Here is a 57,671-nt window from a genome sequence, read left to right on the forward strand (position 1 = left end):
TACTTGTTCCAGGAGACGTCGGTGGAAGGCAAGGCAAGGGGGGCCGGGAAGCCTTCCGCGCGATCGCTGCGAAGATACCGGGCGGGCAAGGAGGCCCGATATCTTGTATGTCGTTTCAAATGACACTATATTTAGCCTCAAGTGGAGCGGAGATGAACTATGCTTGCGTTTGAGAATGTTGCCGACGTCCTTGGCCTGCCAACGAAAGAAGCGGCGGCGCGTTCTCCGCTTGGGCTGATTACGCGTATCGAGGGCGGCCTGCCGGTCGCTGCGTTGGAGCGGGTCGTCCATCTTCTGGCTCCAAATGACAGTCAATTCAAGTATCGGCTTGTACCAAAGGCGACCTACGAACGGCGGAAGGTTACGCATCGGCTTTCACCGGATGAGGGGATGCGCGTCGCGCGCCTGGCCAGGGTCTGGAACCTGGCACTGGATGTTTGGCAGAGTGAGGAGGAGGGGCGTGATTTCCTGTTTCGGCCTCACCCGATGCTTGAGGACAAACGTCCGATTGATGTGGTCATTCAGAGTGAAATCGGTGCCGAACTCGTCTTGGAAATTCTTGCGAGCCTGAAATACGGCAGCGCTGCGTGACGCCTCAGATTCTCGATCGCACGCTGTCGGCATTTCGAATGGGTGACCCACAGGGGACCTATCCGATATTCGACGCCACGGGCTCGACCATAGCCCCCGGAAGATGGAACACGCCCTCAAGTCCGATCATTTACAGCAGCGAACACTATTCGACTGCGGTACTCGAAAAGCTGGTACATGGTAGCGGTCGATTGCCGCCGAATCAGCATTACGTGGAGATCACGATACCGCGCGGGTTGACCTATGAGGTCTTCTCGCCGCCGGATCTCCCAGGCTGGGATGCGATGCCGCCAACGGCAAGCAAAAGGTTCGGAGAGCGATGGTGCCTCGAACAGCGGAGCGCAATTTTGCTCGTTCCGAGTGTTGTAGCCCGGGTTGACCGGAACATCTTGATAAATCCGGCTCATCCGGAGTTCCGCGAAATCCAGATCAGTCTTCATCAGCCCGTTTATTGGGATCGGCGTCTTTTCGGGCCGTGACAGCAGCAACAGCGGTTCTGGTGCTGAGAAGAAGAGGAACACATCATGCCGTCTGAGACACGATCACCGCGCCTAGCGGTCCTGATCGATGCGGACAACACGTCGGCCAAGATCGTCGATGGGTTGTTCGAAGAAGTTGCCAAGCTCGGCGAGGCGAGCGTCCGACGCATTTACGGGAATTTCTCAGGCACACGATCGAAAGCCTGGGCGGATGTGCTGGCCAAACACGCTATCATCCGCAGCAGCAGTTCGCCTACACCACCGGAAAGAACGCTTCCGACATAACGTTGGTGATCGATGCCATGGACCTCTTACACAGCGGGCGCTTCGATGGCTTCTGCCTCGTATCGTCCGACAGCGACTTCACACGACTAGCCGCGCGTATTAGCGAGTAGGGAATCGATGTCTCGGCGAACAAAAGACGCCAGAGAGCTTTCGGCAGGCCTGCCGCAGGTTCGTGTACACCGAAAACCTGCTCCCTCGAGCCATCAAGGTGAGCAGAGCACCGCCTCGGCCGAAAAGCCGCTGCAGCCGGTGAGCGCGGCCGTGCCGCTGATCGAAAAGGTGCTCTCGCAGGAGGAAACCGAGGATGGATGGGTGAATCTCGGCACTGTGGGTAAGCAATTGCTCAACCTGGCGCCGGACTTTGACCCACGTACGTTCGGCTTCCGCAAACTCAGCGATCTTGTCCGGAAGTCAAAACAACGCGAGGTGAAGCAGGCCGAGGGAGGTCCCATCAGTATTCGGCTGAAGCAACGCCGAAAAAGCTAGCCGGCGGTTGCGAAGCATGCGCCAATCGACCTAAGTTCCCCATCAGACAGGCAATCAGGCTTCACTGCCGCCCACCATCCCTTCCACCCAGTCGACAAGGAGCGTTTTGCCATGAAGACCAAGGAAGAACTGATCAGGAAGCGGCCCTATGAGCTCTGGGAGAGAGCAGGGCGCCCGGAGGGCGACGGTCTTGAGTACTGGTTTCAAGCCGCGAAGGAAATCGAGGCGATAGGGATAAATGCGGTTCTTGGCGAACCCGATGAACGGGGAACTGCCGCTAAACCGAAAAAAGCGCCGAAATCCGCGGTGAGGAAGCAGCCAGACAGTGCAGCGCCACTGAAAAGACGCACCGTTTCCAAAACCAGCGGCTAAAGGATCGGAAACTAAAAGTTCTTGGGATCTAAATGATCAGCCTGGCCGCTCGTCCATTCTTTCGTTCTGCGTTGTTGTAATAGCTCGCTGCCTGCGTCACTGATTTGTGCAGCGACTGCTGCATCGCTTCGGGGAGCGGAATGCCGCGGTTGGCAGCCTCGGTCAAGTAACCGGATCTCAGGCCATGCGCCGAAAACAGCACCGGGTCGAGGCCGGCCTGTTTGCAACGGGTTTTCAGGATCAGGTTGATCGATTGCGGCGTCAGCGCCCGCCGATCGACGTTGCCCCATTGGTCGATGCGTCGGAATACCGGTCCATCCTTTATCCCGGCGTCCTCCAGCCATCGTTTCAATGCGGCCACTGGCCGGCCGATCAAGAGAACGTGTTCGTCGTCGTCGCTCGTGGTCGTCTTGGTGCGGCCGAGGCGGATCGACAGGCAGGGCAGGGGAGGGGACGTCTTGTCGGCCGGATCGGCGTGTACGGGTTCATCGTCGTTGAGATCTTCGACGCGCAGTCCCGCCACTTCGGAACGGCGGCGGCCGCCGGAGGCAAAGGCGGTCAGAAGCAGCGCCATATCGCGCCGATTGACCAGCCGATCGCCGGCGCAGGTGGCCAGAAGCTTGGCGAGCACGTCGCCGGTGACAGCGTTTTTGCTCTTGCGCTGTCGCGGCCGGCTGCTGGCTTTCACAGCGAGCCTAAGCGCGCTCTTTAGCGATGGCGCGCCGAAGGCACCGCTAAGTCCGCGCCAGCGGGTGAGGATCGACCAGGAGGTCAACCGCCGGCGCACCGTGCCCGGCGCGTGCGGGCCCTTGGCCCTGAGCAGCCCCTCGCACCGCAATCCGGCCTCGACATCTGCCGGCATACCGTGCGCCGGTTCCTCGGCGCGTTTGACCGGATCCCAGAGGTGATGGGCGACGAACTTCAGCAGCAGCGCTTCCGGCGCCGGCCAGGGGAGGGGAGAACCGGTCGCAAGCCGGCACCAGGCCTCGAGATAGCCGAGATCGGAGGCGAGCGCTTTGAGCGTATTTCCGCCCATGCCCTCACTGGCGAGATGTTTCAGTGTCGCGACGTCGTCGTCGGTGAGCAGCGCGGCGAGCTGGTCGCGCCGGTCGAAGGGCAGGATGGCGTCGAGCGCGTCGAGTTCTTCGGCGCGGCGATGCAGCGCCTGGCTGTTTGAATCCGCCGTTCTATGTTGCTTGATCATGGCGGCCAGCCTCCGACGCTATTGCGGAAACCACGGAAATCCCGTGTATTGCGGAACTTAGGAGTGTCGAAATGACGTTGATCGCAACCGCTGCGGCGTTTCCAAGTATTTCGGGGCCGATCAGGATGCCGCCATGCGCGTGCCGGTGATCATCACCAAGAACGGCCGGCCGTGCACCGTGCTCCTCGCCTATTAGGACTATCTGCGGCTGTCGCGGCGCGATCGTCGCATCGAGGCGACGCTCGACCTCAGCGATGCCGATCTCGCCGCGGTCGAACAGGCCGAAATGGAGCCAAGCCTTGACCATCTCAATGCCGAGCTCCTGACGGAAATCTCGGCCCACGACGCTGCTTGCGGCGGCTGCCGGGTGCAACGGATGCGATCTCATGCCGCCTCGATGTCCGTGCGCGAGAAATCATCGCCTTTATAGAGCAGCGTTTCACTGCGCGTCTTGGCCAGCGCATAGGAGAAACAGTCGCCATAGTTCAGACCGGCCGGATGTCTGCCTTTGCCGTAGCTGCGCCAGGCTCGCCTTGCCACCGCAATCTGTTCCGCGTCAACGGCGACGATTTCAACACCCGCCTTATGGAGCCATAGATCGAGCTCTGCGGTCCCTGCCTCGCCGAGGCGCGCCTCGATCACAATGGTGAGTTCCAGCAGTGTCGCGGCCGACATAAAGCGTCGCGGAGCGTCGACGACCTTTTGCTCGTAGGTTTCCGCTTCCGGCTCATTAAAGGCGACGGCGACAATCGCTGACGTGTCGATGACCATCAGTTGGGGAGCCCGTTTTCGTCATACCCCAAGATCTCGTCGGCGGAGCGGTTGTCGAGAACCGGTAACTTGGCCCAACGCTTGCGGCTGGCAGCAAGCTCCTCGAGAAGGACATCGCGATTTCCGGCGTTTGCGAGGCGCCGAAGCCGTTCCTCGAGTGCCCGGCGGGTTGCCAGGGTGATGGTTTCACCGGTTTTCTCGGCCAACGCCTTTGCGAGACGTTCGGTCTCCAGATCTTTGATGCTGAGCGCCATTGTTGGTTCCTTGGTTCCTATTTTTCAATATTCTACCTCGTTTCCGCTTAGACGCAAGCGCTTGGACGCGCTATCTGGCCGAACCTCCGGGTCCTCTCGCGCGCGAGTGCTGCCTCTGCGTTCGCTGATCTGCGACGCCAAAACTATCACTATCGATATTGGGTCCCTATCGATAGTAATGGACGGTGGGAAGCGGCGTCCGGAAGACGGAAAGGAGACTCGAGTTAGTTTCCGTTTACAGAATTTTGGCCGTTAATTCATATGGTTAATTAATCATGAATTCAGCCGACCATCGTCGCTCGCACCGGTTACGTGTATCAACGAGCGAAGGGCCGTTCGACGGTAGGGGAATGGATGCTTTTTGGGGACACCTGCACGTCACTGTGGTTCGACGACGCGTTGGTGCATCTCCAGGACCTGATGCTGCACGAGCCCGGCGGAAATATCCGCCGCGCTGACGCATGAACTCACAATCGCCTGCGATGTACACCGCACCCCCCTCTCATCGCAACTGCCGAGGACGCTCAGCGGGGTGCAGCCTCCGCGACCAAGCTGTCGCCGACGACATCCCTGAGACTGACGAGGAAGCAAAAGATGACGGCGCGCCAAACGTCGTTTGGCGCTGATTGCGGCATGAACGCGGCCGCGGAACTCGACAGGAAGGAGCATGACTGGCCGGCCGTGGGGGGCAGAATTGAAGGAGCGCCGGCTCGTCAGCTAGCGTCGCACCCGCACTTGATAGGATGCCAGTTAATTACGGTTGCAAAACTCGCCAATCGTTGCAACTGATGAGGTTGTTGATTGTGTTTGAAACAATGACCCGAGCGTTATTAGAATCGGGCTCGTGCGCAGAACTCATTCGCTACATGTACGACTGAAGATTCTCCGGAGCCGAAACCTGAATGTCTAACAGATATAGGAACATCAGCTTCGCCGCGGCTGGCAGTTTTGAGGAAATCATGGAGAAGGGGGACCAGGTCACTGTTCGTGGTCAATTAACCCGCGAAATCCTCAATCAAGTCACCGTCCTGGACCGGCCATTGGAACGCTTCTTGTTCCTTCCCGGCCGCTTGAACGACTGCTTTGCACAAATAGCCGAGTCAATCTGGGTTCTGGCCGGCCGAAATGACGTCGATTGGCTCACCCACTACCTGCCACGTGCGCCCGACTTCTCCGATGATAGAAAAACATGGCGAGCAGGATACGGGCCGAGGTTGCGTCGGTGGCGCGAAAGTGTCGATCAGGTCGATGAAGTTCGAAAATTGCTTGTCGATGACCGGACCACCCGCCGAGCGGTCATGAGCTTGTTCGATCCTGGACTCGACTACGTCAACAGCAAGGATATTCCGTGCAATAACTGGATCGGCTGGCTTATACGCGATGGCCGCCTCAATATGAGCATCGCCATACGCAGCAACGATGCAATGTGGGGCTTTTCCGGCGCGAATGCCTTTGAGTGGAGCGTGCTGCATGAACTGATGGCGAGATGGACTGGCACCGAGGTCGGGTCCGCGACCTTTTTCGCCGCGTCGTTCCATCTTTACGAACGCCACTTCAATACTGCGCCGTCCATCGTCTCAAGGTTTCATGGTATCTCGCCGTACGATTTTGATATTCCGCGGCTGCCGCTCTCAGTCAGCTGGTCTGATCTTGCCGACCGATTGGCGCACTGGTTCGAGTTGGAGCAAAGAATCAGAACTGCGCCCGGGGAGGTAATTGCAGAACTACAACTCTTCGATGATCGCTTTCTACGCGGGGCCTTAGAGGTTCTTCGACTAAAATGGCTCGAACCGCAATTGACGGATACCGAATTGGCTGCGGAGATGGCCAACTTAGATGAAAGCGATATGGTGGCGGCTACCTATCAGCACCTTGGTCGACGTCGGCCCGCGTTGCTTCGCAGGATGAAGCACACCAAGATTTCATCGTTCTTTTCTGCATTCGAGGCAGAAAGGTGAGCAACTCCGCCGCAAGCCTCCTACTGGTCCCTTGGAAGGATCATTTGGAATAGGTGCCCAATCGAGTCATTGAGCGATAAAGAGTCTCTGGAGTTCTCGGTCACGCGGTCTGAATGGACGATGCGATACGAACTTCTAGTTTTCGCGTGATTGTACTTCCGAGGGGGCAGGGAGTGGCTGCGCCGTGATATTCGTCGCTGCCTGTGATCGCAGTGGCATCATAGACAGAATTGACTCTCTAAATGCAAACCCGATCAATCCGACCACGATAGTGGTCAACACTGTAAGAATCACCGTATTTTTTGTCTGTGCATTCCTTAGTTCATGAAGGCGCTGGTCGAGTCTCTTATCCTCGTCTTCTAGCTTCTTGACGCCGTCCTTTAGTCGTTGATCAAGCGCATGCAGCGTATCATTCCCGCCTGTTAGGCTGCTGATGAAGCTTGGAGGTATCGAAGTGGAGCCGGGTTGGCTCTTCCGTTTTTCGGAGGGGTGATCGAGTTCGGCGTACCAAATCAGGAACAGGGGTAGGCCACGTTGCAGATGAACGGGCGAAGGTCCAGCATTGAACACGGCGAATACCAATGGGCCGCTCCAACCTGGATCGACGTGAAATCCGGACACGTTGATTAAGCCCCGCATCTTAAATGTCGCCTTCATGGAAATGAAAGCCATTGCCGTCGGTGGGACTTTCACGGTCTCTTCAGTGAGCAGGAACGCAAACTGACCCGGGGGGATTTGAAAGGCTTGTTCGTGCTGCAGCTGCTGTTTTGTAGTGGTATAGATGTCGGTGAGATTGGGCGTGACATAGACTTCTCGTCCAACCGTCAACTCGATGGAATTGCAGTCAACCTTGGGTGACCCTGTCCCGCCTACTAGTTCGCTGAGGCGGCTTTCGAGTGTCTGGCTGCTCCAAAATGCCATGGCGTCAGTCCGCGATGTAGAATTGCCGGACAACGAGCTCCTTGCGCCGCTCGTCGATGGCTTGGTTGAGATCGATCCCGCGTTCCATCGCGTGGCGCACTGTCCAACTCAAAACGTCGATATTTGCTAGTCGGGCGACCGGCAGAAAATCTTCCAAGTGGTCGATCTTCTCGCAGGCGTCGGCGAACCGACCAGCAGCGTCCGCTAGGGAACGAAGCGGATCGACCTGGTCACTTCGGTCCTGCGAACATCTCTCAATATCGTCTTGAATACGCTGATGTAGAGCGTTGGCAGCGCTCAAACAGACCAAGGTCATGTCAACAAGGGTCTGATCTGTGGACTTCTGCTCGGCGCTGCCCCGTGCAAGCCGACCAACATATTTGGCAAAGTGGAGGCCGTAGTGCTTGAGCCGATCCGACTTCGGAAGGCAAATGATATCTGAATGGTTCCGTTGATCGTGGCGGAACTGCGCCTGCTGCATCGCCAAAAAATCGTATGCCTGGCTCATTCGACTTTCTTCCATCTTCTCCCGCACGATCCCACATCTGGGTTTATGGTCACGTGACCTAAGTGTGTTCTTCAAAGCAGAATTCAACGACCTAAACCTACATGTCCGGCGCAGATCGGAGCAATGCGAAAAGTCGATTCTCCCGGAAAGATTGCACAGATAAGTTGCCAGGATCCCGATTTCCGGACCACTCTGCGTTTTCTCGGAGAGTGGCGAAAGTTATCCCCTTGACTCTGCGTTGCGTAAGATTATCTTACCGCATGTAAGAAGCGGAGGAAGCGATGGACCCGACCGATGTTCAGAAGCACTTGGTGGACGTTTTGACGGCGATCCAGGCCATTAGCCAAGAAGTCTGCCCGACGCTCGATCCGACCGTCCGGCCGGCGGAGGAGTTGCCAAAGTTCAATAGTAAAGTTTGGCCGGTTGCAGCCGGCATGCTCGGCGCCGCGCTCGGCAAGGAGATTCCGCCGGATGTCAACATCTTCGTCGACGATGCCACGAAGCAGGCCCTTACGATCGCTCAAACCGTTGCGCTGGTCTGCACGCTGATTAAGCAGCTCGATGCTCAGGCGGCGGTGGCAGCGGCATGACAGACAACCCGACCGAACTCCGCGCACAACTGGCCGAACGTCTGAAGGAAGCGCGCAAGCTCGCAGGGCTTTCGCAAGGCCAGGTCGCGAAACTCCTGGGGCTGCATCGCCCCTCCGTATCGGAGCTTGAAGCCGGCAATCGGCGTGTATCGGCCGAAGAGCTGTCGCAACTGGCCGAGCTCTATGACGTGAGCGTCGCCTGGTTGATGGGAGAAGTTCCCGATACGGTGGACGCGGCCGACCCGAGATTGCAACTTGCGGCGCGCGAGCTGACCAAATTGAAGCCTGATGATCTTGAGCGTCTGCTGAAGCTGCTTGCGGCGATGCGTGACGATACGTCTGACGCGAAGGAACAGTAAGTCCATGAAGCTCAGGAGCGAAAATACGATGCCGGATCGCAATGCTTTGGCAAACCAGGCCATGACGGCGTCGATTGCCGCTCGCACCAAAGCTGGACTGAACCTGGTCAATCCGATCTGCATCTATGCACTTTGCAAGGCGCATCAGGTTCAGGTGCGTTTCAACAATATCAACATGGAAGGCATGTATCAGCGAGGCACACCTTCGCGGATACATCTCTCGGCGCGTCGTCCCCTTCCGCGGCGGGCCTTCAATTGTGCCCATGAGCTCGGTCACCACGTTTTCGGGCATGGTTCGTCGATCGACGAATTGCGTGAAGACGCGAAGGAAAATCCATGGGAGGATCCGAAAGAGTTTCTGGCGGACAGCTTCGCTGGTTTTGTCCTAATGCCGACCCTTGGCATGCGCCAAGCTTTCGCAAAGCGCGGTTGGAAGCCGGACTCGGCGACACCGCTCCAGATCTTCCAGATTGCCTGCGAATTCGGGGTTGGATACACGACGCTGATCACCCACCTTTCGCAGTCCTTGAACATGCTCTCGCGCCCACGGGGGACTGTCTTGAAGAAGCAGAAGCCTGCAGCGATCCGGGCGGCTCTGCTTGGATCATTGTCTGCCGAGCCGCTCGTCATCGTCGACACTGCCTGGAGCACTTCTGTCGTCGACGTTGAAGTCGGTATGAGCCTTCTTCTGCCCACCGATTGCGAACCAGATAATGAAGCAATCGCCTTCGTCACGAATCTGCCCGAGGGTCGCCTTTTTGAAGCGCGCTATCCTGGTATCGTCAGAGTCATCCAGCCCGATACCGGCTGGGCGGTCTTTGTGCGCATTGCCCGGAAGCAATATGTAGGATTGGCCGAGTTTCGTCACCTCGAGGAGGACACCGATGAGTAAGTCGAACAGCATCGCAATGGAGCCGTTCATCGTCAACGAGACGAGCGTCTCGCGTGCGTATGCGAGGGTTCTGCTTCGTGTCGCCCAGGGACGCGGCAAGGAAGTCAGCCCCTTGGTTTTGTCGGTTTCGGAATTCGAGAAGGAAGACGACAAGCTCCGAAAGTCGCTCGACACCTTGTTGCAGAGCAAAGGCAAGTGCGTTGTGGAGGACGTGGCATACACGATCTTCCCAGAACGTCTTTGGCAGATGGCGCAGGGTGATCGTGCCAAGCTTTTCAGTTTCTACAAGATGGCCTTTCCGGCCTATCAGGCCATGAACCGCACCGCGAATGGCCGGGGTCTGTATTTCGAGAGGATGATGATGTACGGGCGGGGTCCGTGCGACGGCAATCAGCTTGAGTATGTTATTTCGCAGTATGATGGGCGTGACGGAGTTCGCGACTCTATGATGCAGGTGACGACGTTTGACCCGGAGCGCGATCATACGCCCAGCGCCCAGCTTGGTTTCCCGTGCCTCCAGCATGTGACTTTCGTTCCGACGAAGAGTGGCCTTGTGCTCAATGCTTTCTATGCAACTCAGCAGATCTTCGACAAAGCCTATGGCAACTACCTTGGGCTCAAACAACTCGGCGAGTTTATGGCGCATGAACTGGAAATGCCGTTTGTCCGCCTCAACGTTTCCGTCGGGGTAGCAAAGCTCGAGCGAATCTCTAAGACGGACATCGGGTTGATACCTGTCATCGCGGCTGCTGAGGTCGCAATCAGCAAACCACAAGAATTGGGAACTGCGGGGCAAAATCTGCATCTTGCCGCAGCAGTGGATTGAAGACGTGAAAAGTGACGCCAGAAAGCCAAGAAAACGCGGTCTATCGCCCTCTCGCTCCCCGGGAAACGAGGCGGCTGCGCAGCTGCCGCTCGATATCGACGGCACCGGGACGAGCCTACAGTGGGCGAGTACGGTTTGCGAAGAAGACCGCCGGTGGGCGCCGACCATCACTTTCCAGCATCTCAGCCCGCTCAAGGTGACGGCCGCGTATGAGAGTTACTGGCGGTTTGCGGCGGAACGCCAGAATATCTTTTTTAAGCGCGTAAAAGGTACACCCCAGCCTTGGACGCGCAATTCTGTGCTGTCGACCTATAAGTTTACGAATGCCTATCGAGCGTCGGACCGCGTCAGCCAATATTTGATCCGCAACGTGATCTATCGCGATGACCTGCCGAATTCGAACGCTGAAGTGTTCTTCCGAATCATCTTGTTCAAGCTTTTCAACAAAATCGAAACCTGGAGGCTGCTTGAGGCCGAGCTTAGATCAGTGATCTATTCAGACTACAATTTCGAACGCTATTGCGATGTTCTGGGACGCGCCATGCAGCGTGGCGAAACCATTTACTCCGCCGCTTACATCATGCCGCCGGGAAGCTCTGCCTTCGGCTATCCAACTAAGCATCAGAACCATTTGCGGCTGCTGGAAGAGATGATGAAGGACCAACTTCCGGAAAAAATGGAGGACGCAAGCTCGATGCAGTCCGCCTTTGAGCTTTTCCGAGGATACCCGACGATTGGCGATTTTCTCGCTTACCAGTTCGCGACCGACATCAACTACAGCACGATCACGAATTTTTCGGAGATGGACTTCGTCATTCCCGGTCCAGGAGCCCGCGATGGCCTCCGCAAGTGCTTCGTGGACTTCGGCGGGTTGAATGAGCCGGAGCTCATAAGATTCGTCGCTGACAAGCAAGAAGAAGAGTTCGAGCGCCTTGGTATCAACTTCCCTTCCCTATGGGGGCGGCGATTGCAGCTTATTGACTGCCAGAATCTGTTTTGCGAGATCGACAAATTCTCTCGCGTCGCTCATCCCGAAATTGCCGGAAGGACCGGCCGCACGCGTATTAAGCAGAAGTTCAGCCAGACCTTTGAGCCAATCGCGTTCTTTTACCCACCGAAATGGGGTCTCAACGAACGGATCCAGGCAGGTGCTTTTCCCAATGAGGTCTCGGACGACCCTATCGAGCCAATCATCTAACGGATGAAAATCGGCCACGGTGCACCGATTGACGAAATAGGAGCGAAGAATGGACTTTAGAGCCTATCAAGTTGAAGCGCTTCGCACCGACGTTTCGGCCGCAGCTGGAAAAGACGGCCCTGACGCCTTGGTCGTGCCGATGCTTGGGTTGGCCGGCGAGGCTGGCCACCTCCTGAGCGAATATAAGAAGCACCTTCGTGACGGAGGAGCGCATAAGCTTTTCAAAGACCGGGTATGTGAAGAATTGGGCGATCTGCTGTGGTATCTCGCCAACGTCGCGAGCAAGTTTGATCTCGACCTCGACGATGTCGCCACGTTCAATCTCGTCAAGGTTCGAGAGCGCTGGGATGTAGCCGGTAATCGTAGGCTAGCGTTCGATGGCACTTGTATCGAGACTGAGCGGCTTCCTCGGCAGATGGATGTCCTATTCAAAGAGGTTTTGATCGATGGGCGTCCGATGGTCGAAATATCGGTTAACGGTGAGCGCATTGGCTCGCCGCTCGGCGATAATGCTTATGATGCCGATGGGTACCGTTTCCACGACGTATTCCATTTAGCGTATGCAGCCATTCTTGGCTGGTCGCCCAACCTGCGGGCATTTTTGAAGTGCAAACGAAAGAGCCAGCCGCTGCTGGACGAGGTTGAGGATGGAGGACGTGCGCGGATCCTGGAGGAGGCCATTGTAGCTCTGACCTTCGACTATGCGCGCGACCATAGTTTCCTGGCCGGCATCGATCAAGTTGACTACGGCCTTCTGAAAACGATCAAGAGCATGGTCGGCCATCTTGAGGTCGGGCACTGCTCTCTCGCTGACTGGGAGAACGCGATCTTCAAAGGGTTTGAGATTTGGAGGCAGATGTTCGCAAACAGGGGCGGCCTAGTTCACATCGATATTGACGAGGGCATCATCGCTTACAAGGCGCCCGCCGACGGTGGAGACGAGGAGAGGCATAAAGCTACTGGCTTAGGTGGCAATGACGCTGGCGATTGCTTTTCCGCCATCGTGGCTGAGACTCACTAACCAGTTGCTCACGCCGAGGCTGTCGGATAGTTCGCGGACTCGGCCGTGAAGGACTACAAATGGCGCTCCAGACTGATGGTTGAACACTTCGACATCTTGAAACGAAAAACCATTGCCAAACCCTCTTCCGAGGGCCTTAAGGACGGCCTCCTTCACCGCAAACCGCGCTGCAATGCGCTCGGCGTTGGCCACTATTTCGAGCAGGCGTTCACGTTCAGCATTAGAAAAGCATCGGTTGAGAAAGTCGTCAGACAGCTTTAGGAGTGCTGCGATCTCCTCGACGTCGACAAGATCAATCCCATGTCCCAATACTGTCAAAACGGCCTCCTCTGCGCAAATTAATCACGTAGGCAAAATCACTCCGTCACTTTGCTCTCTGCGTAAAGTGACGCGTTCAGAGCGGCGGAGCAAAGGAACAAAGCGTATACGCGAGATCCCGGCAAACGTGGTCGTCTGGATCATTCCGCCGAGTCTAAATCAGTATCCGGTGTGCGGCGCGGGTTATGCCACTTGAGTCACCAATCCAGCCTCGCCGTGGGGAACGAGCTCATGCACGTTATATGGAATTCCCGCGCTGCGGCACTTCCTGCCTAGGAACTCGGCCTCCGAGCTATCGTGCGTGGAGAGGATAACTTGATAGCCACGCTCGCGGACCATCTGACGAACCAAATCCATGAACGCGCTGGCGTGGATGACATCATTATGCTGAAGCGGGTCGTCCAGCAAAAGACCACGCCAGCGCGACCATCCGAACGTTGTGCTTGCGGCCAACAGGGCAGCAACGCTCAGTGCAGAGAGCTGCCCCTCGCTGAAATAAAGATTCGGATTCATCTCCAGAGTCGACGAAGAGCCATCTGCCGAACTGCGAATGATGCCAGGGCGCAACTCGGAGCGAGTAACATGATGTTCGGCACGATATATAATCGAGGCGTCCGACCAAGTCATGAGCGTCCGCGCGAAGCGCTGAATCGTCGCGTTCAATGGCACCAAGACCTCTTCGGCGTAGGACTCCGCGCGCTGCTGGAGCTGCGTGCCGACGGTGTCTATCCGCTTGCGTGCCGCTTGCGCCAACGCCAGCTGTTCTCGCGCTTCGTCGACGCGCTGTGCGAGCAGTGGCCTGACATCGCCCTCAGACGGCGCCCTTTCCTGCCGTACAATAGCGGCAATATCGCTTTCAATTTGCCGCAGGTTCTCGTCGCTAAGCCATTTGCGGTAGCCGGTCACGAGGTACTGTTGCGCTGAACGTAGAGGCTCTAAACTCGCAGCGCGCTCGGAGATCCGTGCGCGATGCTGCGCCACCCGTGCAGGATCCGGCTCTCCGCTCTGACCGGTTTCCTCCCACCGCCGTATCAGCGCGCTACGTTCAGCGGCAAGCGCGTCGAGCCTAGCGTTTGAGGTCGCTTGCGCTTGAGTTTCACGCATTAACAGCTCACGGGCACGGTCGCGCACGATCACGGCGTCACTCTCTGCGGATCGATCTGCCACCAGTCGAGCGGCCAGCTGATTGCCGGTCTTCGAGATGTGCGCCTGCTCGGCGTCCAGATCGAGCAACAGGCCAGCATCGTCATTCCATAATCGCTATGTTGACGCAGCGCGGCCCGTGCTCGTTCGACTTGCTCGCCGGCGGCATCGCGGACCCGTTGGAGCGCAGAGCCCTTCGCTGTCTCCGCGTTGAACGTCGCCTCCGCCTCCTCGATTTGCACAGTTATCTGGTCCGGCGTCTCGGCTGCGGCCAACTCTGAGTCCAACAAGGCTAACTCTTCCTCGAGATTGTCGGCTTCGTTGTCACTATAGCTACCGTCCGCCAAACCGGCCGCTTCGACAAGTTGCTGGCGGAGTTCCTGCTCACGATCGTGGAGCGCTGTAATGCTTGACTGAAGCTGATCGCGCTCCGCAATCGCGCGATCTATTTCAGCTAGCTGTAGCCGTATCCCCTCTACTTCCACCCGCGCCTCAGCCAGTGCCGCTGCGAGCGCGGAAGTTGGCTGAGGATCTAAAGCCTCTTGGATCTTGACGAGTTCGACAAGTCTGCCGGGTGGGAACTCGGTAGCGCAGACAGGACAATTTGTATCGTTGTGGCCAAGTCGATGGGCAATTGCAGAGACTGCCTGCGCGATCGCCTGTGCCCGGTCGTCATGGGAACGGAGATCCGAGGTGATGCGTACGGCCAAGGCTTGTGCGGCGGCCTGGCGGGCGGCAAGGGCTTCGCGTTGCAATCTGAGCTCATCCAGAGGGCGGCTCGCAATCAGCGGCTTCAATCGCTCGATCTCATCGCGCGTGATTATGAGCTTGCCCGTTATCTCGGCCCTCCGCCGCGCGAGAGCGACCCGGTCTGCGAGGGCGCGCCGTTCAGAGCGCCGGGCCGTAGACTGGGAAAGCCGGGTTCGCAACTCCGCGATTTTGGCTTGGACCTCGCTTGCCTCCGCGGCCGACTGCCTTAGCTGCGCGGCAAGGTTGATGCTCATGGCTTCAGCTTCTGTAAGTTGTTGAATAGCCATACGGACGCGCGACAGTGAGGCTGCCCTAGATTGATGCTGCGCCGCCAGCCTCTCGCTGATCGCAAGATGCGCTGTCGCTTGAGCATACGAAGCTTCAGCTTGTGATAAGCTCTCGACCGCGGCAGCGCGGCGTTGCTCGATGTCGGCCGCGACCGTCCGGAGGGTCACCGTTTCGACGTTTGCGCTGTTGTATTGGGCTGCGATCTTTTCGAGCACGTCGGCAGCCTCGGAGTCAACGGTGTTGAGTTGCTCGACGGCTTTGAGCAGATCGGAAAGGCTCTCGAGCAGGTTTTCAGAGGGTGTCGTGGGCGGTGGCGCGGTCCATCTCAGCCTCGGTATTATCTCGAGGATCTGGTTGCCGATCGAAGTTACAGCTTGGCGAAGCTCCTCGGGAGCCACTGCTGCGTCCGAGGAAGAAAGGGCGAGGGCGCGGGCACGCTCGGTTACACGGGCATCCCAAGCCGCCAGCGTCTTTGAAGCCTCTTCAAGTCGTTTGGTACGCTCTTCGATGGCGCGGGTGAAGGCCCTTCGCACTCCGAGGCCACTCATGCGCTCCCTAAGCAAATTGATCCGATCGACGCCAGCTGGTCCCTTCAGGGCCTCCCACTGCTTATCGGGTTTACGGAGGGAGAAGCGCTGGGCAGACGCCTGTCCTAGAAAGTGAGTGATCGAAAGATAACCATGCAGGTTGGTGATATCGGTCCACTCGGCCCGCTTGAGCAAAGCTGCAATTGCACCTTCGTCCGGCACAAAGCCACCGCCGCGGTCGATTGGATCACCATCGGAGAATTGAAGGCTAACACGATGGCTATTCTCTGGAGCGCCAATTCGGGTGAGCGGGTCTTGCTCCTTCCTGCGTCCATCGACGGGAATGTCTTGGAACCGGCTGACCTGGTCGGTGAGTGCCCATTCGACCCCATCGAAGAAGCTCGTCTTCCCGAGTCCGTTCGCTCCCGTAATCAGGGTTACGCCGGGCCCATCGGGCAGCTCGAAAGCGTAGCTGTCACCATAGATGCGGAAGTTGGAAAACTCGACGCTGCGAAGATAGAGATCACTCATGCGCGTTCTCCACGCTCAAGTTCGACGAGTTTCTCGACTAGCCCATTGAAGTCTAGATCGGGATCGTTGATGGCTTCCTCCCAGCCGTCAGGCAGCTCAATATTCGCCATACTGTCTAGCTGTTCAGTGAGCTGGTGAATAGGCCAAGGCCTTGCGATGAAGGTCCGTCCAAAAAACCCCATCGCGTCGTCGATCGTTGGCGGATCCTGATAGAGCCAGACCAGCTTGCGACACGTGCGGTCGTCCGCCTCAATTTCGGCCGCCAATTGTCGCCATGCTGGGTCGCGCAATGCACCTATGGGTCCCGTAAGAAACAGCTGGAGATTGGGGGCGTCGGTCCCTAGCCAAGACCGTGCGATCGTGGCTTGGTTGCGATAACGGCGCACTTGGGGATCGACATTGGCTTTTACGGCAGTGCCGTCGATGACGCCAACAAGAACGGGGATGTCATCGAGCATGACTGCGCCGACCTTGTTAGGCAACTCGGTTTCGCGACGGCCAAGTGTTTCGCCCGCGATAGCTTCGCTCAGAACCTCCGCGTTGAAACGCGAGCCGCTGAGTTGTGGGATGGCGTCGCGCACCGTCGCGCCGATGGCGCGCGCAGCTTCACACATCAGCGACATGAGCATTGGTGGCTCTCGACTTGTCATTGACCGGCTGTTCCCATGATCGCTTGTGCGGTTGCGTTTCTCCAACTGAAGATCGACTGCAAATAACCCCGCACCTCTAAGGCGCCCGCGCCAAGCGCGGTGACGAACCCATCATCGGCGCCAATGATCAGCGGTTCCTCTCCCGGCGCAATGACGCCCACCGCGCCAGGGTCGTCGAAACTCCGGTCCATTCTGAGATCGCCTTCCATCATGCGAGCGGCTGTCTGCAGCTGCGAGAGCAAAACGACGCCAACCGTCCAATTCTGTTCCAACACCGCGCGAGAACCCAGGACGCGCGCATTGATCCAACCGACACCGCAGCTGTGTCCCGTTAATTCGTTGGAGGCGAGATTACCCGGATGCGCGTTAGTCGGCACCACGGGGAAACCTGAGCAGGTGGCGAAGGCCAGCGCGAAAATAGTAGGCTTGGTCATGTAAGGCCGCAATGTCTTTGGCCCCAGACCGACGAGGGTCGCGTCACTTGCAGGGGCTTGATCGTCCTCTGATGTCAAAAGGCGTAGAAAGCGATGGCAAAGGCTGGGATCTGCGGAGAGCTGGCCTTGCCACTCGGTCCAGCGTTGCCATAGCGATTCACGCAATGCGGGTTCGATCGGCCACCCCATCTGCAACGCTGCAGGCCCCAGGATGTCGTACAAGGCAGCGTGGAGTTGACGCAGGGCCTCAGAGTTGAGGCGCTGGTGGACCCTCGACGCCAGTTCTTCGATAGGCAGTGTGATCTGCGCTCCGACGGCAGTGGATGGCTGCCACTCATTTACCGGGCAGCTCATTGCAAGATCAGGCCCCGGAAGGACGTTAGAGGCGCATAGCGCTGACAGGCTGCCCCGCCAACCCTGGGCATCTCGAGCATAGAGGACGAAACCAGTAGCGTGCGCGCCGAGCCGGGCTAGAGCAGGGGCGAGAGCGGCAGCGTCCGCTGCAGCTACGTCGCAATGGATGGAAATGCTATGCGGGGCACTCCAGACTGTCGCTATGACGTCCGGCCCTCCATCGCCCGACCAAACAATATCACCAGCAGGATTGCGCGTCAGATTTATCACCAACGTCTGCCCCCCCTGCATCGGCGCGACGACGACAGGTTGAGGAAGGTTAAGGGCCGGAAGGGCAGCGAAGCGAGCCTGGGCGCTCGCATTGATTGATGGCGATTCGGGACGGATGGCTGAGCGTGGCAGGTTCAACGCGCCTGGAAAGGTGCCCAGCAGCGCCTTGAACGGCGCGATATTGTTCGCCCCGTCGGCGCCAAGCCGCAGGAAACGACGTAGCGGTGAAAATGGCGGCTGTCCAACAATCCTCACCTCGCCGCGCTTCGGAATATCGCCGTCAAACTCCACACCAGTCATGACCTTTATGGCGTCGTTACCCAGCTCTCGATCGGCCTCAAGCAAGAGGAAGGCAGCTAAGCGGTTGTGGAGAGCGCTGGTGCGCCGGAGCATACGGGGATCACGCGTGTGGAAGTGGATGCGGGCACCAGGGCGGAGATGACCGGCGATTTCGTGCCAGACTTCGGCTGGGATTAGTGGTCGGAGCCGCGCCCGATAGGCGGCGAGCAAATCGACATCGGCACCATCCGCCCAGGCTTCTTGTTCGATCGCCACTATTTCGGCACGTGCAGCACCAAGATCTAGTCCCATGAGCATTGTGCAGATGTCGTGATGCTCGAGCGCGTTGAAGCCAGCCATTATGAAGTCGACCAGCCCACCGTCGCCATTGCCAGAGACGAAGAGGATCGGATCTATCGCTTGCGTGTGGATCTGGCCTGCGAGTTCAGAGGGGGACCAGTAAGAGGGGGTCTCTCCATCGAGATGCGCCTCGAGTCCGAAGCCAATCGCCAGGATCACAAGATCGTAGATGCGTGATATCGCACTGCCCTTATCCACGATGACGCGGATAGGACCGATCGGCGTAGGCCTAAGGCCGGTCACCGCTTGCCCCGTGTGCAAGGAGAGTACAGAGCTGTGTAGAACCGCGTCGAATTCTCTGCGCAAAGCTTCGGCGACACTGCTGGCCGGTCCGGCGGTCCAATTCATGATCGGCAACCCGGCATCGCCGTTTTCGGCGCCAGGCGTTGGCCAATCGTAAAAGTGGGGATGGAGGTAGCGTCGACTTCCATGCTGGAGCGACAGCACCCGCGAATTACGTTCGAACAAGTCGAGCTGCCCAAGTTCCGGCAAAGTGCGCGCGAGCGCGACGGCAGCCGTAATCCCGGCTGCCCCGCCACCGATGATCGCTATCTTACCGCCATTCGGGCGTACCAGATTCTCCGAAATGATCGCATCAACGAGGTTGAGTGCCCGGACTTGCTGGGCATAGACGGTCACCCGCTTCTCAAAGCTGCCGAGCACGAGAACCGTCTGCGTGCCGGGGATTCTCGCCTCGTCGATGATTTCCTGGGGGGTCATCGAGACGTCGCCCCTGACGGGTGGTCCATCTCACGTAGTTCGACATGCCTTTTCAAAATAGCTCTAAGCTCCCCACAACCCGAATTCACACCATAGACGAAACGAGGTGCAAGGCGATCCAAAAATGATCAAGTTTGGATAGCCGCCTGAGATCGCGCCACGCGAGCTAGAAGTCGCCTCCTTCCGGCCGCAAGCGGTCCCTCCATCCAGGCCGAGCCGATGTAAACTACTGGTGCACTTGGCACAAAGGGAATTGTAACAACAGGGGCGTTGGTTCGGATCCCTCCAAGGCGAAGGATACAAGCGGCTTTCCGAATGCGGCGGTCGCATCGACCGGTCACTGAACGGGTTTAGCCGATGGAGAGCGGACTTGCTAGCGAAGCAACCCGATGCTCAATAATTTTTAGGCCGTTCGAAGTGTACGGTTCTGCACTGTACTGAAATAGACTCTAGATATCCCGCACGGCCGCCTGAAACAGAGGTCGAGTTTATGATCACCGCGTAGGTCCCCGGCGGACAGCTCCCTCCCGGAGCAGGTATTGCCGTATCGGCGGCACCATATATGGTGTCTTCGACACGGCCTATTTGAACTTTGAGGTCTGCAATCTCTCTTTGCGAAATCGTCGCAATCGTCTGGCGAAATCCACGTACTTCGAAAAGAGCCTTTGCGAGCTCGTCATATTGTCCGAGGAGGGTTTTATTAATTTGGTCACTCGAAGCCCGTAAAGAACTAAGTATTTCCTCTGCATTCTGTGCAGCGATACGGGCCCTATCAGACGCACTGTTGGCCTGATCAAAAGCTTTGGCGGCTTGTTTTGAAGCTTCTTCAGCGCTCACCCCGGCTTTCGCAGCAGAGAGCGACGCGTTCAACGCTTCCTTGGCCGAATTGGCTGAAGCATCGATTCGAGCTATGCCGCTCAGAACATACCCAAAGAGGCCGGAGATGATCGCAAGCACTGTTCCGGATGGAATAACGAACTTCAGCATATACGCCTGAATAGCGGCTTTCGCTTCGAGCGAGAGTTCAGGTGCAGCCATAGCAATGCTCTCCAGCATTATTACTCATATAAGTAAAGCCGACACAGATGGGTTCAGAAACTGGCTATTCTCTTGGCGAGAGAGCTAGTTTTTTCTAAAAAGCGAATTGTAGAAAAAAATACGAAATTAGACAGCAGATTATAATGGTAGTATATGTGAGAAGGACACTTGGAATTAATCCCGCGCAGAGTACATCTTTGACTCGGCTTATAAATCTCTTCTTGTCGAACTGTACGCTCATCAGCGGCGTTTCAAACGCCACCAGAGACTTCTCGGCAACAGCGCGGTCGAATTCCTCGGAAGCTATAAACTGCTCGACGTCCCAAGCTCTATTAATGAATTTCTTTTGAACAGCCTTCCAAAGACCGTCAGTTAACCAAAAAAGTGCAACGGGAACAAGTCCTAGCAAAATCACCTCTGGGCGTCTCAGAGTAGCGGCTATTCCAAGGAAAGCAGTAAAAACTGTTACACACCACTGCCTCACGTTGAAAGCGATCGTGTCGAGACGCCCGATGTGGAACTGTAGATGATCCCACTCTTTCAAGAGTATCTGAAGCCTTCTTTCAAACGGATCTAAGTCTGCCACCTCTTTCCCACCTCCGGTGTTCAACGAGACAGCCACATATCTAGAACGCCAGCTGTCACGACGACGGACTGTTTGCGCGCTGAAACAATTTATCCGTCAAGTTTCCCGCATGCAGCTGGCAATGCCAGCGCCGTCTTGCTCGAATGTTCTGAATTCACCCAGCCGCCTAGGTCTGTTTGCATCGCGACGAAGAGGGCGAGCGCCCGCCGTGCCGCCGCGCCCGGCATGTTGCCGTCGACCGTCGCGCACTTGAAGGATATTTCTGCGACCGTGGGGCCAGGCTGCTGGGAACCGAAGTACCAGAGAGTAAGAGAGAATTTTCCGACGATGCCGGCGCCGAGCTTCACGCGCGCACCCTTGAAGACGAGCTCACGAACTGTTGGACCGCTGACTAGCTCAGTCAGCGGGGAATGCTTTACACCAGAGGCTTCGAGAAGCTCAAAGACTGTCGAAAATAGCACTCTCAGTCCTCCAAGTGTTCGGTGCGTGTTCCAATCCGCTGTTTGGGTCGTCGAACGGGCAAAGCGGCTGCGAATAGAGCGCCTTGACGGCACCACGACTGATCGCTTGCCGGGCTCAGGGTCATTCACCTCAAGCGGGGCAATGTCTTCCTCGAAGGTAGTGCTGAAGTCATTACTGTTGCCGGGCAATTCGGCCGCGGCGACCACGAACAGATCGGCCATGCGCAGCTTCAACGTGATTTCCGGTCGGGCATCTGCATTGCGTTCTTGGTCGCTGGACAAGCGTTCGCGCAGCGCCAGATCGGCGCGAGTGAGCGTGCAGTCCGGCGTATCCCAAAATCGGACGACGCGTTCTTTTCTTTCGAAGAACCGCCGCTCGTGGCGCGGTTCGTCGCCGTTGCGTGAGCCCAACTGTGCGTCGATGAGCCGCTTCAAATGCTTATCCCAGAAGGTGTCGGCCACCATCTCCGGCGACACCTCTTTGAACCGATCCGGGTTCAGGAGAAGCTTGTACTCGCGCGCATCCAATTCATGTCGCATGATCCGCGTCCTTTCGTCTGCGCTTCCGACTAAAGGTACCGAGCAATCCGAGCTGTCACGTCGCGCCGTGCGCGTTGTCTCTTTTTCTCCTCAGGGCGCCCCGGCACTTCCAGAGGCGAGTTGGACGAGCAGATGCGTAACGATGGCGTCGCGCTTGGCGAGGCCCTTGGGCCGGCCTTCACTGTCCAGCGCCACGAGCGTTCTGCGCGCCAGCTCGTCCATTTTTGAGAGGGCTTGCGCGTTCGTAGCGTCGGCGGTGATCGCCTCACTGGTGAACCCCGGCAATTCAAGAAGCCTGCTCGCATCTGGGGCATTGAGCGCCTCGCGAAATCGTTCCTGTGCTTGGAAGTCGTTCTGGCCTGTAAGAAAATTCATCACGGCTCGGCCGTCGGCAGCGGCCATGAATTTTCCATCGGCATCTGTAACCACCAGTGTCAGTTCCGGATCGAAGCTCGACAGGGCCTGAAGGTAGAGAACGACCGCAGAAGGCACGTAGTAATTCGGTCTACCGAGCTTCAGCACCAGAGCTATAGGCTTGCCTGGCGTCAAGGCTCGCGTGAATCCCTCAATCGCCGATAGACCGCCCTTTTCGATCGCCTGGAACTCCTCGACGATGTCGGTCAGGGGCGATAGTTTGACTTCTGCTTTAGCAGCTTCTCGGAACTTCAGCGCGACGCCTCCAGCTGAAAACTCGCTGATCGCACCGGAGGCCACACCCCAGACCCCGAGGGGGAGCAATAGCAGGGCAATGAAAGTGGTACTCTCGCCGATCTCGAAACGCTTAAGGATCAAGGCAAGCAGGATTGCGATCGGAACGCTGGCGATGGCATAAGCTATTGCGCTCACCGATGCCCCCTCGGCCGTTGCTGCGTTACGCGGCACTCCCAATTCTAACGCACTCATGCGACACCTGATGTTACGTGTGTAACGCATCCACCGCTCGCCTTGATATAAACTGATTGAGAGCCTCAGCGGTGTGGCTACGCGGGGGGAACACTGCAAGCGGGCCAGATAAACGCGCCTAGGTCCTCGTACCGTCCCTTCTCTCGTCGAAGGGCGCATTCCTGGCGGGATCGTTCTCCCGCCGATATATGAATTGCAATCAATAGTTTGAGTGTTATCCGTTATTGTTAGCACTTTTGGCTTGCATTAGCAAATTGAAAATCATAATATCCTAACGGAAAAATTGAGAGGAGTCTCATACAGAAATACACGGCAAGGATTTTCAAAAGAAAATTAAACTGGACACTTGTCCATGAGCGTTTTTGAGAGCAATTCATCTTTGCGTATTCTGACGCAAAGGCTCTATGGCTTTTGCTCGTAAGAATAATTGCAAGAAGTCACTGCTGACGATGGGTCATGGAAGCCGATCCAGCGGCGCGTGACCAGTGAGCGGGGGAAGTCGGAGTGGACGACCTGCAGGTCGGATCCGGCTGGGAGTTTCAAGTAATAACCTAGCAATGTTGGAGCGCTGTTCGCTCCATGATGTGTACTGCTGTCTATAAACATTTTTCATTACGTTTGCGCGAGGGCTGAGCAATGCCTGATAGCTCTGTGCATGAAGCTCTGAAATTCGTCGATTCCATTCAACTTCCCGACCGCGTTTCGGAGCTAGAGCGTGCCGAAACCGTGCCGTTCGATTTCGATGCGGCGCGGAATCAAGCCGCGATTGTCGGGTCGGAGATCGTCTCCTTTGTGCGGGGAGTGACGGAGGAACGGCGGCGCGATGTCGTCAATGCAACATTGCTCGCCCAATTGGCCGCCGACAAACAGGTTGGCGACCCGACGAACCTCTTCGCGTGGTACGACGCATACTTCGACGTGCTTACCAATACCGGTTGGGTTGTCCAGGCAAAGCAGTTTGTTGACCATGCTGAAATGAGCGAAGATTTACACGCTCATGAGGCAATACTCAGCGTGGCTACATCGCTCTTGGGGACTGGCACCGCCGCTTGGAAAGTGATCAAAACGACTCTGGATGCGCTGGCGAAGATGGATCGAGACAGCCCTTGGATCACGTTGTTCGATCGAGAGAGCCAACATGCTAGTTCGGCTCGCTTCCAGGTGACGCTCGCGGAGCAAGGTGCCGGCGATCAGTTTCTGGTCACGTTAATGGCTTTCGCCCTCACGGCTCAAGCCAATCTAACACAAACACTGTTTTTCAAGTTCCGGTCGAACGAAGTCAAATTGCGTCATTCGTCCGGAAAGCTCTCCGTAAACGAGACCGTTCTCGATGCAGTGCGGGATCTCATCGAGAGCAAGCTTGGAGAGCATTCTTCTGCTTTTGTGCGTGGCTTGCCGAATCTCGATTAGATGCAGAGATATTTGCTGACCTTTCGCTGGGGAGGGGATTATGTCGATTGCCGCCGAAATTCAGGGAAAGATTGACTCCGCAGTCGCCGATGGCGACGAGGAAGCACTCCAGAAGCTCTTGCATGATCTCTACGAGCCCGCGGAGCAAACGGATAAGCCGTTTGACGCGGCAATCCAGCTGCGACCGGAAATCAAGCGGGAAATCGCCGAAGTCGCGCTGGAAAGCGATGCGGCCATGAACTGGGCCAATCGGATCGGCCGGGCGACCCGCTGGCTGGCATATCGGCGCAAGACCGCCGGGGGGTTCGACGGGCTTCGCATTGTTGAGGAGGGCGACAGCTGGTTCCAGTATCCGCTGTTGCTTGATGACATTATTGACCAGCTCGGCCGGGACGAGGACAAGGCGATCTTCTCGCTCAGCGGCGCTGGCGACCTTCTGGGAGATATGGCGGCGAGGCGCGAGTACCTAGAGGCTCTCGAGCAGACGGCCGCCCAAGTCATGCTCCTGTCGGGTGGTGGCAACGACGTACTCGGTGGTGGGCGCTTCGCAAGCTTCCTGTTGCCCTATTCAGAAGGAAAGACAGCCAAGGACTTGCTGAACATGCCTCTCTTCGAGGCCGAGCTACGCAGGGCGACGGAGGCCTATCGCCGGATCCTGACAGAGGTGCGCCAGCGGTTCCCCGCGGTTCGCGTCTTCGGGCACGCCTACGACGTGCCGCATCCGCAGAACGGCGGCCGCTGGATTGGCAACCCTCTCGCCGAACGAGGAATTCCTCTCGACATGGGGCGCTCTTTCATCGAGGTGGTGTTGGACCGGTTCGCCGGACACTTGCTTGAACTTCAGGGGGAGTTCACGAATTTTCGGTTCGTCGATTTGCGCGGCAAGGTGGATCGTGGGCGAACGAGTTGGTTTGATGAACTCCACCCGAAGAACCAAGGTTATGGCCGTGCGGCGCAGGCGTTTCGTGACGCGATCGGCGAGATGGCAGCGGAGGGCGCGTTGGAGTTTGCGACCAGCGCCCGCTCTGGCGCCTCAATCCCTATGACTAGGATGGCCCCCGGCGTGTCCCTGCCGGCTCTCGAGACCGCCGGTCGCGTGATCGTGCTTGATCCTGGTCACGGCGGTGCGGCACCGCCGACTAAGGTCGGCGGGTCGAGTTGGAACAACGCCATCGGCCCAAACGGTACGCTAGAAAAGACGCTTACCTTCGACGTTGCGGCAAGAGTCAAGGCAGTCCTCGAAAGCCACGGACATCAGGTCTTTCTGACACGTAGCGGGGATGTAAATCCCTCCCTCGCAGACCGGACTGCGGTGGCGCGGAATCGGGATGCCGCGGTTTTCGTCTCGATCCACTTCAACGCCTCAACAGGGCACAACGCCCAGGGCACCGAAACCTTCATCCATCCGACCCATACAGCTGCCTCGCGCCGACTGTGCCTAGCGGTGCAGAGAGCGATGGTGGCGGAGCTTGGGTTGAACGACCGTAATGCCGGCCATCCGGGCGGCATCAAGGAGGGAGCGTTCGGAGTGATCAACGGCAGCAGTCACTCCGCCAGCACAGCCGCGGTCCTGCACGAGGTCAGTTTCCTCGATCGGGCGGACGAGGAGCAGAAACTGACAACGCCGGCGTATAAGGACCGCATCGCACGGGCGCTGGCCAGTGGGGTCGAGACCTATCTCGGCGTAGGGGTGGAGAGCCTCGTTTTCGAAGCCGCGTCGGATGAGATCGGCGACGCCATCGAACTAGGAGCTTTGGAGGCCGGTCAAAGTGTACCAGTGTATTTGGGCGCGGCCGAGGCCGCGACTGGCGGTTGGGTGGGCGGCCACGCGCTGCCGGTCGAGGCGCATGTCATGGGCGACGGCCACGACCTCGGCCTCGCCCGGCAGATCGCCGAGAGCCTGGCGCGGGATCTGAGCGCTGGTGCCGAGGGCGGAGGAAACGATCTCTACGAGTTCGCCTCTGTCGACCCGCGCCCGGGCTTCAACGTGTCGAACATGGGCCGGAACGTCGAGGCAGACACCGGCGCGCTCGGCGCCATCTTCGCCGGCGTCGAAAGTGCAGGGTTCGATATGGCCCGCTACGAGGCTTTCATTCGCAGTCTTGGGCTTGACCACTTCGTTCCGGCAGAATTCCTGTTCCTGGGCAATGGCAATGCGCCCGGTGGCAGTTGCAGCCGTAAGAACGGGCTCCCGCCTGAGCATCTGTGGAGCAACATCGCCCGAACCGCGCGGATGCTGGATGAGGTCCGTAAGCGGCTGGGCGCCCCGATCCGGATCCTGTCTTGCTATCGCAATTCGGCCTACAACACCTGTGTAGGGGGTGAGCCAAACAGCCTGCACATGCAGTTCAAGGCCGTAGACTGGCACTGCGATTCCGGGTCGGTCGGCGAGTGGCACCAAGTTGCGCTGGAGGTGCGGCGCTCGAATCCGGAATTTGCGGGCGGCATAGGGCGCTATCCCTCCCGAGGCTTTATCCACGTGGATACCCGGGGGTCGAATGCTGACTGGGCGGGCTGACGCCCAGTTCGCAGTCCACCGGCAGACCAGGAGATTCGGCTATGGACACCACTCTTCACCGCGCCCGCTCGCGGAATCGGCCTGAATCCGGCACCGTGCCTTTCATTTCGGATTGGCGCGACCTGACGCCTTTCTCAGATCTCCCGGCGAATGCCGGCGTTACGGACGCCGGGCACATGCTTGAAGGGTGGACCGTCACCCGAGAGAAGGCTTTACGCGACACGCAACTAGAGGCCGAAGTCGGAGATTGGAACACCGTACCGGCCAGCCTTTTGGAACTGCTATCGCGCTATAGGCGCGCGGTCGCGCGGATCGTCGTGCCCGGCGGCCAAATTGACTATCAGAATATTCGCAGCGATAGCGGATGGACGGGTACCGGGTTTCTCGTTGCGCCGAACCTACTGCTGACCAATCACCACGTCCTGAACAATGCGGCCGTGGCTGGGGCGGCGACCGCTGAATTCGACTACGAATGGCCAAGCGACAAGCTATTCGCCAATGTTGGAACGACCGAGCCGCCAACGGTGCGGTTCGAGCTTTCGCCAACGCGCCTATTCGTCACCAGCCCAGTGGCCAGCGGAGGGCTCGACTACACCTTCGTGTGGATTTCCGAGAAGGCGGCCGAACAGTTCGGGACGATCCGCATGGAGCGGGGCTCGTTCATGATCAACCAGTACGAGCCGACCTTCGTGATTCACCATCCAAGAGGACGCCTTAAAGAGGTCTCACTTGACGACACCGAACTGCTTGCAGTGAACTCGCTCAACATCCTCTATGCCGCCGACACCGATTTCGGCTCGTCCGGCGCCTGCGTGCTTAATCGCAACGGCCGCTTGGTGGCGCTGCATCATGCGCGCCAGACTGGAGAGGCGCTGAAGGCGCTCTATCCTGAGGTCGCGCGGCAGCTGTCGGATGGGCGCCCGGTAAGTGTTGGTAACGAGGGCGTGAAGATTTCTGCCATCGCGCTCGACCTTGAAGCGCGAATGCGCCGCGGCGAGAAGGATGCCGAAAGTGCTGCCGAAATCCTCGAGCAGATCGAAGGGTCAGATACGCTGACGGGAATTTTCGGGGCTCTCGGGCGGCGATACACAGCGCGACAGGACGCCGACCGTGTACGCGAAATCTATCTTTCGTCGGAGCAGGACATCGACATCGGCTTCTGGAGCCTGCATTGGTTAATCGGCGGATCAGGAGTACCGGCGAAGGTCGAGGACGCGGTGACCGCGATGGCCGACCTCAACCAGGACCTCTGGTGCTTGACCGACGTGTCGCCCGTGGCCGTCGCCGACATCGTAAAGGGGCTAGGCGAGCGGTTCGGCGAGAAGTTCGAGGCACAGTTCAGCGAATCCGATGCTCAGTCGCGGCAACTTGCGACGGCGGTCATCTGGCGGCCGCAGACCGTGTCGTGCGTCAAGGCCGAATGGCCGAGCGCCATATCCGGCGCTTGGACGCGCATCGTTCCGGAGCTGGAGAATCGGGGACCTGTCTTCCAAGCCCCGCCGGGGCTGTTCCGAGTCGCGCCAGCAGATGCCACTGACGCGCTGGTGAATGTAGTTCCAATAAATCTCGGGGCGATTCGCTCCGACGAAATGCGACGGCGACTGGCCTCGAAGCTGCTTGTGCGGGCTATCGATATGGTGATCGCCGACCGCGGCGATGCCGGCGACTGGATCGTCGGAGGTGACTTCGAGCCGCCGTTAGCGCACGGAGATTCCGATGCGCTACGAACCCGGGACTACGATCCGATGGCGGCAGCGGACAAGCGGAGGGGCAGCGCAGTCAACTATCTGCGCTCGCCGTCCTCGGCCATAAGAAACGTATTCGTCACCTCGGATCTCACTCTGGTCGACAACAAGCGCGACTTCTTCGAGGTGGTGAGCAGCCGCACGGTCGACAAGTTCATTCGCAAGCTCGCCGACAATCGACCTGCGGTGCTGAGGCTGTCGCTAGACGTGCCAGGCGAAAGGACGTCGGAACTGCGGCTGGACAAAATCCTGGATGCCACGCTGGGGCCGTGCAGCACTCCGCATGTGGCCCCACAACTGCAGACAGACACAGGACGAGGAGCGCAGACTAGCACAGCGTGGTTCGAAGGCCTGACCTGGCGCGGGTTGGACAAACTTGGCTTCCTCTCTTCCAATAGAACAGCGCTTGCCCGCCTTCTCGCCGAGGTCGCGGCGCGGCAGGGGCGGCAATATTCCGACCTCTCTCCGCTGACCGAGATCGATCTCTGGGTCATCACCTTTGCCGAGGCCGGATTGGGGGCCAACGGCGTGAACCCTGGTTTCCGTCATTCCAACGGAGAGATCGGCCTCTTTCCTTTGCCAGAGAACATTGACTTCTGGATCGGGGCCGGAGCCCCGTCCTGGAACCAGCCCATGCCTATTGAGACCAACATCGAGAGCTATGCCTGCTATCTGGGCGAGATCCGGAACAAATCCGTGGCGACGGTCGGCGGCAGAAAACTCTATCGCGATCTGTTCCGCGCGCCGGGGATTGCCGGCGGGCCGGAGCGGCAGGCACGTCTGCTTGCGGGGATCGTCCACGGGTATTTCGTCAGCAGAAACTATCGGAGCCGATCGGTGCCTTTGGAAAGAATTCTCCGCGGCTTAGCCGCCGATGAGCCAGTGGACAGGATCCTGGCTGGAACTGGCTATGTCCATGCCGGTACATCGATCCTAGCTAACCGCCAGCATAACGTAGATGCGGCCATCGCTGCATTCCGCCAAGCGGGATCGCCAATGAGATGAGTAGGCGAGTAAGTATCGCTGTGAACCGCCGCAGGCGGGTTAGGCTATATCGTGCCACAGTAAAACGGTTGGCTTCATATCGGCACAGTACGGTCATTCAGCGGTATATCTAGTAACAAAGGAAGGCGTGATTCTGTATAAGCTCCTTTTATGCGAAGTCTATTATGGTGCGATCAGTTCTTCTTGATACGGATAAATGCTTATGAACGAAATTGTTTCAGAACGAGCCGCGCAACAACCCAGCGTTATACAGTCGCAGTTCAAAGAACGAGAGGACAAGCTTTTGTCTCTTGTGGCAGATGCGATTGGATATTACGTGGAATACGGAAGGACGGCACAAAGATATCAGAGGTGCGCCGCCGTACTGGTAATGGTTCTGAGCACTTTAGCGCCGTTGCTCGTTGCGGGGTCAAGCTCAACATGGAGCAAGGATCTGGGCCTTCCCGACAGATCCATTGGTGTTGCCGCATTCGTCGTAACGTTGCTGTTGTCGTTGATTGAGGGAGTGCGTCGGATCTTTCGTTTCGAGCAACGGTGGATCGGCTGCTATACCGCCAAGGAGACATTGAAGCGGGAGCGTGAGAAATACAGGTTTGCGCGAATCGGCCTCGAAATCGGGAGCGACGCATGGAAGTCCAATTTTGCCGAGCTCCGCAAGGCATATGACGACGTTACCGGCAGCGAAACCAAGGAATTCTTCGCCGCCGTCCAGGCGCCGATCGCTGATGCGAAAAAGTAGCGTCAACCTCTGACGGAGAGCTACGACGCTTCCGTTCGACAACGACTATTTTAGTCGGAGGCGCTCGTCCACGAGGCGGACGCTGCGGCTGCAGCCTAAAAGTCTGCACTCGCTTCACCAAAAAGGAATTGTAACGCGCCGCGGAGGGAGATGAGGGTGCACCCGCCATCACGAATTTGGAAAGCATTGAAGCCGGGGAGCCAGTTGCTGCGGATCCTTAGATGGCTCGGCATAATGTGTTTTCTCGCCGTTGTGCCACCTGCATTTTTGCTCCTTGCCGAGTTCGTTCTTACTTGGATGTCATTCTCGCCCAACCAGGGCCTTGCAGTTTTGGGCGGGTACGATGGGCGCGATTTTGTCATACATTTACGATAGGCATAACAGTGCTCTGCCTTCGCAACCCAGCGTATTTGTGATCTCCCACGTCCTATTCGGAGGACTTGCGGGTACGATTTCATTCTATGTGATACGTTCAGCTTTCCTGATAAGATTGCTCTATCCAAACTTGCCAGTTTCGGGCTTAGACATGAAGCAACTCACTGACTATCGTGCGACAGTTGCGGTAGCCGTGGTAAGTGGTCTTGCAGCTCGCGGGTTGTGGAGGCGATCAGGAAGCGGCAACGGCGGTAAGCGCTCGCCAGGACCGCCGCCGGCGCTATGGCCCTGCAGGCCGACAATCTCCGCGACCCCTCCTTGTGCCGCGCGCTTGAGTGGAAGCAATCGCTGGCAGTCGGTCGGTGAATGTTTGACATTCACACTTCTGATGCACACACCGCCAGCGGATCAGCCGAAGCTCACCACGGTCTTGCCCTGGACTCGCAGCTGAAGACTTCGGTTGGACCAGCCATGCCGATTTGGGTACGCCGTCCGCAATGACGGCAAATGCCGACCCCTGGGCCGGCAGCGGAAACAACCCAACTGTCATCGGCTGGGCCACGATTTCGTTTTCGTTCGCGTGCGCGCCTATAGCGGCATCGTCGCAATCCTAATTAAATGCAAAGCGACAAGTTGCTCACCGAAGACTGCAAGCATAGTGGCGTGCAGCGTGGAAGCCTTAGACGATAAGGTTGTGGCATGAAATGTGACGAAACGCCATTGTGGTATAGCCGTACGCGGGCGTGGACACGCACGATCGCGCGCGTCCTCGTTCAGGTCACAGGGCATACGCGTGGCGCCCCGAGGCACGATCATCTGTTGCTTCACGATTGCGTTTTTGACCGGAGATATAGTATAAGTGGTAAATTCCAATACTCCGGCTGATCTCAGTGTGTTCACAGCGGAAACTTTGTAAGCCACATCGGACAAGTAAAATAGGGCATTATTCCGAGGAATCGCGCTGAGGCGAAAATCGCAAACAGCTCGGTTACATCACCTGAACAGCCGATGTTCCGGAGGGGGCGGAGATGGTTGCGGCGGTTCGATATATCCTTCTTATGTTTGTTCTGCTGGTCCCGAAAGGCGTGAATGCCGGCGATGTCGGCCGCCTCATGATCCCGTTCGGACATTCCGACCCCGTTCGCACCGCGGCCGTCAGCGCCGATCGACGTTGGCTTGTGACAGGCGGGGACGACGGCATCATCCTAGTGTGGGATCTCGCAATGGGGCAGCCGGTTGCGCGATATCCCGAACATGAGACGGCGATCAATCATGCTGCGGTAAGCCGTGATGGTTCCCTGATTTTCTCGACGCAGGAAATCCGGCGGGCGGAGTTGCTTCATAGTGCAACCGGAGAGGTCCTGGCGAAATTCGTGACCGAGCCTGCCTGGGTCGAAAGTGCGGCGATTAGTTCCGACGGCGCAAAAATCGCGCTCACCTTATCGAACGCAGACGGCAGTTTCGAGGTGGTCATCGTTGAGGCCAACAGTCAAAAGGTGCTGGCGCATTCACGCCGTTACAATCGGCGACCCAGGGACCTCAGATTCTTCGCCGGCGATCAGAAACTCTTCGGTTATGTGGAAGATACCGCTGTCATCAACTGGGAGACGGACAAGCTCGCCGAAATAGGAAGGGACGCAATGGGTGCCTTTGGTCTCGCAACCTTCGACGAGGCCAACGATCTCCAGGTCAAATTAACCGGCCCAGGCAGGGGGAAGCTTGTCCTTTCTATCTTCGACGCCAATCTGGCGCCGGTCCAGCCTGCGATCGATTTGCCGGGTATCGATGGACTGAACGGTAATGTGTTGGCGATCTCCCAGACGCAATCCTGGATTGCCCATAGCGGTATGGGCTGTGACATCGATCTCGTCTATCTGCCGGATCCCTCCAGAAGGATCCGGTTTCACGCTGCCTACGACCGGTTTGGCGGCCATAACGCTTTGGCGCTCTCTTTTCTCGACGACAGCCATCTCTTCGTTGCTTGTGCAGATGGCAGTTTCGCCGTTTGGGAGATATTAGCGCCAGCGACCGGAGAGCCGCCATCGGCGGAGATTTCGAAGCGGATCAATCCGAAAATCGAATTTGAGCGACGCGACAAGCTGTCGTTTCTCGCCCAAGGAAGAACACTTGCTTTTGCCAATACTGTCGGGGGACCAAAACGGATGGATGTCGATCCTCCGCCTCCAAATACGCGATTGCTCGACACGACATCAGGGCGCGATGTAATCGTCGCCGGACGGATATATGCCGTCAACCCGTATGACGGAACCATACTAACGGTCCAAAATCTCCAGACAGAAGGCGATCCCCCGGCAGAGCAATTGACGCGTTGGTCAGCCGATGGGCCGACAAAACTCTCGACCGTGATAAAAGAACTCTATCCGCCGGCCAGCATTGCCTATCTGGCTGGCGGCGGCAACCTGCTTTACGCCACCATTTACGGCCCACTCTACCAGTTGAGCGCCGACACATTCGAGACCGAGACCGTATATGTTCCAGAATCGCGGTGGCACACGACCTGTCTTGTGCCGCATCCGACCTCAGATCTCTTTATCCAATGCAACGAATATGGCGTAAGGGTTTTCCGATCTGACCAACCGTTACCAATCGCCGAGTTCCATGAGGATCAGTATGTCGAAGACGCGGTCTTCGATACCGACGGCACATCCATTTTGTATGCGGCGCGTGGGGGAGTTTGGCGCTTCGACTTCGAAAGCGCCGGAAAACCGGAGCTTGTGATCCCCGTTACTGAATGGCGGCCTGACCCCGTGCCGCAAGTCGTCCGCGCAATTGCGATCTCTCCCGTGGATGGGAGCATTGTCCTTGGCGTGGAAAGCGGAAAGGTCCTCGTCGTACCGCGGGAGGGGACTGTTTTCGGCACGCCTCGACGTATCTTGGGATCCTACGAGGATGTGCGTCGCGTGACATTCAGTCCAGACAGGAAGTTTTTGCTGGTGGCAAGTTTAGGCATCGACATATTCGATGCGGCAAGCCTTGAACTCAAACTCTCCCTGTTCGAGGCATCGGACGGGAGTTGGATCGCGGTCCACCCGACCGGCCGCTTCGATACCAATAATTTCGACATTCTCGGCGATTTTCGTTGGCGGCTTGATACAATGGACATGCGACGAGCGGCTTCTTTCGAAGCATTGATGGAACCATATTTCACGCCGGGCTTAATCGGCGCTGTGTTGAAGGGAGAAGCGCTCGGCAAAATCGATGAGGGGCCGCTGATCGAAGCCCCACCAGCCGTGTCCATTGATAGAGTGGAACTGCTGGATGCGGGGCGTGCAGCCGTCACCGTGGTGACGAGACCTGGATCTCGGCGGCCCGCCTTCGACCTGAAGCTGTTTCGCGATGGTCAACTCGTTGGCGCCACGGCGGGCGACATCAGTAAATCGGGCACGGCAAACACCAAGCCGGACGGGGCGATCGAAATGACCTACAGCGTAATGCTGCCGAAAGACCCTGCGGTGTCGAAAACTGTCTTTACCGCCTACGCTTTTAATGCGACAGGCCGCCGGTCTGCGCCGTCGGCACCTTTCGCCTTTACCCTTCCACATCCGGCCGGGCAGGGCGTGACGCGGACCATGTATGTCATCGCCGTCGGCGTCAATGCGAACGACAACCCCGCGCTGGTCCTGAGCCATGCGGTGGCAAGTTCGGAGGCATTTTTGAATGGTCTGGGCAATGCAATCGACCATGAAGGCATGCACTACCAACTGGTCAAGGTGCCAATTGTGGCACGTTCGCCCGGACGACTCGTGCCGGGCGAGCATCGGCCGCCGGTGCTCCCTGCAGACAAGAAGATCATTCTCGGGGTTCTCGATCTCCTGGCCGGTAGGACCGTGAACACCGAAGGGTGGCCGCGGAATATCGTCGAAAGTCTCAAGCCCGCGGGCCCGGACGATGCAGTGGTTCTCTATATTGCGGCCCATGGCGTCGAGCAGGGGAATGTTTTTCAGATCATGCCGCAAGATACCGATCCGGCATACGACATCGCGGGGGATCAGCCTTGCAAGTGCGCGATCACCGATACCGAGCTCACCACGTCGTTTGCGGCGCTCGACGCGCGACATCTCATTCTTGTTCTCGATACGTGTTCGTCTGCCTCCGCTGTTGTCGCGGAGGGAAGAAAGCTGGGACCATTTAATGGGTCGCGCCTCGGACAGTTGATCTACGATAAGCAGATGATTGTGCTCGTGTCCTCCGAGCCGAGCAAGCAGGCAACGGCGCTCGGCAAGACCTATTTGACCCGTGCCATCGTCGACCACGCGCTGACGTCGAGGGGCCTTTGGACCTATCCTTCACATTCAACTCTGAAAGATCTCTTGGACTACGTCGAGTTGATTCTGCCTGGAATTGATAATGGAGTCTCTTCGGAGACCGAGCGAGCGCAATTCTATCGGCTCAGCAAGTCGATTGAGGACCGGGCCCGGGAAATCACATTGGTGCAGCCAGCCGAAGGCGCGGCTTCGGTGGGGATGTCATCTGGGGGGGCAGGGGAAAATGAAAAGCCGTAAGAATAGACATTGGTTTCCTTGGGGAGGGGTCTTGCTGCTTGCGCTGTCTGTCGGCGCAATTGATCCGGACTGCGCAAGAGCCCAGGAGCCAGATGTGCTCCACAGGGTGGAAAGTGCGGAAGTGCCAAACGGTCTTTCCTTCGAGTTGCTCGCAGCAAACAAGGATAATTCAGATATCGGGCAGGTGACGGTCGCCGACGCAACGGTTGGTCTGGCAAGCGTCTTTCTCGCCAAACAGGAGCCTGCTACCTTTTTGTCCCAGATTGGTCAAACGGTTGCTGAAAGGCACTTCCGCCTCGACGGAGATCTCATCGAATTACTTTTCCGGGCCAATGCCAGTTCGGATCTTCTCGAACTTGCGCAGAAGCCGCGTCTTCTGATTCCGACGGCCGACATCCACAATGCCGATATAAGAGCACGCATAGAGGCGGGCGATCAGTTGGTTGTCTATCTTGATCGCAAACTGAAGAACGAACTCAGGAATGCTCTCGACCTGTTTGATAAACAGGCGTTAGAAATCGGGGGAAATATCAAGGAACCTTCAATGGCCAAAAGCGTGGCGGCGATGAAGCCCATCTCCCAGGCCTGGGTGAACGCGCTCGACGCGAGGCAGCGGCCCTTTTCGATCCAGTCGCTGGAAGGGCTTTCGCAACAATTCGATACCCTAAACGAAATAGTGTCTCGCATACTCGAGGGGAGTGCGTCTGCTATCGATGTGGCAACGGCCGCCGACATTGCCGCAGATGGGCAATATCAGGCAAGGTTCCTCGGCGAAACACTCGGTAGTTCCGCAAACCCGGCCGGTGGAACGCGGATGGAGATGAAGATAGAGGTGCGGCTATGGGGCGATCTGGCAATGACCCGCCCACAGCGAGGGATCACCATTTTTTACTCGAAGCCATACCAGACTAATCCGCAACAATTCCGAAGGGCCGGCCTTTCTTCGCCCGTTACCTTCTCGGCCATGTATGGCATCTATTGCATTTGGGCAGAAGAACCGGTCGGAAGCATTGTTAGCGAGGTCGCAATGTGGGAACCTCCGAACCATTTTGATGAGCAGGCGCCACCGCTTGATTTGATCTATCTCGGCAAGCGCGCTCAAAGAGCCCCCAATCGATGCCAGCAGTGAGCGGGGCACTATGGATTCTCATATAATCTTAAGGGCGAGCCAATTGGTTGGATCGATTCTTGCCCTGTTCGGCTCGGTGTTATTGGCTGTCGCGCCGCCTCTACCTGGCTCGGTCTGCGGTGGTCCTGGCAGCGAGGAAACCAACGGCTATCTTGCATCCGTCATTGTTTTGGCTCTGACCCTCGTCATTTTTGCCGCGACAGGCCAGCGCCGGACAAGGGCGCGTCAACGCAATTGGTTCATCCTTGCGTTGTGGCTGTTTGGGGCCTCGATCATTCTGACGCCCACCTATATTGTTGTTCGCCAAAGCCTGACAGCGCCCGTCATTGACGCTGCTCTCGGATCCGCAGCCAACAGGGCTGTGATCGGACTCTGGACGAATGCCGAAAGCCTCAAGAAGGCTCGGCATCGCGGCTTTAACAGCAGTACCGCGATGATAAGATTCTTTGGATGTGAGGCTGTCGTTCCTGAACTGTGGACGTTGCAGGCGGTCGTTGTTTCCTATCTCCTGCTCATGACGCTTTATCTTGCATGCCTGCTGGCGATCGTCACATGCCTGCTATCGATTAGCGAAGGTGTTTTCGGCCAGTTTCAGCACCTGTGATAGGCCTTTAGAGTGATCGCTTTCACGCCCCGAATCAGAATTGCAAATTCCACCATTCATGGCGTCAAAGGCGGAACGGCGGCGACGTGCACGAGCTTGTGTTGTCGGTGCCGGATGGCTATGTCACGCGCATCGGTGCGGCTGTGGCCATTCTCTTTGCCGATTCCGATGAAGCCGCCCCTCCGAGATGATTGAGCCCCCCGTTTCCGGGATGATCTCGCCCCCTGTTTAGTGGGGTCTGCAGGCGATGATTATCGTCAGTTCATTCAGGCGAGGTGTCAAGCTTTGCGCGGTAGATTTCGGCGCAGACTATCGCCGCTCAATTCGATGCGGTGGGCATTGTGGACCAACCTGTCGAGTATGGCATCGGCATAGGGTGAGCCTCCGGTGAGCCGGTTTAGGTTAGGTGGGGAATTCGCGCAAGTTACGACACAGAGGTTTCATTTGTGACGTAACAAGGTATGTATGGCCAAGGGTTGAGATTCTGACGGGTGCCGAGCGACAACGTCGATGGTCCACAGAACTGTAGCTTTCGATATTGCAAGAAGCTTTCGGCGTAGATGGTACCGTTTCGGATGTACCACGCCGGCACGACGTTCTTCCGCAGCAGATTTATCCCTGGCGAAAGAAGTTCTCGCCACCCGAATTGAAATCTCCAGAGACCGCATCGTTCATCCCGGTGTCGCTTATCGGGGCGTCGGAGAGCGTCAGCGACGGTTCCAAGAGGAGCGGTGCTCGGTCGAGGTGCAAAGACGTTGAAATCGTCCTGAGGAATGGCCGCTACTGAGAATTGCCGCTGACATGGATCTCGAGTTGTTATCGGCGCTGGCCGCCTGTGTGGAGGCAGCCTAGACTAGTCGAAACGGTCATAAAGGAGGCGCCGGCGTCTGGCGCGATCTTCGGATTGCGCGGCAAACGCGCGGATCGGATTAAGCTTCTATGGTGGGATGGCCAAGGGTACTGCCTGTTCTACATACTTTCCCTGGCCAACGGCGAAGGATGGCGTGGCACACCTGACACAGGCCCAGCTTTCCATGCTCGTTGAGGGGATCGATTGGCGCCGACCGGCGTGGACTTCGGCTCCTGGCCGAACGGGATAAGACCCTTATTTTGCAGGTAATTCCGGGCAAATTGCTGGCGGTTCACGCGCAAATCAGCTACGTTTTATGGCATGGAAACAACGCGGCTGTGTGATGGCACGCTCGAGGTTCATCTATACGCTTAAAGAAGTCGCCGGCATGATCGGCGAGAACCTCGAATTAATCGAGGAGGTGACCGCCAACTCGGACAATATCGCCGAGGGCGAACTGGTTTATGTCCGCGATGGCAGTGAAGATGGCACAAAAGGCCTGACCGAAAATGGAATTGACGACCTTCAAGCTCTTCTCGCCGACATACGGACGTGGGATGGTGGAATCCGCCAGTTCCTGGTCGATGAACAATGCGATGCCGAGATGATCGAGCGCGTCATGGCAGATGAGGTGAAGCGCGTCCTATAGCTTCGGCCGCTCGAGCAAGCGAAAATGCTTTCGCCGGACGCTCACCAAAGAACCGGACGAGCGCCTCGAGATCAGCCTTCTCTTTGTGAAGGCAGCCGCAGTCAGACGCTTTCCGATCAGTTGCGTAGTGATCATAATGGCGGAGGCCGCCAACCTTCGCAACAACGTCGATGCGCTCGCCGCCAAGTGGAAACGTCGTTCACGCAAAAAAGCCTGAACCTGCGGCCCTCGCCGAATGCTTACGCTCCTTCAGCACCGCGATAATCTTCTCTTCCGTAAATCTCTGCTTCGTAAGCGCGATTTTCTCCGCACCTTTTGCCATTGAGTGCTGTCATGCATGAGGTGTCCACTTAACGGAGGTGGACACCAAGTGATTGAGCACGATGAACAGAAACTGGCGGTGAGGCGCGTTTTGCGCAACAGACGCCGACGTTACGATGCGGCATCGAAGGAGCGCCTCGTTGCGGCCTGCCTTGAGCCCGGCGTGTCGGTATCGAGACTTGCGCTCGAGCATGGGATCAACGCTAACCTCCTTCGGAAATGGATAAAGAACGCCAAGGAGGCCGGCACTCTGCCGCCATCTTCAACATCTGCGTTTATTCCGGTTGTCGCCGCGGATCGCCGCCTGCCGATGCAGAGCAGGTCGTTGGATATGCTTGCCACGCGTGGTGAAGAGCGCCCGGCGAAACCGGAGAGGATGGACCCTTCGTTCTCTCCAGCGAAGGTGAGCGCATCACTGCCGAACGGCGTGAGGCTGACGCTGGAATGCGGTGATGCGAATGCGTTGGCGGCGATAATCGGAGCGTTGGGTGATGTTCAAGCTGGGCGCTGACCTTCAGGTCTACCTGCATCGCGAGCCGATCGACTTTCGGGCCGGCATCAACAGTCTTGCGGTCCTGGTTCAGGAGACGATGGCACTCGATCCATTTGCGCCGGCGGTTTTTGCGTTCTGCAATCGCCGTCGCGACCGGATGAAACTGTTGTTCTTCGATCGGTCGGGTTTTGTGCTGGTGCTGAAGCGGCTGGCCGAGGACAAGTTCCGCTGGCCCCGGCGTCAGGAAACGGTGATGCGGCTGACGACGGAGCAATTGCACTGGATTCTCGACGGCATCGATATCGATGCGATGGTGCGCCATCCGGTGCGGCAATACCAGGTCGCTGGCTGAGGGCTCTTGAGTTGCGCGGTTGACGCGGCGGTACGGTTCAGATTCAAGAATCCGATGAATCGAACCGGCGAACCGAGCGTTGCAGAGTTGAAGGCGCAGTTGGCGGCACATGCTGCCGAAATCGCCGCGCTGAAAGCCGAGAAGGAAACGCTCTCGCAGCGCATCGTCAAACTCGAGGAAGAGCTGGCGCTGGCGCGGCTGCATCGGTTTGCGCCGCGTAGCGAAAAACACGTTGATCGCCTCTTCAATGAAGCCGAACAGGTTGCCGATGAAGATGTCGCCGGCGGCGAAGATGGCGATGTCGTCGACCTGCCGAACACAGGGTTACCGGCGATCGAAGGCCCGACGGGAAAGAAGCGCGGCCGCAGACCGCTGCCGGAAAACCTCCCGCGCGAGCGCGTCGAGTACGACCTTCCCGACGATCACAAGGCTTGTCCCTGCTGTCATGGTCAGATGCATCGCATGGGAGAGACCGTTACCGAGCAGCTTCATATCGAGGTGAAGGCGAAGGTTCTGCAGAATGTGCGGTTCAAATATGCTTGCCGCCATTGCGACCGCACCGGGATCAACACGCCAATCGTTATCGCGCCGATGCCCCCGCAACCCTTGCCGGGCAGCATCGCCACGGCCTCGACGCTGGCCTTCGCGCTCGTTCACAAATATGTCGATGGCACGCCGCTCTACCGCCTGGCGCAGGCATTCGAGCGCGCCGGGGTTCCTGTCAGCCGTGGCGCTCTGGGTCACTGGGTGATCGGCTCGAGCGAGAAACATCTTTCCCGCATCTATGACGCCTTGAAACTGCGGCTCAGATCGCGACCTCTCATCCATGGCGACGAGACGACGGTTCAGGTCCTGAAGGAAAAGAATAGAGAGGCCACCGATACGTCGTATATGTGGGCCTATCGGAGTGGAGAGGACAGTGACGAGCCGATCGTGCTGCTCGATTATCAGCCGGGCCGCGGCCAGATACACCCGCAGACCTTCCTGGGCGATTACCGCGGCATCTTGATGAGCGACGGCTATTCCGCCTGGCGCACGCTGGAAGGCGCGATCCACCTTGGATGTATGGCCCATTCAAGACGACGTTTTGTCAATGCTCTCAAGACGAGAAACAAACCCGGCGGGCCGCCGGAGCAAGCGCTCCGGTTCTTCGAACAGCTCTACCGGGTTGAAAGGCAGGCACGGGACAAAAAGCCGGAGCACGGTGAGACGCAGGCCGACAGCATTCGCCGCTTTCGCCAGCAACACAGCGTACCCATCCTGAATGCCCTCAAGACATGGCTCGACGAAATCGCCCCGAAGGTCTTGCCGGACAGCAAGCTCGGCGATGCCGTCTCCTATACCCTGAACCAATGGGAATATCTGACGCGCTACACCGAAGACGGCAGAATGCCGATCGACAACAACCTTCTCGAACGCGATATCAGAGTTTTGGCCACCGGCAGGAAGAGTTGGCTCTTCAGCGATACCGCCGATGGAGCCAAGGCCAGCGCCGTCATTTACAGCCTCATGCTGACCTGCCGCGCCTCACGCGTCGAGCCATTAGCGTGGTTGCGCCACGTCCTCACCGAATTGCCTCAACGCACCGAAGATGCAGATATCACCGACCTGCTGCCCTTCAACTTCCCCAAAGCCTCACCGGCCTGATCAAGCCGGATGCCTTCCCATTCGAACACATTCCGTCGAAATCGCGGGCGTCAACATGCAGGGAAATGAGCGTTTACTCTGCTTCTTCATGCGTCCGTCCTTCAATAGGCCGGACTCTAATCCAATCTGGAGGAAATTACCCGTGGCAGGTCAGGTACTTCGGAGACGCTCGCGGCAATCTTGGTGCCGGACGCAAAAACGACGCGCTCGTCCGAAAGTTCGGAGATTGTCCGCGGTGCTCGCCGAGTGCCGGGTTCGCCCAAAACCAAACGCTCCTGCCGGCGGCTGCAAGGAGGTGCCAACTGCCGGTCTCAAAAGCAATTAAAGCGTCTTCAAATAGGCGATCAGGTTCTCGCGGTCTCTCGATGAAAGCACCCGGCCAATAACACCCGCAGGCATATTCTTGCCGTCACCTTCAAAGGAATGACCACGGTTGGAATTGCCGCGCTCTGAAACGTCGAACTGCGTCATACCGACCTCACATTCCAAATCGTCGATCGATGATGAGGTCTTCACGGTCAGCCCTACGCGCTCGGTATCGAACTCTGCGGGTCCGACGCAGAATGCCTTTGGCCGGTCGTCCTGTGGCAACAGAAGATCGTCGAGGGTCGGAACAGAGCCATTGTGTAAATAGGGCGCGGTCGCCCAGACGCCGTTAAGAGGACGCGCGCGATAGTGGGGCTTTATTTTGTAGACGAACCCGGGTTTTTGATCCTCAGTAAAGGCTCTGACGAGTTCGAACACTCTGGAGTTTGGGCAGTTAGAGAGGGATCCGATAATGGCGTTCTTGTCGTCCTCAGACATTGGTTTGCCGACCAGGCGCTCCTCATCTGCTATCCACTGGTCACGCAGTTTCTCCACTGCAGCCATCAAACCGACGGCGTAGGACTTTTCGAGTGTGGCGTCCGGCTGCAGACCGCAGCGTGCCAAGAAGCCTTTTGTATCAAGGCCGAGATATGCCGGTATGCTGAGAGTTCGCTCGGTCAGTATCCGCGCCTGTTCTGGGTCGGTGCCGATCACGTCGACGGGTTTTTGAACGACTTCGAAGAGTGCTTCGTTTCCCACCTGCATCCAATTGCTTCTAGACCAGAATGAGGTCGGGTCCTCCATCGGTATAGTTATATCCCGTGGTGGGCTGTTATGGCATTCGAAGCAAAGCCCCTTATAAAGTTCGCGGCCCGCCGCGATCTTTTCGGGGTCGATGTTCCAATTATTGTCGCCGGGGAAGCGGGAAGCAGCGTCTTCCCAGTCGGGCGCCTGAAGCCCCTTGAAGCCAATTTTTCCGGCGAAAGGCGATTGGGACCCTTTCAACAGTGTCTCAATCTTGTCGATCGCCTTGACATCAACCGTCGACGAAAACAGTGCATGAGAGGAATTGCCGGGTTCCGTCATTTTGATCTTGGCCGAAACGCCCATTGCCTCTCCGATATTGCGAATTGCAGAATTGGAGATGGAGGCGTCATATTGGGCCCATGTGAAATGAGGAACGTCCCAGATGGGCGGGAAGCTCACTGGTGCGGTGTGCGCGGCAAAGTTGGCGTCGAGTGCGGCTGGGCTGATGCCGCCCTCATCTAGAGAGACCGAGGGTTTGTAGCCGTTTGCAGAATCAGCCAGATTTTCGTGAAAAACTTGATTTCCGATCCGGTTGAGGGCGTCCAGCCGCCCGAAACCTTCCTCCGAATGCACTTGCTTGCGCCGATCGAGGATTGCCGCTTCTTTTCTCATCTTCCCGAATACGCTCTCCTCGCAAATCCGGGAGAGGCGGCTTTCGATGGCTTCTTGCTCTTTCGTCCGCGCGGCTCCTACCAATTCCGGTCTTTCGTCGAGCAGTGCATCGGCCAGGCGGTGCCTCCGCCAAGGAAACATTTTCGTGTAGCAGACCGACAGGCCGATGATGCGTTCTAGATTTGCGATGTCGATCATCGCCGGCGCACCGTCAATGCGAAGTTCCTTGGCCTGATAGAAGATGCGTCCGGTGTGACATGCCGCACAGGTCAATCCCAATCCATCCTCGAAACGTTCGCCTGTGGTCGGATCCGTACCGCCTTTCAGTACTGCAAATCCAACCGGGAGAACGCCATAGCCCTCGGGCGCTGCTGCGCCAGCTTCAGGATCGCAGCTCTTGTTCGGGGCGATGAAGCCGAGCCTTTCCAGATAATTGGGATCGCTGATCAACGGCCGCGAGGCAACCAGACTAAAAGGGCTAAACTCGGGACGCTCCAGCTTCTGGAACCAGGCATAGGGGATCGGAAATGTTGCTGTTCCCTGTGACGCATTATGCACCCAGGCTCGATCCTCATCCGACCAATTTTGTTTGAGCCACTCGCAGGTGCCGACCGCTCGATTCGCGAGGAGCGGCGGAGCGAGTTTTTTAGACTGAATGATCGCTTCTTTCCCAAAATACGCGAGGCCACTCCGCACCGTGTTAGGTGCGTAGCTTACGATCAGAATCGCAGCAAACGCGATCGCGAGAAAACCGAGGAGGAGCTTGAATACAGACCTTAATAATCGCAGTCGCATGGCAGCCTCCGTGACCGAACCGGATTGACGCTAGACCTTGTGTGATTACGGGATCAGCAGTTGATTGGCGGCTTTGACCACTTCATCAGTTTCGGTCGCCGTGCGGCGTGTGATCGTTGGCTTGAATGTGCCGCCTTCGAAACCCCATCCGAAGTTCCGGACGTTCCAGCGGGATCTAGGTAATACCGATACATCTACGCCGGGGATTACCGTGTCTGGCACCTTTTTGAGGAGCAGTCGGGTTTCGGTATGGCAGCTGACGCAATCAGTATTGAAGAAATGGCTCCTGGCAGGGTCGGCGATAATTTCGGTCACTTCAATGTTTCGCTCTTTGCTCGATTCTTGCCTGAGCAATTCGGCGGTCGAAACGCCCACGCGCGTATTCGGCATACGGAAGCATGTTGTTATTTCGCTTTGATTATCGGACTTCGGTTCGGGGAGAACCTGCTCGGGACCAACAAACTTCAGCAATTGTGCCTTCGCTTGACCATCGAAGGCCGGGCTGGGAACAGTCTGTACCGTGTCACTGGCCGGGTTTCGCCGCATGGCCAAAAAGATCCAAGGCTCTGGCGAAGCCTTCGGTATCCCCATTACTGCCAGCGCAGTGACTTGGCTCGCTTTGAGGTGTTTTTCCAGGATGACCTCGAGCCGGTCGCGCATATGCTGCTGGTCTGGACCGCTCAGTCCCGGGTGAACGTTCAGCGGTCCTCCCGTCTCAACTGGCGAGCCCAGTTTGCCGGCAGTCAGATCATCACGAAGCGACACAAAGTCATCCAGGAGTGGACGAAAGGCGGTCATATCCGCGTCTATGCGTGGTACTACTCTGACAGGGCAGGTTTCCTGCTGCGCTGAAGGACCGCTGGCGAAGCTGAAGATAATATGGGCCGCGCGGTCATGAACTCTAACGGCTGTCCCCGATGTGCGGGTCACCGGCTGCAGGATCAGTCGAAGTTGTGGGATTTGGCCGAACTTTGCCATGACATCGGGAGCCAAGCCTGGTGCACCAAGGTCGAGCCGGATACCGGCGACAAACCATGTATTGACGTCCTTTATTTCCGGGGGGAAGGCAATTTGGTTAGCGCCTCCGAGAGAGTCAACGATTTTGCTATCGTCGGATTCAGCGGCCGATATGAACTTACCGAAGGCTTGGTCGGACAGTAGGCGTTGACCGTTACTGTCAGTGAGATCGGCGAGCGATATGAAGCCGGACATATCGCTGCTATTGGGGAGAGGAAAGAGGATGGAGACATCATTCGCATTGATTGGCGACGGTGCCTGGGCACTGGTCGCCTGTGTGCCCATGAACAGGGCCAAGGCGAGCACAGTCACCATCCCCATTGTAATCCGCCGAAATGCGTGGCGTCGATCCACTTTCATGATGCTTCCCCCAAGCAACGTTTTCCAATGAATTTCGCGCAAAACTGCAGTGCCGAAGGCACTGGCCCGTATGAGTTTTCTATACCTGCCCATTGCTTCAAATTACGGAAACGCCCCACTGAATACGTTGTGTATTACTATGCCCTTAATTATCGAAAATGCTAGGGTGACTGCATTTTTTCCGTGAGTTTTTTTATTGAATGACGCGGAGCGTGTAGTACGCTGGTGTCATCGTTGGGACGCTCGAGCGACAAGGGTTTGAAAGGCATCTACTCCGAGCAGGGATGTTTCGTGCGTGATGGCTGCCTCCGTCTTTTGGAATAGCGTAGTTCAGCACTACAGAATGATCGTAGGTAGACGCACAAAAAAAGGGTCCCTGACGCGCAAGACTGGGTGCGCGCCGGGCCGTAGATCAAAACTTTCATTTGACAGCAGTGGGTGCGGGCCAAGTTTGGCGCTCGCCGTTCAACGCGCGTTTCACGAAGCTCGCCGGATTGTTCCAACTGCCAGCATTATTTGGAAATTGCGCGGAAATGTCGCTCGGTGGCAGATAGTCTCCGTGATCATATTTCTCGTTGTCGGCAATCGACCACGGAGGAAGTGTCTTGCCGATCGGCTTTCTAGGGCCAGCATAGCCCAGTGCAGATGAAAGTGGGACGGCTGTCGGGTCCAGTGCATGGCCGAAAAGATTTCCTGCCAGAAAGGCAAACCGGAGCACCTCGTCTTCTCTTGATGCGAGAACATGCACCGAATCCGTCTTTGAGAAGGAGTCTGCATATTCCTTTTCCAGGCATGTGCGCTCGATTGCTGCCGCCAGCAGACACGCAGATCTCGTTTCACGCTCGAGTCCTCTGATCGTCTCGAGGACCACCCGGGCTCCCAAGCTATGGCTCACGAAGGAAATGCTTGCCGCCCTCGCTAATTTCCTGTTGCAGAATTTGGCCAGATAACGGCCAACATCGCTCGCCGTCGGCTTTTCGACCGGATAGCTGATAAAACCAGCCTTGGAATCTCCCGGCCAGAGAATTCCAACGAAAACGATGTTGGGTGGCAGTTTCAACACATGCTCGAATCGGGACAGAGTACAGACTGCTTCTGATTGACTGTTGTTATAGCCATGCACGGCAAATAGGATTTCTTGGCCGGCGACGACGCCTGTAAGCTTGCTGATGTCTACCCGGCGAAGCTTGAAGTCGTTAGTGCTGTTCCACGCGATTGGGTCAGTCAGAGTACCACCACCAACCGGCAGTTTGCGAAAGCTTAGAAACATCGACATGGCTCACCGCCTAATGGCTTTGAAAGCCGCAACCGAAGTCGAAATTGCGGATGTCAGGTCCTTCGCAATGGGAGCCATCGGAACGGCAATCAGCCCGACGGCCAACCCGATCAGGAAAACGCTCTGATCGAACTTTTCATAGTACGTCCAGGCACCTATTTCCGCCAGCACGATGGCGGCAACCGCGGCCGCGCCGCGCGCGCTATTGCGATACTTCTGATCAGCTCGTTCGAATGCCGCATCCATCCGAGCGTCGACCACCGCATCAAACCGGGCAAGGAGCGCAAGCTCAGCCTCGCTCAAGGCTTCGACTTTCTCGACTTTCGCCGCCACTGCCTTCAATTCTTGCGGCTCCACGATCTTCGTTGCTTCCGCCAACGTCTCAGCCGTGTCGGACGTCATGCCCAGTCTGATCAAGCCTTTGACGGTGGCTTTCTGATCCGCCTTGTCTATGCCATTTAACCAGTTCGCTTTCGCCAGTTCGAACGGCTCAGTCTCGTTCACGAAAGCTAAAGCAGACTTGAACGGCTGCAGGGCGTCCTCAATGAAGCCGAAACCGACATTGGAAATTCCGCCACGAAACACCTTCGATGTATCGACAAGTCCATACGCCGCCGTCCCAATCGCGGCTATGGAAGACAGGGCAACCGTCAGGTCGGTGAAGTTCATAGCCATGCGCTGACCCATGTGTTCGGCATTGGAACTGATTGTCGGACATGCTTATTCACTCCGCAGAAATGAAAAATTCCACGGTCACAGATGACAGTGCAGTTTACCGCCGTTGCAAGGCTTAGGCGCATCGATTGCCACCTACAGACAGCGGTTCAAGTAGACTCAGAAGATCGTGTCGTGTCGAAGATCACAGCAGCCTCCTTAAAGCCTTAAGCACGCGCACCTACGCGGGACTAAGAAGCAAAGTCCAATTTACAAATGCTGAGAGGTGAGTGAGGGAGTTCAAGTATCTCTAAGATTTCCTCACTCAAGCGACAATCTTTCATTCGGGATTTCGGGGATCACACCTTTCCCACTCAAACCGTAAACCCGTGCAGCACGTCTGTCAGCCCTTTCGCGGACCTAGAGACCGTTTCGATGCGCGTTTTGTATTTCAGTATGCCAATACGTCGCAGTTCCTCCACAGGTCTCCGTGATGCAAGCGCCGTGCTCATTTCTGCGAATGTGCCGCGGCCCTGATGCAATATATCCATGATCCAGAGGGCGACCTCCCAGTTCGAACCGTCGAAACCGGGCACCTTCGTCTTTGCTCGCGCCAGATTTTCTTTCGCCTGAGCGATGAAGACCGCAATCTGAAGTTCCTTAGCCTTCGGGTCGAGCCGCAGCCAGTTCATCAGTCGAGCCGACACGGAAAGTTCGGCCTCGTCGATTGCTGCCGGCGACGCATTGAGATAGTTCATTAACCTCGCTAGCTGCTTTTCCTTCTTCCCATTGGGTCGGGTAACAAGCACCGGCTCTTCAAGATCGATGAAGCCCGTGTCCGATTTCAAGTGGATTGTGCTGTCGCCACTTCCATTTCCGCGCAGCGAAAGCTCCGGGAAATGCCGGTCGGCTTCAGGCAATGCTAGGAGTTGGCGGAAATAGACGACAAAATTCTGTGCGGGCGTATGCGCCGCGAGTTGCGGCGCGCCAAACGTAAACGCCGCGCGATCATACGTGTTGATCGTCGCGAAGCGGGCGCCGCCTTCCGCTGAGAGGGTCGGCTCGATGAAATGAGCCCATTTGCCGAATGCCGTCGTATAGTCCTGGCCCTTATAGACGCCGAAACGCATGCTGTCTTTGATGGCGCTCTTCCCCTGGAAAAGCCCGGCCCGCGTCATGTCGTCGGTATACCTCGTGACCGAACCGATGATGAAGCGCTCGCCGGATGCCGTCGTTGCAAAAAACGATTTGCCTGACTGCGAGATGTTGGCAATTGCATCAAAATCCGCGGGAGGGGATGGAAGGGTTAGCGAGCGTGATAACGCGAGCCTGTTTGTCTTATGGAAGCTGTCGGTATCCTGCGCGCTTGCCGTGATCGGAAATGGCAATCCCAATGCTGCGGCTGTGGCGGGTCCCACGACCCCGTCCACCTCCAGCCCGTGAGACACTTGGAACGATAGGACGGCGGCTGCGGTCATCGGTCCGAATTCACCATCAATCGGCCCTGGATCGATGGCTTTGCCAAGCAGGGCCTTCTGAAGTGCCAGAACGTGCGGACCCTTGAAGTTAGGGCGTCTCAACCAAAGAAGGCCCTTCGGCGGGTTCGAATCCGGTTCAGCTGTTGGCGCCGTCTCGGTCGGCAGGTGCGACCCGTATTCAACGCCCGGCAGCAGACAGCCGATTGTCCATGATCGAGACTTGGCACCCCCGAAGATGTTCACGCCGAAGGCTGCGCCGCGCGCCTCCAGGGTTCGCTCGTCGTCGCCGATGGCGAATGCAACATGACCGATTTTGCCCGGCGTAGGTGCTCGGATCAAAGCTGCGCCCGGTATTTTCAAAGCATCCTGCCAAGAAATGACATGGCCAAATTTCTTCGAATCGGCATACCAATGACCGGAATAGGGCTCGGCGCTTGCCGGCTTCTTCGCGCCGCCCGCTCCGAAAATCAATCCGTAGGCCCGATATGAGCACCAAGAGGCGAACTCTGCACAATCCCAAGGACCTTGCCAGGCCGGGTTATCCAAAGGAACCACGGCGCCAAATACATATTTCTGCCCAACCTTGGTCGAGCCGATGTCGATGATATCTTGGCCAATGTACAGCATGCCGCCCCCGAGTATCCGACACAATGTTCGTTAAGACTGATGACTTGCGCAGCCGGTCTCCGGTCCGGTTGCCACTGATGATTCTTGGTTCACCTCCGGCACTGTCAGTTCTGGATGAGACGCGATAAACTAGAATTTTGACTCGCCTACATTAGCATGGTTGCACTTATAAACAAGTCGTAATACGTTTGGCGCTCTACCCAGGAGGGCAATTCAATGGGGGACAAAGTGGCCAAACGTGATTCGGCTCCTTCCAAGACAAGCGCGGAACCGGCGGCACGGCAGGGCTTTGAAAGAGAGGACATTGAGGCAACGCTGGAGGCGAGGAAAGTCGTAGCGTCGCCGGAGCCCGAGCCGGCAGACGCATCGGTATCTAGCGAGCCCGATGAGGAAATTCGAATAGCCAACCGCAGGCTCAGGCTGAAGCCCAGAACGCTTGGGAACCGATACCTAAATGTCTTGCCCGACCTGCCCGACATCCGCGACCGGTTCTACTTTCCCACCCTCCGGGCGCTTCCCGGCAGCATCTATCCTTCGATCGCCTTCCCCGTTCGGGATCAGGGGGACTCGTCCTTTTGCACCGGTTTCGCTCTTGCCCACGTTATTGACGTTCTCACACACAGAGAGACGCTTGCGACGAGGCCACTTCAGGTGAGCGCACGCATGCTCTATGAGATGGCGAAGCGAAACGACGAGTGGGCCGGCACTGCTTATGAGGGCTCAAGCATACGTGGAGCACTCAGTGGATTTCATCGCAACGGCGTGTGCCGGTTGGACCTATCTCCAGATGGGAGCAATGGAGAATGGGTGTTGTCCTACGAGATGAACAAGGACGCTCGCGAAAACAGGTTAGGAGCCTACTACCGGCTTCACCCCGACCTGTCCGATTTCCACGCGGCGCTGGATGAAGTCGGCGTGATCTACGCATCCGCTCAAATTCATGAAAACTGGAAAGAGCCAGTCAATGGCCAGATCGCGCCGGGGGGTGGTCTTATTGGGGGGCACGCCTTCGCGATTGTTGGCTATGACGCGACCGGTTTCTGGATCCTGAACTCATGGGGACCCTCGTGGGGTAATGGCGGTATTGCACATTGGCTTTATGAGGACTGGGCGGCGACGCTGATGGACGCCTGGGTGCTGCAACTGGGCGTTCGAGCTCCCACGGCTTTCAGCGCGATGCCCCGCGGCGCCCCGTCCGCGGCAACGATCCCTCAAGCCAAGGCCGCTCCCAACAGAAGCGACATCGTCGGCCATTTTATCAACATCGATGATGGCCGCTACGTGGTCAATGGCCGGTATGCATCTCCCACTCTTCTTGAAATGCAGGAGACGGTGAAGCGCCTGACCGACCCCACAGCAAATCAAGGGGCCGGGTACGACCATCTCGTTATATACTGCCACGGCGGGTTAAATTCCCTCGATGACGAGGCCAACCGCATTGCGACATGGAAGCGGCACGATGTCTTTGGCCGCAACGGAGTTTACAACTTCCATCTCATGTGGGGATCGGGTTTTTTCGATGAAGCTTTTGGCGCTTTGTCCCAGTCACAGTCGGGCCGAGCCGCCGGCTGGATCACGGACTTTCTTTTTGAAACGGGGCTTGGCAAGGCGCTTGGCAGCAGGGCCTGGCGAAACATGAAGCAGGATGCCGTCGCCGCATTTGATCGCAACGGCGAGTATAATGGCGGCACCTTTGGGCTGAAGCCACTTTTGCAAGGTGTTGTTAAAGCGAAGAAAAAACGACCAAAAGTACACCTCGTCGGTCATAGCGCGGGGTCAATCGTTCTCGGCGAGTTGTTGGCAAATTTGGATCAATTTGAGATTCAAGACCTTGAGATTGCCAGCATTCACCTTATGGCGCCCGCTTGTACGACGGACTTTTTCGAAAGGCGATATGAACCATTTCTGCAACGAAAGGGGGCATGGAAGCTCGCGGATAAGATCTATCTGTACCAGATGCGTGACTCGCTGGAATTGGCCGATACCGTGGCGGCCGCGGGTCTACCTGGGTACGGTCGATCGCTTCTGTATCTCGTTTCACGAGCCTATGAGGATAAGCCCAATATGCCCTTGGCCGGGATGGAAAAGTTCTCTAGCCAGCTTCCGAGATCAGATTTGTTGGAGATCGACCGTTCAAAGAGCGCAACGACGGAATCGACCACCCACGGCGGGTTTGACAATGACGCAGCGACGATGACGACGATCATGGCGCGGATTACCGGAAGCAAGTTGCGGAAGCCGCCTATGGAAGAGGAGCTTGTCGGATATTGAGCCGACGGCGTGTGCGTATAACGGATCTTTTAAAATTGAGGTTAATTGGAGGAGCCCAATGAAGCCTGTGCTTGAAACTGCCAATGCAGTAGCTGCTCAGGTGGTCAGGTTAATTGCGGGAGAAAAAGCAGACCCGTTCTGGGACAGGGTGGTCGTAGCCTTTACCGATGGGACGGCTGCCCGAGATGTCAAGAAGGCACAAGTTGATGGGGCGGCGGCTAAAGCGCAGACGAGGTTTGAGGCCAGCGCGCTCAATGAGGGCGAAGAGCTTCAGGGTATGCCTCATCTATCCACCCGAAGAACCTGGCCGAACCGGCCAATGAATCCCTACCAAGGGGCATGAAATGGGCAGCTTTGTCACTGGGATCGATGTTCTCTTCAAGATAAGTCTTGCCGTGATTGCTGCCTATGTCAGTTATCAATTCAGTGCCCTCAAGCAGCAGAACGATGACATCAAACTCGTTGTCGAGCTGGCGTTCGATGGAGAAGCCCGCACAGCCACCGCTGGTGTCGTGTTGGCAGGGAAGTATGCCGAGCAGGAGCGTATCCCAGCGGAGCTCTATGCTTCGATCGTTGCATCTGCCAATTCCAGTGGCAATGCCGCTCTTCGGGAGACTGCGAATAATAGCGCAGATGCAGTCGCGCAGACGAACGAGGTCGTCGCCCAACAGGTGACGCAGGCACTGGAAGCTCTTCCTGTCCGCGTCTATTTCCACATCAGTCGAGAAGTCGACCGCGCGAAAGCAGGAGAGATCGAAGACTTACTGCAGGAGCAAGGCAGATCTTTCAGCTCACAGTCCGTTATTGTGCCGGGTATTCAATTCATCAATCAGCCGAAGAGCCAAACTGAGGTGCGCTGCTTCAAGAAAGAGGAATGTGCCGCTTTGGGCGGCAAGTTGGTTGAATTCCTCGACGGGGTTGGGATGCAGGCAAAGCTGGTTGACCTGAGCGATCGATACGGAACGTCAAAAAATATCCGGCCAAACCATTTCGAAATCTGGTTCGCGGCTCTTTCTTGAGAAACTCGAACCGAGTTCTGGCTTCCGCGACGAATTGGGCAAGGGAGGAAGCAATGTCTCCAAGTGCGGGTGACACTTTGAGTTCAATGTTGCCTCGTTGGTCGAACGCAAGAGCCGCTACACCCTTGTGTTTTCAAGAGCCCCCGGGTGACTGCGCAATGCTCCGTCACGTCACGAACGACGGTGTTCTCGTTCTGTGCTGCGAAAGTCGCATAATGTATCACCTGGAACCAACCAGCTGTACACGCAACGTTAGCTGACTTTGCACCGCCACGAGATGATGCCACCACACCTACGGCTGATGCGACACGATCCCATGACAGGCAAGATTCAGCAACCACCACAAACCTGATATACTCCCGTGGGCGGCCGTCCGGAGGGAGGCAAAGCATGAGCGATCAAACAGTGCGCATATTGCTTGTCGAGGATAACCCGCTTCACGCGAAGTTGATCCAAAGACTGCTCGACACCGAAATGCAGTTGCGCAGCGAGGTCGTGTCCCTGGATCGCCTGGCCGATGGGCTTGCACAGCTTCAGCTGGGCGCGACTGATCTGGTGCTGCTCGATCTGATCCTGCCCGATAGCCAAGAGCTGGAGACGCTGTTCAGGATCCGATCGGCTGCCCCGGATGTCCCAGTGGTGATCCTGACGGGACTCGACGACGTGAAGCTCGCGTCGCGAGCGGTCGAGGCAGGTGCCAGCGATTTTCTCTTGAAGACCCGGCTCAACGGCATCGCGCTCGACCGCGCCATCCGCTACACGCTGGCGCGCAAGCGCGCTCATGGCGGCGAGTGGGATTCACCGATGTTCCGCCTCGCTCAGCAACAGTTCCTGAAGGCCGCCCAGATCATGAATCTGGACGACAACATCCGCCAACGGCTGCTGTTCCCGCAACGCACCCAGGTAGTTTCGTTCCCCTTCTTCCGCGACGATCGCGCGCAGGTCGAGACCGTCTTCGGCTACCGGGTGCAGCATGTCCTGACGATGGGGCCGACCAAGGGCGGCATCCGCTACCACGAGGATGTCGATCTCGGCGACGTGGCGGCTCTGGCGACCTTGATGACCTGGAAGTGCGCGCTGATGCGGTTGCCCTTTGGCGGCGCCAAGGGTGGTGTGCGCGTCGACCCTACCATTCTTACGAAAAGCGAACTGCAGCGGCTGACCCGGCGCTACACGGCCGAGATCATCGACATCATCGGGCCTGACAAGGACATTCCGGCGCCCGACATGGGAACCGACGAGCAGGTGATGGCCTGGGTGATGGACACGTACAGCCAACAGGTCGGCCACGCGGTTCCGGCGGTGGTCACTGGCAAGCCGGTCGTGCTCGGTGGCTCGCTCGGGCGCAAGGAGGCGACCGGGCGCGGATTGGTTTATGTCATCGAAGCCGCGGCCGAGACGATCGGGCTGGATCCGGCCAAATCGACCGCCGTCGTTCAGGGGTTCGGCAATGTCGGCAGCTTCGCGGCGCGCTTCTTGGCCGAGGCGGGCGTCAAGATCATCGCTGTCAGCGACGTCTCGACAGGGCTCTACAACCCCGGCGGTCTGACAGTGGGTGCACTCTTGGAGTATGTAGCCAAAAACCGGGTGCTGGCGGGCTTTCCCAATGCGGAGCCGATCTCGAACGCCGAGCTTCTCGAACTGGAATGTGATGTCCTGGTGCTGGCGGCCCTGCAAAATCAGGTGACCGCCGAGAACGCTGAGCGGATCAAGTGCCGGTTGCTCGCCGAAGGCGCCAACGGCCCCACCACGCTGGAAGCTGACGAAATCCTCAATGAGCGTGGAGTGCAGATCATCCCCGACATTCTCGGCAATGCCGGCGGAGTGACCGTTTCCTATTTCGAGTGGGTGCAGGGTCTGCAGAACCTGACCTGGACGCTCGAAGAGATCAATCACCGGCTCAAGGCGATCTTACTCGATGGTTTCGGGCGCACGCGCCGGCGTGCGGAAGATGACCAACTGGATTTGCGTACAGCTGCCTTGATCGAGGGGATCGCCCGCGTCACGGAAGCCAAGCTGCTGCGGGGTTTATTCCCATAAGGAGCCTGAACATCCCACCCGGATGCGGAGGGATCTAATGACCAAGAATACCGACATTGCATCCGGCACCGAGCAGGCACTTGCGGAGGAGCTAGAAGTTGCCCGGGCCGCACAGGCGCGGGCAGAAGCGGCGCGCGACAGTCTCTTGGACGGCATCGAGTCCGCTTTGGAAGGATTCGTTCTTTATGACGCCGACGACCGAATGGTCGCATTCAACTCGCGCTTTGAAAAGCTGTTTGCCCCCAGGGTGGCGATCGGAATGCGCTTCGAGGACCTGATACGCTCCGCTGTGGAGCATGGGTTGGCCCCAGTTGGCGAGCTCAACGTGGAGGAGTGGGTTGCGCAACGAATGGAGCGGCACCGCAATCCGGGTCCGCCATTCAAGCTCAGGCTCAACAATGGAATGTGGATTCGCATCAGCGAAGGCCGAACCCGCGATGGCGGCCTGGTGGGCGCCTATACCGACATTACCGAACTGGAGGAACAGCGCGAGCATCTCGAGGAACTGGTCAAGACGACCGAGGCTGCAACCGAGCGAGCCAAAGCGGCGCAAAGGCAACTGCTCGACGCAATCGAATCGTCACTGGAGGGTTTCGCCCTCTATGACGCCGATGACCGATTAGTTGTCTACAATTCGCGCTACCGAGATTTCTTTTCAGGGCCGGAGCGTGCCGTCCTTCCTGCCGAACCATTTGCCGTCGAAACGCCGGGCACGCCGTTCGAGCTGGTGATCCGTACCTTTGCGGAAAGCGGCCTGTCGCCACTGGACGGCCAGACGGTCGACGAGTGGATTGCCCAGCGCCTCGAGCGCCACCGCAATCCGCGCGGACCCTTTAATTTGAAGCACAAGGACGGGACCACTATCCGCGTCAGCGAGCGCAAGACCAGCGACGGCGGAACGATATGTGTCTATTCCGATATCACCGAGCTTGAAGAGCACCGCCATCGCCTGGAGGTCCAAGCGCACGGTCAAGCTGGAGCGGCGGACGGAGCAACTACGCAAGTCGCGTGAGGAGCTTGAGCGCGCACGCGACGCGGCCGAGCAGGCGAGCATCGCCAAGAGCGAGTTCCTTGCAAATATGAGCCACGAGATCCGCACCCCGATGAACGGCGTGATCGTCGCGGAACTGCTCGAAGGCACCGAGCTTTCCGAACAACAGCGAAGATATGTCTCGATCATTCTCCATTCCGCCGACACGCTGATGGACCTGATCAACGACATTCTAGACTTCTCTAAAATCGAGGCCGGGAGATTGGAGCTCGAGGCGATCCCGTTCGTGCTGCGCGACACGTTGGGCGATACGCTGCAAACGCTCGCCAAGCGCGCCGCCGACAAAGGCCTCGAGCTTGCCTGCCATATCCCTCCCGAGGTGCCGGACCATTTGGTCGGTGATCCAACAAGGCTCCGGCAGATCATCGTCAACCTTGTCGGCAATGCCATCAAGTTCACAGAGAATGGTGAAGTGGTGGTCGATGTCACGCTGGAAGGGCAGAAGGACGACGGGACACGCCTTCAGTTCCAGGTGCGCGACACCGGCATTGGCATCCCGGAACCACAGCAGGAGCGAATATTCGAGGCTTTCGCCCAAGCCGATACATCAACGACGCGGCAATACGGCGGCACTGGCCTTGGGCTGGCGATCGCTGCGCAACTTGCCGAGAAGATGGGCGGGCGCATGCAGCTCGAGAGCACGCCAGGCGCGGGCAGCGTCTTCACATTCGCTGCCGATTTTGGGCTCGCGCCGGAGGAAAAGAAGGCGCGTCCCCTGCGCGAGGCAGAACTACGCGGTCGGCAGGCCCTGGTGGTCGACGATAACGCCACCAATCGCCAGATTCTCGAGGAAATCGTCGTGAACTGGGGCATGATTCCGATCGTCGCCCCGGACGGCGTGGCGGCGCTCAACGCCCTTGAACGGGCTTCCGGTGCTCCGCCGGACCTCGCGCTTCTCGACCTGATGATGCCTGGAATGAGCGGGTTCGAACTTGCGGCTTGCATGCGGCTCCGCCCAGGTCTCAAGGAGATGCGGATCGTCATGATGTCGTCGGCGGGCCGGCCAAGTGACGAGGCGCTGCTGCGCAGACTGGATGTCTCCAGGTTGCTGGTAAAGCCTGTCAAACAGTCCGATCTCCTGAACGCGATCACCGACGCCCTTGGGGTCTCGATGCGGGAAGACGAGGGTGAGGGCCACGCCAGCGCGGCGCACCTGCGGACGAGCCCGGGGCTCACCGTGCTGCTTGCCGAGGACGGGGCGGTCAACCGGCAGGTCGCAGTTGATCTTCTGACGAAACGCGGGCACCGGGTTGTGGCCGTCGGGAATGGCCAGGAGGCAATTGAAGCGGTCGAACGCGGCAATTACGATTTAGTGCTCATGGACGTGCATATGCCGGTCATGGACGGGCTCGCCGCGACCGCCGCAATCCGGGCGCTCGCTCAGTCCGGCAAGGCTCGTGTGCCGATTGTCGCGCTGACCGCCAGCGCGACGGCTGCCGATCGTGAGCGCTGTCTCGCGGCAGGAATGGATGGCTATGTCACGAAACCATTTCGCGCCGCCGAGTTGTTCCGCGTCGTCGAACAATATGACCCGATGCGGGTTCCGCTTCCCGAAGAGCAGGTAACCGCCGTCCTTACGCAGCCGGCGGCTGCCGACGCGTCGGTGCTGGATTGGGAGCGTGCCCTGCGCAATCTCGATCGGAACGAGGCACTCTTGCGCGAATTGGCGGCAATGTTCCTCATCGAGTATCCGAAGCTGATCGCCGCTCTCGACGCGGCGTATGCCAGCGGCGATGCTGCGGAGTTGCGGCGTGCAGCCCACACCTTGAAGGGCTCGGCGGACGTGGTCGGCGCCGACGGCGTCGTGACGGCAGCACAGCGGCTTGCAGATTTGGGCCGCGAAGGAAATCTTGCGCCCGTTCCAGAGGCACGGCGCGCACTGAAAGCCGAGCTAGATCGCCTTGAGCCGGCACTCCAGCGAGCGATGTTGGACGCCGAGTAAAGCGCTCCTACTAGATGGAGCGGGCAGTCGCTGGATTCGGCCTAAAGCTTATTCGCGGACCCTGTCACATGTATACGGGTGATGGAGACCCGCAGGTCACTCGCATTCCGCGTCAACGACTTGTGAGGGCTCATGAAACTTTGATCCCCCGGGCGCGCAAGCTCCTTTTTCCATCCGTCAACGATTGTA

50 protein-coding genes and 4 pseudogenes (1 of these 54 running past the window's edge) are annotated in these 57,671 nt (G+C 57.7%); 32 read left to right on the forward strand and 22 right to left on the reverse strand.

Annotated elements, in window-relative coordinates; genetic code table 11:
- Window positions 1-159 precede the first annotated feature (159 nt).
- The 5 genes and pseudogenes from NXT3_RS19365 (at window position 160) to NXT3_RS19380 (ending at window position 2,213) form a co-directional block, all read left to right on the forward strand.
- Window positions 160-591, forward strand: a complete 432-nt coding sequence (locus NXT3_RS19365) for an Xre family toxin-antitoxin system antitoxin (protein ID WP_104840043.1) — start codon at window positions 160-162, stop codon at window positions 589-591.
- Window positions 588-1,070 (forward strand): RES family NAD+ phosphorylase, encoded by a 483-nt coding sequence (locus NXT3_RS19370; protein WP_104840044.1) that lies wholly within the window; start codon window positions 588-590, stop codon window positions 1,068-1,070. Before NXT3_RS19365 ends, NXT3_RS19370 begins: the two co-directional genes overlap by 4 nt.
- Window positions 1,071-1,115: 45 nt before the next feature.
- A pseudogene (locus NXT3_RS32485) lies at window positions 1,116-1,465 on the forward strand (NYN domain-containing protein).
- Between the two features lie 7 nt (window positions 1,466-1,472).
- Complete coding sequence (locus NXT3_RS32490) at window positions 1,473-1,841, forward strand: OST-HTH/LOTUS domain-containing protein (protein WP_234828137.1); 369 nt, start codon at window positions 1,473-1,475, stop codon at window positions 1,839-1,841.
- 111 nt (window positions 1,842-1,952) lie between these two features.
- Entirely contained in the window at window positions 1,953-2,213 is a 261-nt protein-coding gene (locus NXT3_RS19380; protein WP_104840045.1) for a DUF2934 domain-containing protein, read from the forward strand.
- Between the two features lie 28 nt (window positions 2,214-2,241).
- Here the strand turns inward: NXT3_RS19380 and NXT3_RS19385 are convergent, their stop codons facing one another.
- Window positions 2,242-3,417 carry a site-specific integrase gene (locus tag NXT3_RS19385; protein ID WP_104840046.1) on the reverse strand — a complete coding sequence of 392 codons (1,176 nt, stop codon included), beginning with the start codon at window positions 3,415-3,417 and terminating at the stop codon, window positions 2,242-2,244.
- A gap of 71 nt (window positions 3,418-3,488) precedes the next feature.
- Between NXT3_RS19385 and NXT3_RS32495 the strand changes: the two are divergent.
- Window positions 3,489-3,763 (forward strand): annotated as a pseudogene (locus NXT3_RS32495) (type II toxin-antitoxin system Phd/YefM family antitoxin); the annotation flags it as partial.
- A 38-nt stretch (window positions 3,764-3,801) separates the two neighbouring features.
- Here the strand turns inward: NXT3_RS32495 and NXT3_RS19395 are convergent.
- Window positions 3,802-4,188: a type II toxin-antitoxin system VapC family toxin gene (locus NXT3_RS19395; protein WP_104840047.1), complete on the reverse strand. Its 387-nt coding sequence runs from the start codon at window positions 4,186-4,188 to the stop codon at window positions 3,802-3,804.
- Window positions 4,188-4,442, reverse strand: coding sequence for a type II toxin-antitoxin system VapB family antitoxin (locus NXT3_RS19400; RefSeq protein ID WP_104840048.1), 255 nt, complete (start codon window positions 4,440-4,442; stop codon window positions 4,188-4,190). Before NXT3_RS19400 ends, NXT3_RS19395 begins: the two co-directional genes overlap by 1 nt.
- Window positions 4,443-5,344: 902 nt before the next feature.
- Between NXT3_RS19400 and NXT3_RS19405 the strand changes: the two genes are divergently transcribed.
- A complete protein-coding gene (locus tag NXT3_RS19405) occupies window positions 5,345-6,400 on the forward strand; it encodes a thymidylate synthase (protein ID WP_104840049.1) in 1,056 nt (351 codons plus the stop codon).
- A gap of 135 nt (window positions 6,401-6,535) precedes the next feature.
- Here NXT3_RS19405 and NXT3_RS19410 read toward each other — a convergent pair whose 3' ends face one another.
- Window positions 6,536-7,321, reverse strand: a complete 786-nt coding sequence (locus NXT3_RS19410; protein ID WP_104840050.1) for a dCTP deaminase domain-containing protein — start codon at window positions 7,319-7,321, stop codon at window positions 6,536-6,538.
- A gap of 4 nt (window positions 7,322-7,325) precedes the next feature.
- Window positions 7,326-7,829: a hypothetical protein gene (locus NXT3_RS19415; RefSeq protein WP_104840051.1), complete on the reverse strand. Its 504-nt coding sequence runs from the start codon at window positions 7,827-7,829 to the stop codon at window positions 7,326-7,328.
- Window positions 7,830-8,110: 281 nt separating this feature from the next.
- Here NXT3_RS19415 and NXT3_RS19420 point away from each other — a divergent pair, with 281 nt between their 5' ends.
- From NXT3_RS19420 to NXT3_RS19445, 6 genes are all read left to right on the forward strand, one after another.
- Window positions 8,111-8,419, forward strand: coding sequence for a hypothetical protein (locus NXT3_RS19420; RefSeq protein ID WP_104840052.1), 309 nt, complete (start codon window positions 8,111-8,113; stop codon window positions 8,417-8,419).
- The gene (locus NXT3_RS19425; protein WP_104840053.1) at window positions 8,416-8,778 is read left to right on the forward strand and encodes a helix-turn-helix domain-containing protein; all 363 of its coding nucleotides are present in this window, start codon (window positions 8,416-8,418) and stop codon (window positions 8,776-8,778) included. The genes NXT3_RS19420 and NXT3_RS19425 overlap by 4 nt, the downstream gene beginning before the upstream one ends.
- Window positions 8,779-8,782: 4 nt before the next feature.
- On the forward strand, window positions 8,783-9,670 hold the full coding sequence (locus NXT3_RS19430) for an ImmA/IrrE family metallo-endopeptidase (RefSeq protein WP_104840054.1): 888 nt from the start codon (window positions 8,783-8,785) through the stop codon (window positions 9,668-9,670).
- The gene (locus tag NXT3_RS19435) at window positions 9,663-10,496 is read left to right on the forward strand and encodes a thymidylate synthase family protein (protein WP_234828138.1); all 834 of its coding nucleotides are present in this window, start codon (window positions 9,663-9,665) and stop codon (window positions 10,494-10,496) included. The genes NXT3_RS19430 and NXT3_RS19435 overlap by 8 nt, the downstream gene beginning before the upstream one ends.
- A gap of 166 nt (window positions 10,497-10,662) precedes the next feature.
- Window positions 10,663-11,694: a nucleotide kinase domain-containing protein gene (locus NXT3_RS19440; RefSeq protein ID WP_104840316.1), complete on the forward strand. Its 1,032-nt coding sequence runs from the start codon at window positions 10,663-10,665 to the stop codon at window positions 11,692-11,694.
- A 49-nt stretch (window positions 11,695-11,743) separates the two neighbouring features.
- Complete coding sequence (locus tag NXT3_RS19445) at window positions 11,744-12,715, forward strand: nucleoside triphosphate pyrophosphohydrolase family protein (RefSeq protein ID WP_104840055.1); 972 nt, start codon at window positions 11,744-11,746, stop codon at window positions 12,713-12,715.
- Here the strand turns inward: NXT3_RS19445 and acpS are convergent.
- The 9 genes from acpS to NXT3_RS19490 all read right to left on the reverse strand — a co-directional run bounded on the left by acpS (window position 12,659) and on the right by NXT3_RS19490 (window position 22,810).
- On the reverse strand, window positions 12,659-13,033 hold the full coding sequence (acpS, locus tag NXT3_RS19450) for a holo-ACP synthase (RefSeq protein ID WP_104840056.1): 375 nt from the start codon (window positions 13,031-13,033) through the stop codon (window positions 12,659-12,661). The two genes, NXT3_RS19445 and acpS, sit on opposite strands and share 57 nt — an antisense overlap.
- A gap of 183 nt (window positions 13,034-13,216) precedes the next feature.
- Entirely contained in the window at window positions 13,217-14,266 is a 1,050-nt protein-coding gene (locus NXT3_RS19455) for a P-loop NTPase family protein (protein ID WP_158665362.1), read from the reverse strand.
- Window positions 14,167-16,272 (reverse strand): AAA family ATPase, encoded by a 2,106-nt coding sequence (locus NXT3_RS19460; RefSeq protein ID WP_104840058.1) that lies wholly within the window; start codon window positions 16,270-16,272, stop codon window positions 14,167-14,169. Before NXT3_RS19460 ends, NXT3_RS19455 begins: the two co-directional genes overlap by 100 nt.
- Window positions 16,269-16,901 carry an ABC-three component system middle component 1 gene (locus tag NXT3_RS19465; RefSeq protein ID WP_104840059.1) on the reverse strand — a complete coding sequence of 211 codons (633 nt, stop codon included), beginning with the start codon at window positions 16,899-16,901 and terminating at the stop codon, window positions 16,269-16,271. Before NXT3_RS19465 ends, NXT3_RS19460 begins: the two co-directional genes overlap by 4 nt.
- 17 nt (window positions 16,902-16,918) lie before the next feature.
- Complete coding sequence (locus tag NXT3_RS19470) at window positions 16,919-19,339, reverse strand: ABC-three component system protein (protein ID WP_104840060.1); 2,421 nt, start codon at window positions 19,337-19,339, stop codon at window positions 16,919-16,921.
- A 393-nt stretch (window positions 19,340-19,732) separates the two neighbouring features.
- Window positions 19,733-20,395, reverse strand: coding sequence for a hypothetical protein (locus tag NXT3_RS19475; protein ID WP_210207161.1), 663 nt, complete (start codon window positions 20,393-20,395; stop codon window positions 19,733-19,735).
- Between the two features lie 76 nt (window positions 20,396-20,471).
- Window positions 20,472-20,963 carry a hypothetical protein gene (locus tag NXT3_RS19480; protein ID WP_104840062.1) on the reverse strand — a complete coding sequence of 164 codons (492 nt, stop codon included), beginning with the start codon at window positions 20,961-20,963 and terminating at the stop codon, window positions 20,472-20,474.
- A gap of 89 nt (window positions 20,964-21,052) precedes the next feature.
- Complete coding sequence (locus NXT3_RS19485) at window positions 21,053-21,964, reverse strand: hypothetical protein (RefSeq protein WP_104840063.1); 912 nt, start codon at window positions 21,962-21,964, stop codon at window positions 21,053-21,055.
- Between the two features lie 90 nt (window positions 21,965-22,054).
- Complete coding sequence (locus NXT3_RS19490) at window positions 22,055-22,810, reverse strand: hypothetical protein (RefSeq protein WP_104840317.1); 756 nt, start codon at window positions 22,808-22,810, stop codon at window positions 22,055-22,057.
- 693 nt (window positions 22,811-23,503) lie between these two features.
- Here NXT3_RS19490 and NXT3_RS19495 point away from each other — a divergent pair.
- The 4 genes from NXT3_RS19495 to NXT3_RS19510 all read left to right on the forward strand — a co-directional run bounded on the left by NXT3_RS19495 (window position 23,504) and on the right by NXT3_RS19510 (window position 30,284).
- Window positions 23,504-24,277 (forward strand): hypothetical protein, encoded by a 774-nt coding sequence (locus NXT3_RS19495; RefSeq protein WP_104840064.1) that lies wholly within the window; start codon window positions 23,504-23,506, stop codon window positions 24,275-24,277.
- Window positions 24,278-24,317: 40 nt separating this feature from the next.
- Complete coding sequence (locus NXT3_RS19500) at window positions 24,318-26,795, forward strand: N-acetylmuramoyl-L-alanine amidase (RefSeq protein ID WP_104840065.1); 2,478 nt, start codon at window positions 24,318-24,320, stop codon at window positions 26,793-26,795.
- A gap of 41 nt (window positions 26,796-26,836) precedes the next feature.
- Window positions 26,837-29,545, forward strand: a complete 2,709-nt coding sequence (locus NXT3_RS19505) for a trypsin-like serine peptidase (protein WP_104840066.1) — start codon at window positions 26,837-26,839, stop codon at window positions 29,543-29,545.
- A 202-nt stretch (window positions 29,546-29,747) separates the two neighbouring features.
- Complete coding sequence (locus tag NXT3_RS19510) at window positions 29,748-30,284, forward strand: DUF4231 domain-containing protein (RefSeq protein WP_158665364.1); 537 nt, start codon at window positions 29,748-29,750, stop codon at window positions 30,282-30,284.
- Between the two features lie 627 nt (window positions 30,285-30,911).
- Here NXT3_RS19510 and NXT3_RS32500 read toward each other — a convergent pair.
- A pseudogene (locus NXT3_RS32500) lies at window positions 30,912-31,210 on the reverse strand (ISL3 family transposase); the annotation flags it as partial.
- Between the two features lie 477 nt (window positions 31,211-31,687).
- Between NXT3_RS32500 and NXT3_RS19520 the strand changes: the two are divergent.
- Genes NXT3_RS19520 through NXT3_RS19530 form a run of 3 tightly spaced genes read left to right on the forward strand, consistent with a single transcriptional unit; the run spans window position 31,688 to window position 36,915 of the window.
- On the forward strand, window positions 31,688-35,182 hold the full coding sequence (locus tag NXT3_RS19520) for a WD40 repeat domain-containing protein (RefSeq protein ID WP_104840068.1): 3,495 nt from the start codon (window positions 31,688-31,690) through the stop codon (window positions 35,180-35,182).
- Window positions 35,183-35,213: 31 nt separating this feature from the next.
- Window positions 35,214-36,311 carry a hypothetical protein gene (locus tag NXT3_RS19525; protein ID WP_104840069.1) on the forward strand — a complete coding sequence of 366 codons (1,098 nt, stop codon included), beginning with the start codon at window positions 35,214-35,216 and terminating at the stop codon, window positions 36,309-36,311.
- A gap of 43 nt (window positions 36,312-36,354) precedes the next feature.
- A complete protein-coding gene (locus NXT3_RS19530; protein WP_104840070.1) occupies window positions 36,355-36,915 on the forward strand; it encodes a hypothetical protein in 561 nt (186 codons plus the stop codon).
- Between the two features lie 278 nt (window positions 36,916-37,193).
- On the opposite strand, the pseudogene NXT3_RS19535 reads toward NXT3_RS19530, so the two are convergent.
- Window positions 37,194-37,331: pseudogene (locus tag NXT3_RS19535) on the reverse strand (ATP-binding protein); the annotation flags it as partial.
- Between the two features lie 122 nt (window positions 37,332-37,453).
- Here NXT3_RS19535 and NXT3_RS33290 point away from each other — a divergent pair.
- The 6 genes from NXT3_RS33290 (at window position 37,454) to tnpC (ending at window position 41,227) form a co-directional block, all read left to right on the forward strand.
- Entirely contained in the window at window positions 37,454-37,702 is a 249-nt protein-coding gene (locus tag NXT3_RS33290) for a transposase (protein WP_158665365.1), read from the forward strand.
- A gap of 48 nt (window positions 37,703-37,750) precedes the next feature.
- Window positions 37,751-37,960 carry an IS66 family insertion sequence element accessory protein TnpB gene (gene tnpB, locus NXT3_RS19545; RefSeq protein WP_234828139.1) on the forward strand — a complete coding sequence of 70 codons (210 nt, stop codon included), beginning with the start codon at window positions 37,751-37,753 and terminating at the stop codon, window positions 37,958-37,960.
- A gap of 148 nt (window positions 37,961-38,108) precedes the next feature.
- Entirely contained in the window at window positions 38,109-38,414 is a 306-nt protein-coding gene (locus NXT3_RS32505) for a hypothetical protein (protein WP_104840072.1), read from the forward strand.
- Window positions 38,415-38,787: 373 nt separating this feature from the next.
- Window positions 38,788-39,246, forward strand: a complete 459-nt coding sequence (tnpA, locus tag NXT3_RS19560; protein WP_199773368.1) for an IS66-like element accessory protein TnpA — start codon at window positions 38,788-38,790, stop codon at window positions 39,244-39,246.
- A complete protein-coding gene (gene tnpB / locus NXT3_RS19565; protein WP_013851059.1) occupies window positions 39,227-39,580 on the forward strand; it encodes an IS66 family insertion sequence element accessory protein TnpB in 354 nt (117 codons plus the stop codon). The genes tnpA and tnpB (NXT3_RS19565) overlap by 20 nt, the downstream gene beginning before the upstream one ends.
- A 54-nt stretch (window positions 39,581-39,634) precedes the next feature.
- Window positions 39,635-41,227 carry an IS66 family transposase gene (gene tnpC, locus NXT3_RS19570; protein ID WP_104840074.1) on the forward strand — a complete coding sequence of 531 codons (1,593 nt, stop codon included), beginning with the start codon at window positions 39,635-39,637 and terminating at the stop codon, window positions 41,225-41,227.
- 321 nt (window positions 41,228-41,548) lie between these two features.
- Here tnpC and NXT3_RS19575 read toward each other — a convergent pair whose 3' ends face one another.
- The 5 genes from NXT3_RS19575 to NXT3_RS19595 all read right to left on the reverse strand — a co-directional run bounded on the left by NXT3_RS19575 (window position 41,549) and on the right by NXT3_RS19595 (window position 49,159).
- A complete protein-coding gene (locus NXT3_RS19575; RefSeq protein ID WP_158665366.1) occupies window positions 41,549-43,747 on the reverse strand; it encodes a di-heme-cytochrome C peroxidase in 2,199 nt (732 codons plus the stop codon).
- 45 nt (window positions 43,748-43,792) lie between these two features.
- Window positions 43,793-45,124, reverse strand: a complete 1,332-nt coding sequence (locus NXT3_RS19580) for a hypothetical protein (RefSeq protein ID WP_104840076.1) — start codon at window positions 45,122-45,124, stop codon at window positions 43,793-43,795.
- A 421-nt stretch (window positions 45,125-45,545) separates the two neighbouring features.
- Window positions 45,546-46,400 (reverse strand): alpha/beta hydrolase, encoded by an 855-nt coding sequence (locus tag NXT3_RS19585; protein ID WP_104840077.1) that lies wholly within the window; start codon window positions 46,398-46,400, stop codon window positions 45,546-45,548.
- 3 nt (window positions 46,401-46,403) lie between these two features.
- Window positions 46,404-47,075: a hypothetical protein gene (locus NXT3_RS19590; RefSeq protein ID WP_158665367.1), complete on the reverse strand. Its 672-nt coding sequence runs from the start codon at window positions 47,073-47,075 to the stop codon at window positions 46,404-46,406.
- A gap of 353 nt (window positions 47,076-47,428) precedes the next feature.
- On the reverse strand, window positions 47,429-49,159 hold the full coding sequence (locus NXT3_RS19595; RefSeq protein WP_104840079.1) for a peptidoglycan-binding domain-containing protein: 1,731 nt from the start codon (window positions 49,157-49,159) through the stop codon (window positions 47,429-47,431).
- A 216-nt stretch (window positions 49,160-49,375) separates the two neighbouring features.
- Between NXT3_RS19595 and NXT3_RS19600 the strand changes: the two genes are divergently transcribed.
- The 6 genes from NXT3_RS19600 (at window position 49,376) to NXT3_RS19620 (ending at window position 57,482) form a co-directional block, all read left to right on the forward strand.
- Window positions 49,376-51,430, forward strand: coding sequence for a C1 family peptidase (locus NXT3_RS19600; RefSeq protein WP_234828140.1), 2,055 nt, complete (start codon window positions 49,376-49,378; stop codon window positions 51,428-51,430).
- A gap of 58 nt (window positions 51,431-51,488) precedes the next feature.
- Window positions 51,489-51,773: a hypothetical protein gene (locus NXT3_RS19605; protein ID WP_104840080.1), complete on the forward strand. Its 285-nt coding sequence runs from the start codon at window positions 51,489-51,491 to the stop codon at window positions 51,771-51,773.
- Window position 51,774: 1 nt separating this feature from the next.
- Window positions 51,775-52,449: a hypothetical protein gene (locus NXT3_RS19610; RefSeq protein ID WP_104840081.1), complete on the forward strand. Its 675-nt coding sequence runs from the start codon at window positions 51,775-51,777 to the stop codon at window positions 52,447-52,449.
- 390 nt (window positions 52,450-52,839) lie between these two features.
- A complete protein-coding gene (locus tag NXT3_RS19615) occupies window positions 52,840-54,489 on the forward strand; it encodes a Glu/Leu/Phe/Val dehydrogenase dimerization domain-containing protein (protein WP_104840082.1) in 1,650 nt (549 codons plus the stop codon).
- A gap of 145 nt (window positions 54,490-54,634) precedes the next feature.
- Window positions 54,635-55,501 (forward strand): PAS-domain containing protein, encoded by an 867-nt coding sequence (locus NXT3_RS32510; protein ID WP_234828141.1) that lies wholly within the window; start codon window positions 54,635-54,637, stop codon window positions 55,499-55,501.
- Window positions 55,419-57,482 carry a hybrid sensor histidine kinase/response regulator gene (locus NXT3_RS19620; RefSeq protein ID WP_234828142.1) on the forward strand — a complete coding sequence of 688 codons (2,064 nt, stop codon included), beginning with the start codon at window positions 55,419-55,421 and terminating at the stop codon, window positions 57,480-57,482. The genes NXT3_RS32510 and NXT3_RS19620 overlap by 83 nt, the downstream gene beginning before the upstream one ends.
- Window positions 57,483-57,612: 130 nt before the next feature.
- On the opposite strand, the gene NXT3_RS19625 is transcribed toward NXT3_RS19620, so the two are convergent.
- Window positions 57,613-57,671: the final stretch of a GntR family transcriptional regulator gene (locus tag NXT3_RS19625; protein ID WP_199773364.1), read on the reverse strand. 637 nt of this gene lie beyond the right edge of the window; the window shows 59 of its 696 coding nt (coding positions 638-696); the start codon falls outside the window, past its right edge; its stop codon occupies window positions 57,613-57,615.

Source organism: Sinorhizobium fredii, from assembly GCF_002944405.1.
GTDB lineage: Bacteria > Pseudomonadota > Alphaproteobacteria > Rhizobiales > Rhizobiaceae > Sinorhizobium > Sinorhizobium fredii_C.

Bases quoted from the DNA above. Each gene is read 5' to 3' on its own strand.
- NXT3_RS19365 (WP_104840043.1), top strand. From the start codon at position 160: ATGCTTGCGTTTGAGAATGTTGCCGACGTCCTTGGCCTGCCAACGAAA.
- NXT3_RS32490 (WP_234828137.1), top strand. From the start codon at position 1,473: ATGTCTCGGCGAACAAAAGACGCCAGAGAGCTTTCGGCAGGCCTGCCG.
- NXT3_RS19380 (WP_104840045.1), top strand. From the start codon at position 1,953: ATGAAGACCAAGGAAGAACTGATCAGGAAGCGGCCCTATGAGCTCTGG.
- NXT3_RS19385 (WP_104840046.1), bottom strand. From the start codon at position 3,417: ATGATCAAGCAACATAGAACGGCGGATTCAAACAGCCAGGCGCTGCAT.
- NXT3_RS19395 (WP_104840047.1), bottom strand. From the start codon at position 4,188: ATGGTCATCGACACGTCAGCGATTGTCGCCGTCGCCTTTAATGAGCCG.
- NXT3_RS19400 (WP_104840048.1), bottom strand. From the start codon at position 4,442: ATGGCGCTCAGCATCAAAGATCTGGAGACCGAACGTCTCGCAAAGGCG.
- NXT3_RS19405 (WP_104840049.1), top strand. From the start codon at position 5,345: ATGTCTAACAGATATAGGAACATCAGCTTCGCCGCGGCTGGCAGTTTT.
- NXT3_RS19410 (WP_104840050.1), bottom strand. From the start codon at position 7,321: ATGGCATTTTGGAGCAGCCAGACACTCGAAAGCCGCCTCAGCGAACTA.
- NXT3_RS19415 (WP_104840051.1), bottom strand. From the start codon at position 7,829: ATGAGCCAGGCATACGATTTTTTGGCGATGCAGCAGGCGCAGTTCCGC.
- NXT3_RS19420 (WP_104840052.1), top strand. From the start codon at position 8,111: ATGGACCCGACCGATGTTCAGAAGCACTTGGTGGACGTTTTGACGGCG.
- NXT3_RS19425 (WP_104840053.1), top strand. From the start codon at position 8,416: ATGACAGACAACCCGACCGAACTCCGCGCACAACTGGCCGAACGTCTG.
- NXT3_RS19430 (WP_104840054.1), top strand. From the start codon at position 8,783: ATGAAGCTCAGGAGCGAAAATACGATGCCGGATCGCAATGCTTTGGCA.
- NXT3_RS19435 (WP_234828138.1), top strand. From the start codon at position 9,663: ATGAGTAAGTCGAACAGCATCGCAATGGAGCCGTTCATCGTCAACGAG.
- NXT3_RS19445 (WP_104840055.1), top strand. From the start codon at position 11,744: ATGGACTTTAGAGCCTATCAAGTTGAAGCGCTTCGCACCGACGTTTCG.
- NXT3_RS19460 (WP_104840058.1), bottom strand. From the start codon at position 16,272: ATGAGTGATCTCTATCTTCGCAGCGTCGAGTTTTCCAACTTCCGCATC.
- NXT3_RS19465 (WP_104840059.1), bottom strand. From the start codon at position 16,901: ATGCTCATGTCGCTGATGTGTGAAGCTGCGCGCGCCATCGGCGCGACG.
- NXT3_RS19470 (WP_104840060.1), bottom strand. From the start codon at position 19,339: ATGACCCCCCAGGAAATCATCGACGAGGCGAGAATCCCCGGCACGCAG.
- NXT3_RS19475 (WP_210207161.1), bottom strand. From the start codon at position 20,395: ATGCTGGAGAGCATTGCTATGGCTGCACCTGAACTCTCGCTCGAAGCG.
- NXT3_RS19485 (WP_104840063.1), bottom strand. From the start codon at position 21,964: ATGCGACATGAATTGGATGCGCGCGAGTACAAGCTTCTCCTGAACCCG.
- NXT3_RS19495 (WP_104840064.1), top strand. From the start codon at position 23,504: ATGCCTGATAGCTCTGTGCATGAAGCTCTGAAATTCGTCGATTCCATT.
- NXT3_RS19500 (WP_104840065.1), top strand. From the start codon at position 24,318: ATGTCGATTGCCGCCGAAATTCAGGGAAAGATTGACTCCGCAGTCGCC.
- NXT3_RS19505 (WP_104840066.1), top strand. From the start codon at position 26,837: ATGGACACCACTCTTCACCGCGCCCGCTCGCGGAATCGGCCTGAATCC.
- NXT3_RS19510 (WP_158665364.1), top strand. From the start codon at position 29,748: ATGAACGAAATTGTTTCAGAACGAGCCGCGCAACAACCCAGCGTTATA.
- NXT3_RS19520 (WP_104840068.1), top strand. From the start codon at position 31,688: ATGGTTGCGGCGGTTCGATATATCCTTCTTATGTTTGTTCTGCTGGTC.
- NXT3_RS32505 (WP_104840072.1), top strand. From the start codon at position 38,109: ATGGCACGCTCGAGGTTCATCTATACGCTTAAAGAAGTCGCCGGCATG.
- tnpB (WP_013851059.1), top strand. From the start codon at position 39,227: ATGTTCAAGCTGGGCGCTGACCTTCAGGTCTACCTGCATCGCGAGCCG.
- tnpC (WP_104840074.1), top strand. From the start codon at position 39,635: ATGAATCGAACCGGCGAACCGAGCGTTGCAGAGTTGAAGGCGCAGTTG.
- NXT3_RS19575 (WP_158665366.1), bottom strand. From the start codon at position 43,747: ATGCGACTGCGATTATTAAGGTCTGTATTCAAGCTCCTCCTCGGTTTT.
- NXT3_RS19580 (WP_104840076.1), bottom strand. From the start codon at position 45,124: ATGAAAGTGGATCGACGCCACGCATTTCGGCGGATTACAATGGGGATG.
- NXT3_RS19585 (WP_104840077.1), bottom strand. From the start codon at position 46,400: ATGTCGATGTTTCTAAGCTTTCGCAAACTGCCGGTTGGTGGTGGTACT.
- NXT3_RS19590 (WP_158665367.1), bottom strand. From the start codon at position 47,075: ATGGCTATGAACTTCACCGACCTGACGGTTGCCCTGTCTTCCATAGCC.
- NXT3_RS19595 (WP_104840079.1), bottom strand. From the start codon at position 49,159: ATGCTGTACATTGGCCAAGATATCATCGACATCGGCTCGACCAAGGTT.
- NXT3_RS19600 (WP_234828140.1), top strand. From the start codon at position 49,376: ATGGGGGACAAAGTGGCCAAACGTGATTCGGCTCCTTCCAAGACAAGC.
- NXT3_RS19605 (WP_104840080.1), top strand. From the start codon at position 51,489: ATGAAGCCTGTGCTTGAAACTGCCAATGCAGTAGCTGCTCAGGTGGTC.
- NXT3_RS19610 (WP_104840081.1), top strand. From the start codon at position 51,775: ATGGGCAGCTTTGTCACTGGGATCGATGTTCTCTTCAAGATAAGTCTT.
- NXT3_RS19615 (WP_104840082.1), top strand. From the start codon at position 52,840: ATGAGCGATCAAACAGTGCGCATATTGCTTGTCGAGGATAACCCGCTT.